Below are 57671 nucleotides of genomic sequence, written 5' to 3' on the forward strand. Positions count from 1 at the left end.
AAAGCGCAAGAACCGGAACTACGACGGCACGCTTCGAGACCGGAAACTGCACAATTCTCTCCGAAAAATGACTATATCAATCTGCGCACCATTATATTTTTCATAAATTGTTGGAAAAACAGAAAATATCGCAACGGATTTTTACCGGATGCGAATCAATCGCGCACCTGATATATGCAACAATCCGGTCGAATTCGGAAGGAATGGGAAATGGATACTCTCCAGAACATGCGTGCATTCGTGCGTGTCGTCGAAGCGGGCAGCTTCACGGGTGCTGCGCAACATCTGAATACGACCACAGCGCATACGTCGCGCTCTGTTTCGGACCTCGAAGCACACCTTCGCACCCGTTTGCTGAATCGCACGACTCGCCGCATCGCGCTGACCGAAGCGGGCGAGCGCTATCTGCAACGCTGCGAGCAGATCCTCGCGTATGTCGACCAGGCCGAAGCGGAAGCCGGCGACGCCCAGGCGCGCCCCGCCGGCAAGCTGAGGGTCCACGCGATGACCGGTTTCGGTCAGCATTACGTCGTTCCGGCGGTGAGCCGTTATCAGACGCGCTACCCGGACGTGAGCGTCGAGCTGACGCTCGCGCAACGCATACCCGATCTGCTCGATGAAGGCTTCGACGTGTCGCTGGCTTTGGCGCCGGGCTTGCCTGATTCCGGCCTGGTTTCTCAGCGGTTGGGTACCGCGTTCAGCGTCGCGTGCGCGTCGCCTGCCTACCTCGCGCGCAACGGCACGCCGACGTCACCTGCGGAGCTTGGCAAGCATCGCTGTGTCCAGATCGTGACGCCCGTATTTCGCGCCGATGAATGGACTTTCGATGGGCCGCACGGCGAAGAGTCAATCGCACTCGGAGCGGCAACTTTTCAGATCAATGTTGCTGAAGCGCTGGCAGTAGCCGTGCGCGAAGGCATGGGTATTGGCTTGCTTCCCGCCTATTGCGCTGCGAGCGGGCTCCGCAGCGGAGAACTGGTGCGGATTCTGCCGGAATACACGGCCCAGCAACTGAATGTCTATGCGCTGTATCCGTCGCGCCAGTACCTCGACGCCAAAATCAGGACCTGGGTGGAATTCCTGCGGGAGCAGTTGCCATTGGTACTCGCGAGAGACCAGGCTGAACTGGGTACGCTTTCGCACGATCGCGAATTAAGCGTGTGCAATTTCGCGTCATAGCACGCAACCCAGCAAACCGGCTTTGATGCAGCACCAATCAAAACAGGCGTAAGGAACAAATTCTTGCGCGACTGTACTCAGCAGAACACTCTCGATTGTGTTGACCTGTCACGCTTACGAGATATAAATCTCCGTTTGCGGCACCACCATTCAGATGCGGGTTCAGCAGCAAGTTCAAACGCGAAACTCAGAGACTCCTCGAAGCAAACGTCTTCCGGAAGACTTTCAGGACCGCAGCCTGGTGCGAATGAAAAATCATAGGTGCGGCACGTACTTCGTAAAACAGCCACCACTCTCATCTGCTGAACAGTCGCGGGCGACGTTGAGCTTGACTTCTCGGCCAGCTGCGGGCATCGCTCCGTAAATTCGTAAGGTGATTCCTTGATCAATCAGGAAACTCAGAGCCGAATCCTCGATCTCTATTCCCTGCTCAAAGAACTCGCTGCGGCCGATCTGAGCAAGCTGTTCGCGCCCGCCACCTACATGAAGGTGCCTGGCGGGGCCCCCGTGTTCGATGAAACTCAGCCATGCATGGGGTTTCCTCTACTGCTTTCCGGCACCGCGCGCTCGATCAAGTCTTCTGCGAGCGAACGCGACCTGCATCTTTATCAGGTGCTGCCCGGCAAGACGTGCATTCTCACCAGCAGTTGCGTGCTCGCGAATGCGCCCTATCAGGCGCGTGCCGTCGCGCAGGACGATATCGAACTGGTGGTGCTGCCGCCCGGCAGTTTCAAGCAGTTGTTCCCCCAGCTTGAGCTATTTCTCAACCAGGTATTTAATCGATTCTCTGGGCGCCTGACCGAGCTGATGAGTCTCGTCACGGCAGTTGCATTCCAGAAACTGGACCAGCGTCCCGCGTCCTTGCTGCTGTCCCGATCGAACCCGATCGAGATGACGCTTCAGAGCATCGCCGATGAACCTGGCAGCTTCAGAGAACTCGCCAGGCGGCTATTGAAGGACTTTGAACTCAAGGACTGAGTGCGCGTCGAACGAGGCCCGGTTCATGTACTGGATGACAGCGCCATGAGGAAATTTGTCAGTCTGTGAAAAGTTGGTGATGTGTATCACCGAAGTCTGGTAGTCCCGTGTCGGACACTTGTGGACAGGCTTGGATCAGATGTCCATTTTGACAAACCACTTTACAGGGAAATCAACATGTCACTCCGCATCAACGACATTGCGCCCAACTTCACCGCTCGCACCACTCAGGGAGAGATCGACTTTCATGAATGGATCGGCGACCAATGGGCCATCCTGTTCTCACACCCGAAGGATTTCACTCCCGTCTGCACCACCGAGCTGGGTTACATGGCGAAGATCGAGCCCGAGTTCACGCGGCGCAATGCCAAGCTGATCGGCCTGTCGGTCGACCCGGTCGAAAGTCATGACAAATGGGTGGCCGACATCGAGGAAACCCAGGGCGCCACGGTCAAATACCCGATGATCGGCGACACCGATCTCGCGGTCGCCAAGCTCTACAACATGCTGCCGGCCGAGGAGAGCGGCACCTCCGAAGGACGCACCCCCGCCACCAACGCGACAGTGCGCTCGGTGTTCGTCATCGGACCGGACAAGCGCATCAAACTGATGCTGACTTACCCAATGACCACCGGCCGCAACTTCGACGAGATCCTGCGCGTACTCGATTCGATGCAGCTAACCGCGAAGCACAAGGTGGCCACGCCGGTGAACTGGAAACAGGGCGAAGACGTCATCATCACGGGTGCGGTCAGCAACGAGGAAGCCGATCAACTCTTCCCCGGCTTCAAGACCATCAAGCCGTACTTGCGCGTCACCAAGCAGCCTGGCTGAACTCTGGCACGGCGGGCTGTCAAAGGCTCGCCGTGCCTCCCTTTTTTCAGAGCCCGCCATGTTGATCTTCCGCCAGCTGTTCGACCCCACCTCGTCCACGTACACCTACCTGCTGGGTGACAGCGGCAGCGGCGACGCGCTGCTGATCGACCCCGTCTACGAGCAGGTGCCGCGTGACCTCGCGCTGCTGCAGGAGTTGGGGCTCCATTTGCGGGCGACCCTCGACACCCACGTGCACGCCGACCACGTCACCGGCGCGTGGCGCCTGAGTCAACGCTGCGGCAGCCGTATCGCTCTCGCCGAGGCCGCTGGCGCGACCGGCGTGAATCGGCCCCTGCGGCACGGCGATCGTATCGACTTCGGCAGCCGCTACCTGACCGTACGGGCGACCCCCGGCCATACCAACGGCTGCCTGACCTATGTTCTGGACGACCGGAGCATGGCCTTCACCGGCGACAGCCTGCTGATTCGCGGCTGCGGCCGCACCGATTTCCAGCAGGGCAGCGCGCAGCAACTGTTCGCGTCGGTGCACGAGCAGATCCTCACGCTGCCTGAAAACTGCCTGCTCTACCCTGCACACGACTATCGCGGCATCACGGTCACGAGCGTCGCCGAAGAACGGCGTTTCAATCCGCGCCTGGGCGGCGATGTGGATGTCGGCGACTTCACCGGTCATATGAACAATCTGAATTTGCCGCATCCCAAACTGATGGCCGTGGCGGTGCCAGCGAACCTGCGCTGCGGCCAGCCGGACGCTGAAGCGTTGCCGCAGGACACACCTGACTGGGCGCCGCTGACGCTGCGTTTCAGCGGCGTTTGGGAGATCGAACCCATGACGCTGCTGGAGCATGCGGCCGGGCTACAGATCGTCGATGTGCGTGAAGCGCCGGAATTCATTGATCGCCTGGGCCACTTGCCGGGCGCGCGACTAGTGCCGCTTTCGCAGTTGATGCAGCGGCTCGATGAACTGGACCGCGAACGGCCGGTGGTGGCGGTGTGCCGCTCGGGCGTGCGCTCGGCCCAGGCTAGCGTGCTGCTGACCAAAGCGGGCTTCGGCAAGGTGGCGAACCTCGCAGGCGGGATGTTGCGCTGGAAGACCGAAGGCCTGCCGGTGGCGTCGGGAAGCGTCTGAGAGACCGCCAGCCGCCAGGCGTTCGCAGTTCGACTCGAATCAACGAGCCGAACGATGAGCGGCGGCAATCGCATCCAGCCCAGCGATCACAAAGCGGACGAAGTCGTCCGCGAGTGCATTTCTGTCTTTCGCGATAGCGGGCAGCAGCGCGTTTTGCACCTGCTTCGGCGCGATCATGAGCGCAATGCAGGGCAGCACGGTAAACATCACCGCTCGCTGTACGGCCGGGTCTCGGGGATCCAGTTGCAGCACCTCGCCCATCAGCCCCAGCATCACCGCTGCCTTGGGCCGCACAGCCTTCTCGACGAGCGCGGGCATCGCGCGGGAAGGCGACAATATCTCACGCAGCATCAGCATGAATCCCCACGGCGCGCCAGCGTTCGTCGACAGGCCGACAAAACGGGACAGCACCGCCCGCAATTTCTCCGTTGGATCGCCCGGTCCCTGTGTCAGCGCCGTGAGTTCGTCGAGCCCCACCATCTGCCGATGCGCCTCCACGAGCGCAGCTTCGTACAGTGCCTCCCGACTGCCAAAGTGATAGTTCACGGATGCCATCGGCGTCCCCGCGCGCGCGCATATCTCCTTGCTGGTGGCATCCGCGAAGCCGCGCTCCGCAAACACCTGTCCCGCCGTGTCGAGCAAGTGCTGGCGAGTAGCCGCACCATCGGGGCGGCTCGCCCGTTTGGGCTGCTTCACGGCGGTCCTGGCTGGTTTGCTGGGCATAGAGAAATCGCGACTCCGCAAACAGTTTGAATTCAAATTCAAATTCACATATTATCAATTCTACTTCGTCTGTGCCGCGCCTTGCAGCCATTTCACCGCCCTTCGGCTCGAAGCCGGAGCGCGGGACAAACAGTATGGATTACTTACTGAACATCGTTGTCGAGCGGAACATATCCAAGTGAGGCAAACCCGATGCCGACTTCAATCACATGTCCCGCGCCGATCATCGCGTCAATCGTCTTCCTGGCGCACGCTGCACTTTTCCGCAGTCGTTTGCCTTTGGGGAAAACGCAATGAACCGGATGCACATCACTGCGTGGTTGCTGCTGATCGCCGGCTTTGTTGCCGGTTGTTCCCGCCATGATGACAACGCGTATCAAGGTTATATCGAAGGCGAGTACGTCTATCTCGCGTCGTCGCAAGCGGGCACGCTGACGCAGTTGCAAGTGATGCGTGGACAAACGGTGAAAGCCGACGCGCCGCTTTTCCTGCTCGACCCGGTCGACGAAACCGCCGCGCTCGCTCAGGCGCAGCAACAGCTTGGCGCCGCCCGCTCGCAACTGGCCGATATCGAAACCGGCAAGCGTGTGCCCGAGATCAACGTCAATCGCGCACAACTTTCCCAAGCCGTCGCCAATGCGCGCAAGGCATCGCTGCAACTGACACGCGACGAGGCGCAGTTCCGCGCAGGCGGCATTTCAAAGGCGCAGCTCGACGATTCGCGCGCCAATGCCGACGCCACCGCTGCGCAAGTACGCGAACTCACCAGTCAGGTCGAAGTCGCGCGCTTGCCTGGCCGCTCGCAACAGATCGCCGCACAGCAGGCACAGGTCGCGGCCGCCGAAGCGGTCGTCGCGCAGGCACAGTGGAAGCTGGACCAGAAGCGCGTGACCGCGCCCGCCGACGGCCTCGTCTACGACACGCTCTATCGCGCCGGCGAATGGGTGGCCGCCGGAAGCCCGGTCGTGCAGATGCTGCCGCCGCAGAACGTCAAGGTGCGCTTTTTCGTGCCGCAGACGCTTGTCGGCGCAATGACGCCGGGCCGCGACGTGACGATACAGTGCGACGGCTGCGCAGCCGATGTGTCAGCGAAGATCACCTACGTGTCGAACCAGGCCGAATACACACCACCGGTCATTTATAGCAACGAAAGCCGCGCGAAGCTGGTGTTCATGATCGAAGCGCATCCGTCCGTCGCGGATGCAGCGAAGCTTCATCCGGGGCAGCCCGTGACGGTGGTGGTGAAATGAACGCCGATACGCCCGGATACGCGATCGACGTCCATAACCTGAACAAGCACTTTGGCGACAAGCACGTGGTCAACGACGTGACGCTGCAAGTCGCGCGCGGCGAGATTTTTGGCTTTCTCGGTCCGAACGGCAGCGGCAAGACCACGTCGATCCGCCTGATGTGCGGACTGCTCACGCCGGACTCCGGCACCGGCACCTGCCTCGGCTACGACATCCAGCGCGAGACCGCGCAGATCAAGCGCAACGTCGGCTATATGACGCAGCGGTTTTCGTATTGGGAAGACCTGACCATCCGCGAGAATCTCGACTTCGTCGCGCGTATGTATCAGATGCGCAACCGGCGCGAAGCCGTCGACCGTTCGCTCGAATCGCTTGGGCTGCAAAGCCGGGCGAATCAGCTAACCGGCTCGCTGTCCGGCGGCTGGAAGCAACGTCTTGCACTCGCGGCATGCATGCTGCACGAGCCGAAACTGTTGCTGCTCGACGAACCCACGGCGGGCGTGGACCCCACCGCGCGGCGCGACTTCTGGGAAGAACTCCACCGGTTGGCGGCGCACGGCATCGCGGTGCTGGTCAGCACGCATTATATGGACGAGGCCGAGCGCTGCCACAAGCTCGCGTACATCGCCTACGGCAAGTTGCTGGCGCAAGGCACAGCGAGCGAAGTCATCTCGTCACAGAATCTCGCGACCTGGTTGATCCACGGCGAACATCTGAGCGACCTGTCCGAACGGCTTCGCACGATGCCCGGCGTCGACCAGACCGTCGTATTCGGTTCCGCGCTGCATGTCAGCGGCAGCGATCACGAAGCGCTTGAAAAGGCGGTCAGGCAAGCCACTGCCGGCACGACGCTGCGCATCGAGCCGATCAGCACAGGACTCGAAGAGGTGTTCATCTATCTGATGAGCCATTCGAAAGATAACTTCGGAGCGCCATCATGAGCAGATCAATCGCATTTTCACTGACGCGCTGGTGGAGCATCGTGCTCAAGGAGTTCCTGCAATTACGACGCGACCGCATTACGTTTGCAATGATCGTGGGTTTGCCGATCATTCAACTAACGCTGTTCGGTTTCGCGATCAATAGCGATCCCAGACATCTGCCGACCGCTATCATCATTCACGACCAGAGCGAGTTTTCGCGCAGCTTCGTCGCGGCCATGACGAACTCGGCCTACTTCGACATCGTCGAAACGCTGCCGAACGAAGAAGCGGGCCGACGCGCACTCGCGCAAGGGCGCGTGCAGTTCGTGTTGAGCGTCCCGGTCGATTTCTCGAGAAAACTGCTGCGGGGCGAACGTCCGTCGTTGCTAGTCGAAGCCGACGCAACCGATCCCACCGCGACGAACACCGCTCTCGCCGCATTGCCGGGCCTGATTCAACCGGTGGCGGACAAGGACATCACCGGTCCGCTCGCGCATCTGAACGGCGGTCCGAGCGCATTCGGCGTGCAGGTCCACAGCCTGTACAACCCGGAAGGCATTACGCAATACAACGTGGTTCCCGGCCTGATGGGCGTCATCCTGACCATGACGCTCGTGATGATGACCGGCCTCGCCATCACGCGTGAACGCGAGCGCGGCACGATGGAAAACCTGCTCGCAACGCCTGTTCGGCCCATCGAGGTGATGACCGGCAAGATCGTGCCTTATGTTGCGATCGGCCTCATTCAGGCGACGATCATACTTGTTGCAACGCGCTTTGTGTTCCATGTGCCATTCGTCGGTAGCGTGGTGGCGATCTATCTGGCCGCGTTGCTTTTCATCGCGGCGAACCTGACGGTTGGCATCACACTGTCTTCGCTCGCGCAGAATCAGTTGCAGGCGATGCAACTGACGATGTTCTACTTTCTGCCCAACATCCTGCTGTCCGGCTTCATGTTTCCGTTCGCAGGCATGCCGCGATGGGCACAGTTCATCGGCAATCTGTTGCCGCTGACCTATTTCAACCGGCTGATTCGCGGCATTTTGCTCAAGGGCAACGGCTGGACGGATCTATGGCCGTCCGTGTGGCCCATGGCGCTTTTTACAGCCATCGTGATGACTATTGCCCTACGCTTCTACCGGCGCACGCTGGACTAGGAGGACATGTCGATGAAACCACTCGTTATCGCGTGCGTGCTCGCGTTATGCGGTTGCGCAGTCGGCCCCGATTTTCACGCGCCGGCGGCACCCGATACGCAGAGCTATACGCGCGACCCGCTGCCCGAAGGTGGCGCGGCGCGATCGGCGCAAACATTTAGCGTCGCCGACAGTACGCTTCCCATGTGGTGGCGCCAATTCCATTCGGATGCGCTCGATCGCCTTGTCGACCAGGCGTTGCGTCAAAGCCCGACACTCGGGCAAGCTCGCGCGAAGCTGCTCGAGGCGCGCGAAAGCTACACGGCGCAGGCTGGCGCGACGCAGTTTCCGAGCGTGGATGCGAATATCTCAGGCTCGCGGCAGAAGGTCGATCCCGCGGCGTTCGGCGTTCCGCTCGCCGAACCGCCGGGGCCGTTTTCGTTGTTCAACGCATCGGTCAGCGTGTCCTACGTGTTCGACGTTTTCGGCGGCAATCGACGCGCGCTCGAAGCAAGCCTCGCGCAGGTCGATTACCAGTCGTTCGAACTCGACGCCGCGCGGCTCTCCATCGCCGGCAATGTCGTGCTGAGCGCCGTGCGGCGTGCGTCGTTGCAACAGCAGATCACGCTGACGCAACGTCTCGCCGATGCACAGGCGCGGCAACTGGCCATCATCGAGGCGCGCTACGCCGCCGGCGGTGTGGCTCGGCTCGACGTGCACAGTCAGCGCACGCTGCTCGAACAGACACGCGCGTCGTTGCCGCCGCTGACCACGCAGCTCGCGCAGGCCGATCATCAACTCGCGATTCTGCTGGGCGTCGCGCCGTCGAAGGCGGACTTCAGCGACATCACGCTGGATGCGCTTCACTTGCCCAACGATATCCCCGTCACACTGCCCTCGACGCTGGCACGCGAACGGCCCGACATTCGTGCCTCGGAAGCGTTGCTGCATCAGGCCAGCGCGAACGTGGGCGTGGCAACGGCGAATCTGTATCCGCAGTTTTCCTTATCGGCGGGGATCGGTTCGGAGCGCACCAGCGTGAGCGACATCGTGAAGGGCCTGAATATCTGGAACGTGGGCCTCAATCTGACCCAGCCGCTTTTCCACGGCGGAGAATTGCGCGCGAAAAAACGTGCCGCGCAAGCGGCTTATGACGCGGCGTTAGCGGCTTATCAGCAGACCGTGTTGCAGGCGTTGCAGCAGGTTGCCGATTCGCTGAGCGCATTGCAGGACGATGCGCGCGAGCTGCAAGCCCGCGACAACGCCGACCAGCAGGCACAGGCGAGCCTCGTGATCGCGCGCCAGCAGTATGACGTTGGCGGCATCAGTCAGACTGCGCTGCTCGACGCGCAACGCCAGGCATTGCAGACAGCGGTCGACCGGACCCGTGCACAGGGCGACCAGTTCAGCGACACGGCGGCGTTGTTTCAGTCGCTCGGCAGCGGGACAATGCAAACGACGTTGGGCAGTAGCCGCTGAATCTGACATTGCCTCTCGCCGGCAAGGGCGGCCGCCCTGCTGAACGTGGCAAAGGCGATCACTACGTAATCAGCTTGTCGAGGGTAATCGGCAAGTCCCTTATCCTTTTGCCGGTGGCATGCCAGATTGCATTGCTCACCGCCGCGGCCACGCCCACCACACCAATCTCGCCCACGCCCTTCACCCCGAGTGGATTGACGATGTCGTCGTGTTCGTCGACAAACAATACGTCGATGTCGCGGATGTCGGCATTCACCGGCACGTGGTATTCGGCGAAGTTGTGATTCATCTGCCGCCCGAGCGCGTGGTCGAACTGACCGTGCTCGTGCAGCGCCATGCTGATGCCCCACACCACGCCGCCGGCGATCTGATTGGCTGCCATCTTCGGATTGACGATCCGGCCCGCGGCAATCGCGCTGACCACGCGCGTCACGCGCACGGTGCCGAGCGCCTCGTCCACGCGCACCTCGAGGAACACGGCCGAATGCGTGCCCATCGAATACGCCTGCTGCTTTTCGTGCGGCTTCACGCTCACCAGCTCTGCCACTTCTTCGAGGCCGGCACGTTCGAGCAGCGTATCGATAGCGACGGCATCTTCCGCGCCTGGCCCGCAAACCAGCCGGTTGCCCGAACGCCGCACGTCGTCGCGCGACACCGTCGCGAACCGGCCGCCGACATGTTCGCGCGCGAGTTCGACGAGCCGGTTGTGCAACCTCTTGCACACGACGTCGACCGCACTGCCCACCGACGACACCGTCCACGACCCGCCTTCGATCGGCGCCTTCGGCAAACGCGTGTCGTCGAGTTCGAAGCTCACGTCGCTCACCGCGACGCCGAGCGCGTCCGCCGCGATCTGGCTCATCGCCGTGTAGGTGCCGGTGCCGATATCGGCGGTCGAACTCGATACGGTCACGTGGCCGTCGCGCGTCATCACCGCACGCGCCGCCGCTTCGTTCTGCATTGCGTCCCATGCGCCGGTCGCCATCCCCCAGCCGATCAACTCGCGGCCCTCGCGCCGCGCGCGCGGCGCGAGCGGCCGCTTGCTCCAGCCGAAGCGCGCCGCCCCTTCGCGATAACACTCGCGCAACGCCTTGCTGGAGAACGGCAGATTCTTGTTGGCGTCACGCTCGGCGTAGTTGATGAGCCGCAATTCGAGCGGGTCCATCTGCAACGCTTCGGCCAGTTCATCCATCGCCATTTCGAGTGCGAACAGGCCCTGTGTCGCGCCGGGCGCGCGCGCATCCGAGGGCGTGGGCACATCGAGCCGGACCAGCTTGTAGCCCATCGTCACGTTATCGCACCGATAGAGCTGGCCGGCCCAGTTCACCGTCACGTCGCAATAGTCTTCGTATTGCGAGGTCTCCGCCACGGCTTCGTGAATCACCGCCTGCAATCTGCCCTGCGCATCCGCACCGAGCGCGACACGCTGGATGGATTGCGGACGATGCGCGAAGGTGAACATCTGCTGGCGCGTCAGTGTGAGCCGCACCGGACGCTTCAGTTCGCGCGCGGCCATCACCGCGAGTGCGAGGTGATAGTACGGCCGCAAGCCGGAACCGAACGCGCCGCCGACGAACGGGGCGATGACCTGTACCTCATCGTCTTTCAGACCGAATACCTGAGTCAGATACGACTTGGCATTGCCGACGCCCTGCGTCTTCTCATACACGGTCAGGCGGCCCTGCTCGTCCGGCACCACGGTGCAGCCGTGCATTTCCATCGGACTGTGATATTCCGCCGGCGTGCTGTAGAACGCATCGACACGGGCGACGGCGCTGGCCAGTGCGGCATGGGGATTGCCGCGTGCGGGCGGCGGCGGATCGAAGCCGCCTTTTTCCGTCGAAGGCGGCACGGCGCTCATCACCGCCTCGCCTATGTCGGTTCGATGGGGCGTACTTTCATAATGCACGTCGACGAGCGATGCCGCATAGCGCGCCAGTTCGAGCGACTCGGCCACCACTAGTGCAACCGGCTGGCCGCTGTACCACACGCGCTCGTCCCATAGCGGCCGGAACGGCGTGCCGCCGGGCGCGATCATGTCCTTGTACAACTTCTCGTCGAGCGGAAGCGGCGGGCGGTTCTGATGGGTCAGCACGAGCAGCACGCCACGCAATGCGAGCGCGGCCGATGCGTCGACCGACACGATGCGGCCGGTCGCGATCGTGCTCGATACGACGAAGCCATAAGTCATTGCGTCGGCGGTGAATTCGGCGGCATAACGCGCGGCGCCGGTCACCTTCAGCGTGCCGTCGACACGCTTGTGCGGCACGCCGGTGGCGCGCAATGCCGGCAAAGTTTCGGCGCGGTTCATGATGCGGCCTCCTCGAACGAACGTTGCGTAGCCAGTTCGAACGCGCGCGCGATCACGCGCCGCGCCAGATCGATCTTGAACGCATTGCCGGGACGGCCCTGCGCGCCGCGCAGCAACGCGGCGGCAAACTCGCGCACCGTGGCCGCGTTCAGCGGTTTGCCGCGCAACTGCGCTTCGGCCTCGGGACAGCGCCACGGCTTATGCGCGACGCCACCGAGCGCGCAATGCGCAGCGACGATATCATCGCCGTCGAGTTCGACACCCAGCGCCGCCGACACCAGCGCGAACGCATACGACGCACGGTCGCGCACTTTCACATACGCGTGATGCGACGCAAAACCTTGCTTCGGCAATTCGATGGCCGTGATCAATTCGTCGTCGCGCAGATTGGTGTCGAGGTTCGGCGTGTCGCCGGGCAAGCGGTGAAAATCCGCGAACGCGAGCGTGCGCGCCCCGTCCTTGCCGTCGAGATGCACGGTCGCATCGAGCGCCGCGAGCGCCACGCACATATCCGACGGATGCACGGCGATGCACTGATCGCTCGCGCCGAGAATCGCGTGAATGCGGTTGATGCCGTTCATCGCCGGACAGCCCGAGCCGGGCTCGCGCTTGTTGCACGGTGTGCCCACGTCGTAGAAGTAATGACAGCGGGTGCGTTGCAGCAAATTGCCGCCGACAGTCGCCACATTGCGGATCTGCGCGGACGCTCCGGCCAGAATCGCATCGGCGAGCAGCGGATAGCGCGCGGCGACGGTCTCGTTGTAAGCGACCGCGCTGTTGGTGACCAGCGCGCCGATTTTCAAACCACCGTCCGGAGTGGCTTCGATCTGCTTGAGCGGCAAACGATTGATGTCGACCAGCACTTTCGGACGCGCCACGTCCTCGCGCAACAGGTCCACGAGATTGGTGCCACCCGCGATGAACGCCGCGGCGGCATTCGCGCGATGCTGCGCGATCGCGTCGGCTACCGCGTTTGCACGCGTATACGAAAAACGGTTCATGAGCAGGCTCCCTGCGCGTCCGGCTGCCCGTCCGCGAGATCCGCTGCGTCGAGAATCGCCGCGACGATGTTGGTGTACGCGCCGCACCGGCACAGGTTGCCGCTCATCTGCTCGCGAATATCGTCGGCGCACTTGACGTGGCCCTCGGCAAGCATTGCAACCGCCGAGCAGATTTGCCCCGGCGTACAGTAGCCGCACTGAAACGCATCATGGTCGATAAAGGCCTGCTGGACCGGATGCAGCCGGTCACCTTCGGCCAGCCCTTCGATCGTCGTGATCGACGCACCGTCGCGCACCACGGCGAGGGCGAGACAGGTGTTGATTCTCTGGCCGTCGACGATCGCGGTGCACGCCCCGCACTGGCCGTGATCGCAGCCTTTTTTCGTTCCTGTCAGATGACAGTGCTCGCGCAGCAGATCGAGCAGGGAGGTCCACGCCTCCACTTCGAAGTGCCGCTTTTCGCCGTTGATTTGAAACGTGACCGGCATACGTTGTGCTTCGTCGGGTGCGACGTCCAGCGTCCGCTCTACGATTGGGGTGTCCATGGGTGTTCTCCTCACTCCGTGCTGTAGCTCGCGCACTCCAGCGCATCCATCGCGAACATGGCGCAAGCGGCGTGCCACGGTGCTGCGGCGGACCATCGCGCTAACGCTCTGGACCCGCGCGGATGCGGCGCAAAGAAGCAGCCGGCCAGCGTGTCCGGCGCATCGGGTGCCTGCCTCGTAGCCGCGCGTGGCCGGTCTGCAACTTCAAATAATCGGTGCGCCACCCGTGACCGCGACAGTCGCGCCGGAGATATAGCTCGCCTCGTCCGATGCCAGCAGTACATAAGCCGCCGCCAACTCGGCCGGCTGGCCGGGGCGTTTCATCGGCACCTGCTCGCCGAATTTCTCGACCTTTTCCGGCGGCATCGTCGACGGAATCAGCGGCGTCCAGATCGGTCCCGGCGCCACGCAGTTCGCGCGAATGCCTTTTTCGGCGAGCAACTGCGCAAGGCCGCCGGTGAAATTCTGAATCGCGCCCTTGGTCGCCGCATAGGCGATCAGCCCGGGATTCGGATGGTCGGCGTTGATCGACGTGGTGTTGACGATCGCCGAGCCCGGCTTCATATGCTTGACCGCCTCCCGCGTGATCCTGAACATCGCGCCGATGTTGGTATCGAAGGTCTTGTCCCATTCCTCGTCGCTGATTGCGTCGAGCGACGGGTAGCTCATCTGGTATGCCGCGTTGTTGACCAGTATGTCGAGCCGGCCGAACGCCTCGACAGCCTTGTCGACGATCGCCGCGCAATGCGCGGACTGCGTGATGTCGCCGGGCATCAGCACCGCCTTGCGGCCCGCCTGTTCGACCCAGCGCGCAGTTTCGCGCGCGTCGTCGTCCTCGTCGAGATAGGAGATCAGAACGTCCACGCCTTCGCGCGCAAACGCGATGGCGACCGCGCGGCCGATGCCACTGTCGCCGCCGGTGACGATCGCCGCTTTGCCGGCAAGGCGGCCCGAGCCTTTATATGATCGCTCGCCATGATCCGGCTGCGGTTGCATGTCCGCCGTCCTGCCCGGCGTCTGATTCTGCTGCTGCGCGGGAAACGGTGGCGTGGGACGTTGCGTGTCGCTCATGTCAAACCTCCAGAGTACGAATCGACCTAAGCGGTGTGCGCGCGGCAGACCGCGTGGCGAGGGGTTTCACGGTGCTCGCCTGGTTGGTGAGCAACCGCCGGGCCCGCGAATGACCCTGTGCGCGAAACAAAGCACGTCGCAATTTTTTCAACGGATTGCGCAATGTCTTGCATTGCCCGTCGCATTGCTCATTCGCCCTGCGATCACACTTTCCGCACGCAAGCGACGATCCGCCGCCAAGCGAATCCCCCAACCTCGCCACATTACGGATTGCAATAGTGCGGAACGACGTTTGCGCCGTTGAATACACATCACACACACGGCAGGCCACCTTGGGGAGACTTCAATGGCTCAAACCGTCGGCGACTTCATCATCGAGCGATTGCATGCCTGGGGCGTGCGCCGCATTTACGGCTATCCCGGCGACGGCATCAACGGCGTGTTCGGCGCGCTCAGCCGCGCACAGGCCGCGGCGGAAAAAGGAACCAACAAATCCAGCGCCGCGATCGAATTCATCGAATTCATTCAGGTCCGGCACGAAGAAATGGCCGCCTTCATGGCCTCGGCGCATGCAAAGTTCACCGGCGAACTGGGCGTGTGCATCGCCACATCCGGCCCCGGCGCATCGCATCTGCTCACCGGTCTGTACGACGCGAGGCTGGACCATATGCCCGTCCTCGCGATAACGGGCCAACAGGCGCGCGCCGCGCTCGGCGGCCACTATCAGCAGGAACTCGACCTCGTGTCGATGTTCAAGGACGTGGCGGGCGCCTTCGTCGAACAGGCGACGGTCCCAGCGCAAGTGCGCCATCTGGTCGACCGCGCGATACGCACCGCGCTATCCGAACACAAGGTCACGGCAATCGTGCTGCCGAACGATCTGCAAGATCTCCCGTACGAAGCGCCCGGCCGCAAACATGGCACGCTGCATTCGGGCGTGGGCTATCGCGCGCCGCGCCTCGTACCTTATGAGGATCAACTCGAGCAAGCCGCCGACGTGCTCAACGCCGGCAAGAAAGTCGCGATCCTCGTCGGCGCGGGCGCGCTGCACGCAACCGACGAAGTGATCGCCCTCGCCGACAAGCTCGGCGCGGGCGCGGCGAAGGCGCTGCTCGGAAAAGCCGCGCTGCCCGACGATCTGCCGTGGGTCACCGGGTCGATCGGACTGCTCGGCACCAAGCCGAGCTATGACCTGATGACGCGCTGCGACACGCTGCTGATGATCGGCTCCGGCTTTCCGTACGCGGAATTTTTGCCGAAGGAAGGCGACGCGCGCGGCGTGCAGATCGACATCAAGGCCGACATGCTGAGCCTGCGTTATCCGATGGAAGTGAATCTGGTCGGCGATAGCGCCGAAACCTTGCGCGCGCTGCTGCCGCTGCTCGAAGAGAAGAAGGACCGCGCGTGGCGCGAGCAGATCGAAGGCTGGACCGAGGACTGGTGGAAAACGCTGGAAAAGCGCGCGCACCAACCCGGCAAGGACGCGGTCAATCCTCAACGCACCGTCTGGGAGTTGTCGAAGCGCATCCCATCCAATGCGATCGTGACGAGCGATTCCGGCTCGGTCGCGAACTGGTATGCACGCGATCTGCAAGTGCAGCGCGGCATGATGTGCTCGCTGTCGGGCGGACTCGCGTCGATGGGCGCGGCCGTGCCCTATGCGATCGCCGCGAAGTTCGCCTATCCCGAGCGGCCCGTCATCGCGCTGGTGGGCGACGGCGCGATGCAGATGAACAATATGGCCGAGTTGATCACCGTGTCGAAGTACTGGCAAGGCTGGTCGGATCCGCGCTGGATCTGCATGGTGCTCAACAACCAGGACCTGAATCAGGTGACGTGGGAGCAGCGCGCGATGGAAGGCGATCCGAAGTTCGAGGCGTCGCAGGATATTCCTTCCGTGCCGTATCACAAGTTCGCCGAGTTGATCGGACTCCAGGGCATCTATGTGGACGACGCTGAACAGATGGCCGCGGCCTGGGATGAAGCACTGGCGGCGAAGCGTCCGGTCGTCATCGAAGTGAAGGCCGATCCGAACATCGCGCCGCTGCCGCCGCATATCACGCTCGCTCAGGCCAAGGCGTTCGCGTCGACGCTGATGAAGGGCGACCCGAACGAAGGCAACGTAATCGTCCAGACGGCGAAGCAGGTGCTCGGCGCGGTTCTTCCCGGCCATCACGGCAAATAAAGCGGGCAGGCGCAGATGAAAGACAGCAAGGCTACGCGCGGCAGCTCGCAAGGGCCGCTCGACGCACTGCGTGCGGGGCGCATACCGCATTCCCGCCGATGCACCCGAGGTCGACGGCACGTTTGCGTGGGAGGCTCACCGCTTGCGCGTTGAAGCACGATGTGTGGGAGGTTCGTGCGGACTGGCTGTCAGGCACATCTTATGCTGAACACCCTTCGCTATTCGACTGAAAAACGGGCTGATCGTTTGTAGCATATTGTGATATAACGCCATTCACCCTCGCCAGTTTCCAACTGACCCGCTCAGGAGTGAGCGCATGCTTTTGCATTGGCACGAGTCGGCTGCTGCCGTGTGGCCCAGGCTCCCGGTCTTGTCCGTCCCTTTCGTTCTCTACGACGCGACGCTCGCCGCACGCGCGAGATACCCATGACGGGCGGCGCCTCGATGCCGGAAAACACCCCCCTCGCCTACTTCCTGCACAGCGCCGGCCCCGCCGCGCGGCCTGTGCTTGTGCTCGGTTGGAGCCTCGCCGCGCTGTGCGTCGGCGTGTGCGTGATCGTGGGCATCCTGCTGATGACCGCCGTATTTCATAGGCGCGGCGCAACCGGGCATCGAATGACGGAGCGAGGCGGCGGCCGCGCCGTATTGGCCGGCACCGTCATCTCAACACTGCTTCTACTCGGAGCGCTGATTTACATGCTGTGGGTTCTCGCCGTGGTCGCCTCGCCATCACGCGACCCCGTACTGACGATCACCGTGACCGCGTATGACTGGTGGTGGAAAGCGGACTACGGCGAAGGCAGTCCGCAGGGCTTTTCCACCGCGAACGAAATTCACATTCCCGTCGGCGAACCAGTGATGGTGAAGCTCAAAAGCGCGGATGTCATTCACGCGTTCTGGGTGCCTGCCTTGGCCGGGAAAACGCAAACCATTCCAGGCCAGGTGAATCGGCAATGGATCGAGGCCGACAAACCGGGCGTCTATCGCGGACAGTGCACGCAGTACTGCGGCGCGCAGCATGCGCACATGGCGCTCGAGGTGGTCGCGCAGGACCCGCAAGACTATGCGAACTGGTACGACGCGCAGGCACGGCCCGCCGCGCCGCCCGCGACCGTCGACGCAACTCGCGGCCAGCATGTGTTCATGGAGCGGTGCGCGGGTTGCCATGCCGTGCGCGGCAGCGACGCGGCCGGCGTGCAGGCGCCCGACCTCACGCATCTGCTGACCCGTCGCCTGATCGCCGCCGGAACGATGACGAATACACCTCAAAACATGATGGAATGGATTGCACACGCTCAGGAGATCAAACCGCAGTCGCTGATGCCGGATATCAAGCTCAGCCCGAACGACAGCCGCGATCTTGCGGCCTATCTCGCGACGCTCAACTGACGGAACCCCATGATGGCTGCCTCGGGAAACGAAGATCTGGCCGCAGTACCGGAAATCACGTTCCGCCGCGAACCGGAAGTCGGCGAAGCGCCGGAAGGCTCCGCCGAAGAGCGCCGGCTGCGGGACCTATGGGAAAGCGAGCCAGGCTGGCGCGGCTGGCTCTCGACCGTCGATCACAAGCAGATCGGCCTGCGCTACATCGTCACGGCATTCTGTTTTCTGCTGCTCGGCGGAGTCGAAGCGTTGATCATGCGGCTGCAACTGGCCCGGCCCAATGAATCGCTGCTGACGCCGGATCAATACAACCAGCTCTTCACGATGCACGGCGTGACGATGATTTTCCTGTATGCGCTGCCCGTGCTCAGCGGCTTTTCGAATTACCTGTGGCCGTTGATGCTCGGCTCGCGCGATATGGCGTTCCCGCGTCTGAACGCGCTTTCGTATTGGGTATTCCTGTTCGCGGGCCTCTTTCTGTACGCCAGTTTTCCGCTCGGTGAAGCGCCCAACGCCGGCTGGTTCAACTACGTTCCGTTCGCGTCACTGGAATACAACCGTGGCCCCAACATCGACGTGTACGCCCTCGGCATGGTGCTGCTCGGCATCTCGACCACGGTGGGCGCGGCGAACTTCGTCGTGACGCTGTTCAGGATGCGTGCCGACGGCATGTCGATCAACCGTCTTCCGATCATCGTGTGGGGTACGCTGACCGCCTCGTTCGCCAACCTCTTCGCGGTGCCCTCGGTCAGCCTCGCGTTCTTCATGTTATGGATGGACCGCAACGTGGGCACGCATTTCTTCGACGTGTCGAGCGACGGACGGCCCATGCTCTGGCAGCACCTGTTCTGGATGTTCGCGCACCCGTGGGTCTACGTGATCGTGCTGCCGGCGATGGGCATCGTGTCGGACGCGCTGCCCACCTTCTGCCGGCGCCCGATTGTCGCGTATGCGGCGGTGGCCGTGTCCACGGTCGCCACCATGCTGGTCGGCTTCGAAGTGTGGATTCATCACATGTTCGCGACCGGACTGCCGCCGCTCGCGCTCGCCATTTTCGGCGCGGCCAGCATGCTGATTTCTGTGCCCAGCGCGGTGGCCGTGTTCGCATGGATCGCCACGATCTGGCTGGGCCGCCCCGTTTTCAAAACGCCGTTTCTGTACTTCGCGGGCTTTGTGCTGATGTTCGTCGTCGGAGGCGTTTCCGGCGTGATGACCGCAGCCGTTCCGCTCGACTGGCAACTTACCGATACCTATTTCGTGGTCGCGCATCTCCATTACGTGCTGCTCGGCATCAACGTGTTCCCGGTGCTGGGCGGCATCACCTACTGGTTTCCCAAATTCACCGGCCGGCTGATGAACGAGCGCTTCGGCAAGCTGACTTTCTGGGTTGTGCTGATCGGCTTCAACGTCGGCTTTTTTCCGATGCACATCTCGGGGCTGCTCGGCATGCCGCGGCGCATCTACACCTATCCAGAAGGGATGGGCTGGGATCTCAGCAACATGGTGACTACCGTCGGTTCATTCGTGTTCGGCGCCGGCGTGCTGATGTTCGTCGCAAACGCGCTGATTTCCGCGAAGCGTGGCGCGTGTGCCGGTGCGAACCCATGGGATGGCGCGAGCCTGGAATGGTCGGTTTCGTCTCCACCGCCGCCCTACAACTTCGCCGTGCTACCCGTAATCGCGTCGCGCCATCCGCTATGGGAAGACCGCCTCGATGAAGGCAGCCAGCGTTCGAGCCTGAAAACCGGTTACCTGCTGCATCGCGGCCGCGAAACACTCGGCGTGTCGCCGCTAAGCGGCAGCGCCGATGTCATTCTGAAGATGCCTGAGGACACTTTCACGCCGTTCTTTCTCGGCCTGTTCAGCGCGCTGTTCTTCATCGGCCTGCTCGTGCGCAGTCCCACGTTCGTCCTTGCGATGACAGCGGCTTGCGCGGCGGCGATCATCATATGGCTGTGGCCGCGCCATTCGCTCGCACAACGCGAACCGCCGCCCGCGAGCGCGCGACCCGGCCTCGCCACGCACGACGCCGACGCAACGCTGCCGGTGGGCAGCGCGGGCGAACACTCGGGCGGCTGGTGGGGCGTGCTGACGCTGGTTGCAACGGAAGCCTGTCTGTTCGGCTATCTGATCTTCTGCTATCTCTATCTGGGCGCGCAAACCGATCTTGCGTGGCCGCCGGAAGGAATGCCGAAGGTCGGTATCGGCGCGCTCAACACAGCGTTTCTGCTGCTCAGCAGCGTGTTCGTCTGGCTCGCGGAGCGGTTCGTCAGGAAGAGCCGCAAGCTCGCGGCGATCGTCGCAATGCTGGTTGCGGTTGCGCTCGGCATCGTCTTTCTTTTGATCCAGATGAAGGAATGGAAAGATCATCCCTATGGATTGACCGCGCATCTTTACGGCTCGCTCTATTTCACGATCACTGGCTTTCACATGGCGCACGTCGTCGTCGGCCTGGTTGTGCTCGTCATGATGACGCTGTGGATCGCGCTCGGCTATCTCGACGAACGACGTGCGGCGCCGATCAAGATCGGCGGTCTGTACTGGCATTTCGTGGATGTGGTCTGGCTGTTCATCTTCACCACGCTGTACCTTTCGCCGTTCATCCTGAGGGGGCGCTAGCCATGCCTGAATCAGGTCTCGCGTCTTCGCAACCGTTCGCAATGCGTCGCAAGCTATTGGCGGGCTGCGCGCTCGCGGGTTTGTTTGGAACGCCGGGCATCTGGCTACTGCAGGTGATCGTCTCCGAAGTACTGTCCGCGACCGCCTGCTATGGCACCAGCGCGCCGCGCTCCGAACCGTTGTGGAGCGGCTTCAATACGTGGATCTTCGCCATTTCGGCAGTCGCGGTGGCCGTGGCCGCCCCATGCGCCGGTTTCGCGTGGTACGGGTTCCTGCTGGCGCGACGCGACGGCCGCGCCGGTGAACCGCACCCGCATCGTCATGAAGCGCTGCGCACGAACGAACAGCTTCGCGCGGACGACACGGTCAGAGTGCGCTTCGTCGCGCTGTGCAGTGCGCTGGTCGGTACGGGATTTCTGGTCGGCGTGATCTTCATCTGGCTCGCGCCGTTGTTCGTCGATCCGTGCAGCGCAGGGTATTGACGCCATGAAAGCGAAGCGCGTCCGGTCACTCGCAGCACGCTTACTCCTCATCAGCTGTGCAATCAGCGTGCTGGGCGGTTGCAAACGCGAGAGCGCCCCGGACGGGTTCGCCAGCATCACGCGAAACTCGCCGCTCGCAATGGACGCAGCGCTGATTGCGCGCGGCGAATATCTCGCCAAGGCAGGCGATTGCGCCGCCTGTCACGACGCGGCGGACAAAACGCCCTACGCGGGCGGCATGCCCGTCAATTCGCCGTTCGGGCCGATCTATGCCAGCAATATCACGCCGGATCCCACCTTCGGCATTGGCCGATACACGTTGCAGCAATTCGCCGACGCACTGCGCGTCGGCAAGACGCCGCAAGAGAAACGGCTCTACCCGGCGATGCCATACCCATCGTTCGCAAAACTGAGCGATGAGGATGTGACGGCGCTATACGCCTACTTCATGCACGGCGTCACAGCATCGACGAACCGTGCGCCCGTCACCAGCTTGCCTTTTCCATTCAACCAACGGTGGGCGATGTACTTCTGGAGCCACCTGTTCGGCAACCGCGAGCGTTACGTCGCCAATTCGCACCATAACGCCGAATGGAACCGCGGCGCCTATCTCGTGCAAGGCCCCGGACATTGCGGCGCGTGCCACACGCCACGCGGTCCCGCCTACAACGAGTTGGGCTACGACGAACGCGGCGAACACTACCTGACCGGCGGCATCAACGATCACTGGTTTGCGCCCAATCTGACGGGCGATCCGGCGAGCGGCCTGGGGCGCTGGTCGCAAGAAGACATTGCATCGTTTCTTCGCGCCGGACACGGAGGACGCGCCACCGCGTTCGGCGCGATGGCGCCGGTTGTCGAGGAAAGCACTCAGTATCTGAACGACGCCGATTTGCGCGCGGTCGCGGCCTACCTGAAGTCGCTGCCGGCGCGAGGCACGAGCGGCACGTTCGACAACAACGAACATGCGCGCACCCTGACCGCACGGGCAATCGACACAGGTGAGGTCGAACGTCCCGGCGCCGGGGTCTATCTATCGTTCTGCGCGCGATGTCATCGCGCCGATGGCACGGGTGAGTCAGGCAAGGCCCCTGCGCTCGCCGGCAACTCGCTCGTGATGGCAGCCGACGCGACTTCGGTCATGCGCATCGTGATTGAAGGCAGCGAGAGCCCGACTACGAGCGATCAGCCGAAACCGCAGAAGATGCCCGCGTTCAACGACCAGCTCACCTCGGCGGAAATCGCGCAGGTGGTGAGCTTCATCAGGAATACATGGGGAAATCATGCGGCTCCGGTATCGGACCGGGAGGTGCATCAGTTAAGGTCGGCAATTCACAAGTGAGGCGTGCCTGCCGCACATGCGGGGGAGTGCATGTGCCTGAAATCACTTGGACCGTTTTTGTTGACGGCTGAGTTTGTGCGCTGTCTGGAGTGATTCGACGATCGTCGCATAGACGCGCCGGCGGGTTTCGGGGTCCGGCGCACGCAGCGCGAACGAAGGGTGATAGGTTGCGACAACCAGGTGTTCGCCGTGTTCGATCGTTTTGCCGAGAGCATCCTGTAGCCGCGAGTGCGCATCTTCCAGCACGGCTTTCAGCGCGGTAGCGCCCAATGCGACTATCACGCGCGCTTCTATTTGCTGAAATTCCCGATTGAGCCAGTATTCACACGCTGCAATTTCTCGTTGCGCCGGCGTTTTGTGCATGCGACGCTTGCCGCGCGGCGTCCACTTGAAATGCTTGACTGCATTCGTGACATAGACGTGGGCGCGCTCCAGCCCCGCTTCTTCGAGCGCTTTATCGAGCAATGCACCGGCGGGTCCGACAAAGGGCCGGCCGTGCAGGTCTTCCGCATCGCCTGGCTGTTCGCCGACCAGCATGATCGACGCATTACGTGGCCCCTCGCCGCCGACTGGTTGTGTGGCGTCGCGCCATAGCGCGCAACGGCGGCAGTCCGCAAGTTTCGCCGGTTGCTGGTCGCGGTCGATGTCTGCACTGGCGGCCTTGCTGCTGTGCGTATGCTGACGTTTATCGGCTTTGTCATCGGCCATGGTTGGCATTCCCGCTGCGTTCGCCGTCGACAGCCAAACACGCTATGAGCGGCGAGTGGAATCCGGCGGAATAGGGTTCTTGTCTTATGTGCCGATTACGCCGGTTGCCTTTTTAACACAGCAAACAGCGTTCCCCGCGGACTACCTGAGCCTGTCCTTGTCATATTCGGTGCGCACACCTGCGGGCAACCAGGGCTCCTTGTGGCAGCACCACAGTTCGTAGGTGGGCTCATAAATACCCACCCGGTCGAACGCACCCAGCGGCAAGTCCAGCTCGTCGCTTCCCACGTATTCCATGAACGCGACTGAGCCACAGGTCGGGCAAAAATGCCTTCGCGCGCCCGGCGAACTTTGCCAGGCTTGCGTGCGCCCGGAAAACTCCACGGCGGTACGTGCGAACATGGCGTAACCGCCGAACACATTGCCGTGTATTCGGCGGCAGGTCATGCAATGGCAAATGGACACGCGCCTCGGCCGCGCATTGACACGAAAGCGCACCGCACCGCATGCACATCCGCCGGTTTCTTCGATGTGGTCGCTAATGACTTCCATCACACTCTCCTGGCCGGGCGCGCTACTTCTCGCTTTTCTTCGGAATCTTCGCGCCCGACTTGCGCGCCTGATTCAAGGCGACCGCCACAGCCTGCTTGTGCGGCTTGCCATGTTTCGTTTCGGTCTTGATGTTGTGAGACACGGTGTCCTTCGACGTTCCTTTCTTCAGCGGCATGATCCTCTCCTTATCAAAGAGGCAACCACGCGACAGTGCGGCTGCCACACGAATGCGCAGCATGCGGCGTGCCAAACACGCAGATCGACGCGACGCGATTCCCTCACGACCCGCGTTACGTGTCCGCCGCGGCAATCACGATCTTGCCGCGCACGTGCCCTTTCTCCAGCCTGGCCAATGCTTCGGGCACGGCGTCGAATGGATAGGTTGCCGAAACTTTCACGTCGACCTGGCCCTGGTCGATCAGCCGCGCAATTTCCGCCAGTTGCCCTCCGTCGGGCCGCGCGGTGTAGCGCGCGGCACGTGCGCCGCGGTTGGTCGCCGCGATCTGCGATGGCTCGGCGAGCGTGGAGATCAGCGCGCCACCGGCCTTCACCACGGCCCACGACCGCTGTTGCGTTTGGCCGCCGACAAGATCGAACACCAGGTCCATATCGGGCGCGGCGTCTTCGAATCTTTGCGTCGAGTAGTCGATCACATGATCGGCGCCGAGTCGTCGCACGAACTCCACGCCATCGCCCGATGCGGTGACGAACACCCGCGCGCCCATTGTCTTCGCGAACTGCACCGCTAAATGTCCAACGCCGCCCGCACCCGCATGAATCAGCACGCGCTGTCCGGCGTCCAGGGCGCCGTGATCGAAGAGTCCTTGCCATGCGGTCAACGCGGCGAGCGGCACGGCACCCGCCACCGCCCAGTCGACTTTCGCCGGACGGCGCGCCAGCGCATTCGCTTCAACGACCACGAACCCGGCATACGCGCCCTGCCCTTGGCCGACGAAACCGTAGACTTCGTCGCCCGGCTTCCACTGCGTGACGTCCTTGCCGACAGCTTCCACCATGCCGGCAAAATCTCGCCCTAATGTATAGGGCAATTGGTCTTCCCCTATCAGCGGATACTTACCCGCGCGCGTCTTCAAATCGACCGGATTGGCGCTAGCGGTTCGCACGCGAACCAGTACCTCGTGACCGGCCGGTTCGGGCACACTGATCTTCTCCCGTTCGAAGACATCCGGACCGCCGAACCTGTGAATACGATAAGCAAACATCTGACTCATTGTTGCCTCCTTGAAAGGACCGGGGACTAGAGTGCGAGACGTGAACGCGGCCACGTTCGTCTGCCGGGCGTGCAAGCAGCATTCCTCGCCGGCGCCGCCAATGATCGAAGCCGGCCGTACCATGGCCGCTGGGAATAAGGGTTGCTAGGAGTGCAGCAAGCGATTGCGGCCAGGACACCAACAACGCAAACGCATTTCGCCGGCGTCGCCGGTCGAGGTCTACCCGGGGAGCACGTCATGAAGCAAATCGCCCTTGAACAGTTGCGACCGACCCAGATGACGCACGGCATGCGCGAGGTCTCGAAGAAGATCGAGCAATACCGAAGCCTGTCGGAACATGACCTGCAGATGGCAATCGCCGAAAAGCCAGTGCCCGTCGTGCTGGGCCCGCAAGGGAAACCTTATATGACCGACCATCACCATATAGTCGCCGCGCTGCACGCGCTACGGATTGCTGCGGTGCCGGTCGTCCTTCAGGAAGATCTTTCGTCGCTCACAGTCCAGCAGTTCTGGCTGACGATGGAAGACCGGCGCTGGACGTATCCCTACGACGCGCAGGGCCGGCGCACGAGCTTTACCGAGATGCCTCGCCATGTCTGGGACCTGACAAACGATGAATACCGAAGCCTCGCGGCTTTTGCCCGCGACGCCGGGGCATTCGAGAAAACCACCGTGCCGCTGGAAGAGTTTCGCTGGGCTGATCTGTTTCGCAGCATGCTGCCCCTGCCGTCCGACGACGAAGCGTTTGCGCACTCGCTGCGCGAGGCGATCAAGCTGGCCCGAAGCGTCGCCGCGATCGGTCTGCCGGGCTTCCTCGGCACCTCGCAACAGGAGTAAACGCGGTTGATGCAAGGACAAGTCGCGTTTGCTCCTGCTGGACATGGCAGCGGCGGCGCTCTTGATGAAACCTCGCGCAAAGCGCTCGCCACATCACGCAGTCCCCGTCTACTGACTCGCCGCGCTTGCCGGCGTACTTACAACGGGCGCCTCGCTGCTCGCCGCGTTTGTGCCGCTAGCAGCCCCGCCAGCAGCACCGTTCGCGCGATTCGCCGCATCGCTGCTACCCGGCGTGCCGTTTGCACCCGCTGAATTGCTCATGACCCCACTGCTCCCCGCACTCATGGCGTCGTTGCCGTTGTTGTCCGCGCGCCTGCAGCCGGAAGCCGCCGCCATCAACGCAATCATTGAAAACGCGACGAATGCATTTTTCAGGATCTGATCCATGATGTATCTCGTCCCCCTGTGACTCAATCTTTCAATTGCGCAATGCCGGCGTGCGCGCCGACTGGCATCTGGTCAATAGCATCAGCCATGCCCAGCCGCCCCAGCCGGCTTACACGGCATTTGCCCGCGCAACAGGGAACGCATGTTGTTTGAGTCGGCTTTGAGAGCCCGTTGCTTGCTGGAGACACCGATGAATGAGTCAGACTGGAACACCGCGTCGAGGAAATAGAATTCGCGCTTGCCGAGATTTTTGAATCGCCGAAAGTGCCGGCCGTCAGCAGTTGTGACGAAGGCACCCGCCTTTTCATTCAGGTATCGTGGGTCGTGGAATCGCACCGCGACAATTCGCTCGGCGCACGCTGTGTCGTCACGCTCGCGTTCACGCACGGACGGTTCGAGCGCTATGCAGCGCTGGATACGGCGCATCGCAAGGCGTTTCAGGCGCCACAACTGCACGACCAGTGGCACCTTCTCCGTGATCGGCGATTTGCGCGCATTCGAATACGCGTCCCGCGTGATCGCCTCAAGCCTGATGCCAGCCCCGCACCCTCAAACTGCCGTCAATCCTTCAACACGTCCCGATGATCGCCACGCGCGTTCGCCGAATCAAAATACGTCCGCAGAGCGGGCGCTGACTGGTCGCTCAACGAGCAGATTCGCGCCAGCCAGTCCGCCTGCGCAGGCCATTCGCCTTCCACCACGCGCGGATAGATCTGCCGCACGAACTGATGCAGCGCTTTTGCGCCAATATTGCCGCTGACGCCCAGCAAAACATGCAACGCCGCATGCGTCGCTTCGAGATCGCGAACCGCCACGCTGGCCGCGAGCCGCGCGACAGTCGAGCGAATCTGGTCGATACCGTTGAGGAACGTCTGGTCCAGCAAATCGAGCGCGACCAGTTCTTCGAGGTGCTTCTCGTCGAGCAGCGGCGCTTCCTTGAGCGGCTCAGACGTGGCGGCTTGCACAGCGGATGTCCGTGCCGCCTCGGCCTGCGCCGGCGAGCGCAACGCACGTTGCCGCGCAAACTGTCTTGCCAGGCCGGCGTAGAACGAGCCGACCTGAACGGGCTTGAGCATGACTTCGTTCATACCCGCGGCAAGACAGGCCTGCACGGCATCCATGTCGGCGTGGCTGGTCAACGCAACGATGGGGAGTTCGGCATACGCGTCCGCGCGCGCGCGAATCAGCTCGGTGGTTTCCACGCCGCCCATTCCCGGCATATTCATGTCCATCACGATCGCATCAATCGCGTGGCCCTCCTCCAGCTTCGCCAGCACCGCCGGTCCGTGATCGGCCTCGATGACACTCGCACCGCATCGCTCCAGATAGCCTTTGGCGACCAGCCGGCTGTAGGTGTCGTCGTCCGCGACGAGGATCGTCTTGCCGGCGAACCCCTCGAAGCGCTCGCTGTGAAGATAGCGATTGCCGTTTTCAAAGAGGGTCTCGAGGGTGGTGATCAATTCCACCACGCTGCAGGATTTGCCGATCATGTCGTCCATGCCGGCTCGCCGGGCGAGCGCGCGGGTCACGTTGCCCGGCTCCGCCGTATAGGCGGCGATCAGCACGTTCCAGTTCGGCGACTGACGGTCCGCGCGAATTCTCTCGGCGGTGCTGTAGCCGTCCAGAACCGGCATGTTGATGTCCATCAGCACGAGGTCGAAGCGCGCTGACTGCTGAAGCACGCTCAACGCCGCCTCGCCGTTCTCCGCTTCGCTCACGTCGGCGCCGACCTTCGACAATGCGCGGCGGGTTCTGCTCCGCTGAGCGGCATCGTCGTCCACGACGAGAATACGTTTGCCGCTGAAAAATGGCGTGGCGCGGTCGATGATCTTCTGCTCATGGTCCGCCACCTCGCGCTCCAGGATGACGGGAAATTGCAGCGTGAACCGCGTGAACTTGCCGACTTCCGAGCGGCAGCCGATCGTGCCGCCGAACGCGAGCATCGCGCGCTGGCAGTAGGCAAGGCCAAGCCCCGTACCCGCCGAATTGCCGGTAGTGCGGAAAGGCTCGAACAGGTGCGGCAGGATGTCGGGCGCAATGCCCGGGCCGGTGTCGTGTACCAGCACCGTTTGCCGGTCGACCGTGAGCGTAAGTGTCGCCGAAGGATGCGCGGCAATATGATGCAGCGCATTCTTGATCAGATTGAACAGCGTGAACAGATAGACGGTTTCGTCGACCTTGAACGTAAAATCCTCGAGCACCACGAGCCGGACCTTCGCGCGCTCCTGCTGGTCGGCGAAGCCGTATTCGTCCAGCGCTTTACGCGTGGCCGCCGCCGCGCTCAGATAGACGAGACGGTCCGACGGGATGGGTTTCGCGCTCACTTCATCCAGCGTCATCGCGATGATGCGCAGACCGCGCTCGATCGATAGCTGGCCGTGTGCGAGATGCCGGTACAGCGACGCTGTTCTGTCGTACAGGGCCGGCGGGGTGCGGGCATCCGCCGCGGCGGGCAGCGCCTCTTCCACGCGATCCAGCACGAGCCTCAGCTGGCTGAGCGGATTGCGCATTTCATGCGCGATCGAGCCGGCGAGCGCGCGCAGCGCGCCGTTTCTGGCCTGCGCGACGATCCCCTTCAGGTTGCTATAGCTGAACGTGAGGCCGGCGAAAATGCCGAACGTGAACACCGGCAAATAGGTGTAGAGAAACAGATGCGCATCCACGTAGACGGACTGCGGAGTAACGATCTTCGCGCACAGGATCGCAAAGCCGATTCCCAACAACAGATTCAGCGACAACGCGGCAAACGACGGGAAAATGGCGATCAGGAAAAAGATCATCCCCAGCTCGGCCATCGACCAGAGCATCGAATAGTGACCGGCCAACAGGTAATAAGTGAAAAAGAACGGTAGCGTATAGGCTACCGTCGCGAAGTAATACCACGGCAGGAAGCGCGCCACCGAAGCGGGCCAGTAACGGCGCAAAAGCAGCAGCGCACAGGCGGCTGTGCCGATCACGCGCATCAACATGTTTTCGTTGGGTTGAGGATCGACGAACGTCCACCACAGCCAGTACACCGGATGCCCGATCGTACCGATCACGCCAACCGCCAACACACTGTAGTCCGATACCTTGGCGGCGTCGAAAACGACCCGGTTGAGATAGCGGATGCCCCCTGAAATGGCTTTCATTTGTACTTTATCTTTGCCTGCTCAGCCTCAGAATTTGAAGCTGCTAACGTTGAATGACATGCCGGCACTGCCGACCCAGCACAACACCCTGTCGCCTCTCTTCAACTGCCCGCTTTCCTTGGCCATGGAAATGGCAGCCGGGATCGACGCCGACACGAGATTACCGGTCTCCGGGTAGATGTGATACATCTTGTCCTCGATTCCCGCCTTTGCTCCAAAGCCATGCCACGCCGCCTTCGACGATGCGTGGGTAAAGACGATGTCAATCTCTTTCTTCGGCACGGGCAGTTTCTCCAGCACCGCGGACAGCTCGTCCGAATTCTTGTGAAGCTCATGACCGAATGATGTGAAACGCATGTCGCCATTCTTTCCGATCCGCTCCGACGGGTGGCAAAACCCTTCGTAGCCCGGAATCGGAATGGTGCACAGGTCGGATATCTCCGGGCGCGCGCGGAACGCGAAACTGAAGTTATCCGGCTCGTTCGCGACGAGCAGCGTGGCGGTGGCCGCCTCGCCGATCGTAAACGACGGCAACGTATATTCGATTTGAGCCGAGTTCTTCAACGCAAAATTTGCCGGAAAGAGTGGCCCGCCGGCCAGCATATTGAACTCGGCATTCACAATCATAGCGTTTCTGTACTGACCGGACTTGAAGAGACTGTCGATAATCGACATCGCTCGCGTCCAGCTCATGCAGGCATCGACCACGTCAAAGCATTCGGCATTCACGAATCCCAGTGCGCTGGCCATCATATGGCTGTTGCCGGGCTCGAGAAATCCCCTGCCGATGCCGACAAAAATGAACAGCTCGATATGTTCCGGCCGCAGATACGATTCCGATAACGCCCTGCGCGTCGCCATCGCGACGTGATCAATGGGCGTCTCGTGGCTTTCGCACCAGCGCCGGTTGACCAGCCCGCTTCGGTCGAGCAGCGTCTTGATGGTCCGCATACCCCGGTCGATGTCGCCTTCGTATTCCGTGGAATGGAAGCGAATCATATCGATAACTTCTTCGTTCGTAACGACTTTGGAAGGCAGACTGACTGCAACATTCTTGATAAGCATAAAAAATCCATGAAAAATTGAATCAATGGGTAGAAGCACGTTTCGCACGCATGGCGCGCGAGTACCGAACGTCAGGTACCCGGCCGCGCGGCGCTGGTACATTAACGCGTCCACCGCTCATCATGAATATTGTTCTTTTAGGGCTTTAGTCCCAGATACAGGGTCGAGGCAAGGAAGTGAAAGTAAAGATGCGCCGAGGGTGTCGGTCCCGCGGGAACCGGCGCAAACGTTCAACTCGCCGCGTTCGGTCGCAATCTCGTCACGTTTTCAACGTCCGGCCACTATAGCGAACGAATCGTCGATGCCCAAAAAATAGCCGTTGAAAAAATGACGTGGAAGTGACGCGGCTCACGCCGCGTCGTGTGACATGCCGTTGCAATTACTTCTGCCAGAAGAGTTTCAGCAACGACGGCAACCGGCTGCTATTCGGAGGCAGGTTCAACGGCCACCGGAACTACTGGCGGCTGGACTTGCCGACGGGAGTGGCGACTCAACTGACCGAAGGGCCCGGCGACCACACTTCGACGGCTTCCTGCCGCTTGACGACGAGGACCTGCATTACGTCAAGGGCGATTGGCGCTTGCTGCGACTGCGGCTTCTAACGCTCACTGAATCGGTGCTGTACGAGGTGCCTGAGGACTTCGTCAGCTACGGCACATGGGTCGCCAATTCGGCGCGCAACAAGGTCGTCGTATCGAGAACGTGGCAAGCGGCTATATGCCGTTGACCGATTGGAAGAAGTTTCACAGGTTCTACTTCCAGCGTCCACGCTGCCGGCTGCTTGGCATCGACCTGCAGGACAGCACGCGCACGGTGATCTACGAAACCAGGCAGTGGCTGCAGTCGATCTATCGACCATTCGACGACCGTACGGTCGCGTTCTGTCACGAGTGGTCGCACGATGTGGTTGATCCCCGCGTGTGGCTCGTGAACGAAGACGGCACCGATGTGTGCAAGCTTCATGTGCACGACGCGGTCCATATCTGTACCTGTTCAAGCCGGCCACCGATCGCGACGGCAAACCCGCACTGTATCTCGTGGATCTGCCGTCCAGCGACCTCAGCGAATATTCACCACAATCGGCCAACACCTCCACGTGGTCGGCCAAAACACCCGTACGGCGCGTGACGCGACGGTACCATGATCGCGATGCGCATTCCAGCGTCCCGTTACTGAAATTCGTTGAGCATCGCACACCATTGATAATTCTTAGCCGGCATATCATCGACTGAAATAAAGAGGGCGATTATGACCAGTAAAACATTCGACGAATACATCAGGAGCCGAAGAAAAGAAGTTGATGGGTGGCTAGCAAGATGTGACGCCGAAATATTCGCGCGACTACTCGAATCACAGCTCGACAATGGCATTACTGGCGCCGTCGCAGAAATTGGAGTTCATCACGGAAAGTCATTCATTCCGATGGCGATCAGCAACAACGGGCGCCTTTGCTACGCAATCGATATCTTCGGGAAACAAGAGTTCAATATTGACATCTCCGGTTGCGGTGATAAAGATGTCTTTGTCCGGAACCTGACGAAGTTTGGCGTTGACGTGAAAGGCGTTTTTATCGACGAACGGCCCTCTACAGATGTAACGCCCAGCGATATCGAAGGAAAAGTAGGAAAGGTTCGTTTTTTTCATATTGACGGGGGACATCATCACGATGTCGCCCTCAACGATTTGAATCTGGCCGAAGCAGTCGTTAGCGATGACGGCGTTATCGCGATCGACGACGTATTCAGGCCCGAGTGGCCAGAGGTAAGCATGGCCTTGTTCTCGTATCTCGCCAGAAAAACGAAAGATTTCGTTCCCTTCGCTATAGGATATAACAAGACTTATTTATGCCAGCGTCCTTTTGCAGAACTGTATCGGGGCATTTTAACCAGTAGCAGCTTTTTGCAATTATATTTCTCGAAAAAATACGAGATATCAAATGAGGCGATTTTGGTCTACCAGGTCTATGCGGTTCCAGAATGGGGGCTGAGGGCGCGGGTTATGCACTATATGAAAACCTATCATCCTGATCTGGTTTTTTCAGCAAAAAGGTTACTCGGTCGATAGTTTATGTTGGCCAGCGCGGTCACGAAGCGGGCCGCGACAAATCAAGAATCGGTTTTCACTCGAAAACTCGAATGCAGACCCGTCGAATATCGTGGCTGCATTAGTTGCGGCCTCTACCTCCGATTATTTCATTGATGTCTTCGGCCTATCTCCCGAGCCGGTGGCGCTGAAGACAGCGGGATTGCAAAGACTGCACGCCTCAAACCCTCCGAACACGCCAGGTCCTTCCGGCAATCACTGCGTGAACAGATCAACCTGAAGCATCCGCTGGTGCGCCTGGCCGACCTGATGAACGGGGAACGGCTGGACGCTTCGATGGGTGAGAGCTTCGTGTCCGGCAAGGGCCGCCCGGCTACATTGCCGCGCCTGCTTGCGGGTCTGCTCTACCTGCGACATGCCTTCGACGTGTCCGACGAAGAGGTCGTCTGGCAATGGGTCGAAAACCCGTACTGGCAGGTGTTCACCGGCGAGACTTACCTGCGAACGAAACCACCAGTTGACCCATCGAGCCTGACACGCTGGCACAAGCGGCTGCATCCGACCGATTCGCGCCTGCTCGAGCGGTGTCGCGAACACCTGGTGAAGGCCACCGCGAGACAGGGCCTGAAGCTGCGGCAGAACTACAGTCGTCAGGCGCCACGCCTGGCAAGCCAGATCAGTCGTTACGCACATGCGAAGCAATACAAACGGATGAGAAAGACACTGCGCACGTTGCGCTCGCGTGTGGGTCGGGTGATGCGCGATGTCGAGCGGCAACTCGACACGGTGGCCGATTGCAGCCGCGCGGCATTGCAGGAGCTGATGGGCCGCACGAAGTGGATTCTGTCGCAGAAGCCGAAGGACAGGAACAAGCTGTATGCGCTGCACGCCCCGGAAGTCGAGTGTCTGGCCAAGGGTAAGGCGCGCACGCCATACGGATTCGGCGTGAAGGTGTCGATCACGACGACTCCCAAGGAAGGACACGTGGTGGGGATGCACTCAATGCCGGGCAATCCATACGACGGCCACACGCTGGCTGGAGCGTTGGAACGGGCGGCGATCCTCAGCGACGTCAGGCCAGAGGTCGCCGCCGTCGACCGTGGTTACAAGGGCGTCGCGATTGATGGCGTGACGGTCTATCACCCCGGCGTGCGGCGCGGCATCACGCGCGCACCAAGGGCAATGATCAGGCGACGCAGCGCAATTGAGCCGGCCATCGGCCACATGAAGGCGGACGGAAAGCTCGATCGGAACTGGCTCAACGGCGCCTTGGGCGATGCGATTCACGCGGTCCTATGCGGCGCTGGCTACGATCTGCGGATGATCATCAGGATGCTGCGGCTTCTTTATGCCTTCGTTCTTGCTGCTTTGTTCAACCTCAGCATTGCCGCCGACGTGACGGTGTGACACCGGTGGCACGCAAGACGCATTGTTCAGGGTCGACTAAATAAGTTCGCGGAGTTCCGGCAATGGCTATTATCCGAGCGTCAGCGAAAACACGCCCCTCGAACGGTGCATCACCAACTGGCCCGCTATCGCACTTGAAGTCACTCCGCAAAACGCGATTTTTTAGGGGGAGGGTCGAATCGAAATAATCGCGAAGATCCAATCCTCTTATCATCACCAGAAAGTAGGGATTTTGGCGACACAACAATTTATTAGGAAAATTATTACTATTTGTCCGGAAAGTACTATTTCGTGGAGGATTCGGAAAGTACTTCGGGTAGGATCTACCCCGTTCACGAAAGGGTACGGAAGAAATTGCGTGCTGCTATGGCGATCGGCATTCATCTGGTGAAACGTTTGCGCATCCGATGGCAAGAGGTCCGAGCAGCAATGGATGTCGTGGTCACGTCGTCTCCCCAACTTTTTTGACGCAGTAGGACGTGCGAATCGCTCGCGGCAGCGATCGACTACGTTCGTCTGCTGGATTGCCGCGCGCAGTCGAGCCTACCGTCGCTCGGTTTAATCAGCATTTAAGCTGCGTCCAGAATTCAGAAGAAGATTTTTTACATAATTAGCATAACGAAGTAAGTCGAGTTATCCATAAAAACTCATTAATTCGAAGTCTTTAAAGATAAATATTTGCATCTTTCCGATAATTTTATCGACAGTGGAAAATAATCAACCATGATAAAACGACGTCAATTTATTGGTGGGCTTGCGGCCCTCGGTGGAAGTTATCTTTTGACGGCCTGCGGTGGCGGCGGCGAAGACGGTAGCAGTGGCACTACTGGCTCTGCTACCAGCAAAGCAACGGCGCATGCGAGTACTGCATCCGGAAACGGCACGGCGATGCCACCGGCAAGTTCGATTACAGACAGCGCAGGGGCCGTATGGACGCTGTCTGGCGGGGTGGTCTATAAGAACGGTGCAGTAGCAGCGAATAACTTCAATGCAGCGCTCGCGCTTTGGTACAACGGCAGCATTTACCACGAAAACACGAGCGGTTACTTCTATCAATGGAACGGCTCAGGGTGGGTGTTCTGCTCCGATCCGCGTTTGGGCAGCACTTCCGCGGACGGCACCACGCTGCCTTCCGCGCCGTACATCATCGATAAGTCGGGCTCGAAATGGACGCTTGTCAACGGCATCCTTTATAGGAATGGCGTCGCCGCCGGTCCCAATTTCAACGTGGCGCTCGTACTTTGGTACGGGGGCAAGGTCTATCATTGCAATACGAGTGGACAGTTTTACGCGAACGCAGAGGTTGCGGTCCAATGGCTGGCGTGTACCGATCCGCGCATTAGCACCACGCCGACTGCAGGTAGCTTCTACGGTATGAATGGGCACTTCGATTACACGTACACGCCCGCACAACTGGTCACGATCTTGAAGGCGATGGGCTGCACGAGCTACCGCGTCGGTTGCACGTCCGACCCCACGCAAATCAATGCAGTGGCCAAGCTCGCGCAAACTTTCCAGTCGGCCGGAATCCAGTTGCTCGTGTTGATCAACCAGGGCCTCTACGACAGCAGCGGCAAACTCTTCTCCGGCGAGTCGACTGCTTATAGCGCCGCCTACTCAACAGGCTCAACGGTCGCACGTGCGCTGATGCCGTACGGCGTGACCATCTATGAATGTGGCAATGAGCTGACACGCGATGGCGCCATTATTCTGGATTCCACCAACGCAGGCACGAAGGCACTCGACTTCAACAATGCGAACTGGCCTGTAATGCGTGGCGTGATGCGCGGCATGATCGATGGGGTGAAGTCGGTCCAATCTTCTGCGAAGTGCGGTATCAACTTCTGCGTGAACGATGTTGGCGCATCCGATGCGTTGTGGGAAGGTACTCAACCCGACGGCAGCAGCGGCTATTCCAAGGTGCGTTGGGACATTACGACCTGGCACAACTACGAAGTCTACGGCGATATTTTCAACATCGGCACCGACGGCGCTGGTCCTGGCTTCGATCTGCCAACGTATTGCAAGGCCCGATATGGCGTGCCTTTCATCATCACCGAGTGGAACACGGGCCCGGAACAAACCGAAGCGTACCGCGCGAATTACATCACCACGAAACTGGGCCAGTACTATCAGGCAAGAAAGACTCACAACATCCAGTCGGTGATGTATTACGTGCTCGATAGCGGAAACAATACGTTCGGTATTATGATGAACGGCTCGCAAATCAATCCGTCTTATAGCGCATTTACGAGCTTTACGGCTAGCAACCCGGACAAGTAAGCCGGCAAGCATTTAACTGCGCGGTACATCCGGCCTCTCCTGATTCGCTAAAGGGAGGCCGGATAGCAAAGAGCCTCGACAATCGTCAATATGCAGCCCGCGAGCGGTGGCCAGAGGCTCCGTCCTCAACCCCATTCCAGCAGCCGATCGATATCGAGTTCATTGAACTGCGCGATGATCGCCTCCGAATCGTTGACGCCAAACCCGACTGCAACGATTCCATCATGAACCGCCAAGCCGCAGCAGAACTCCACGCCATATTCCTTCCAGTAGAACGGGTCAGATAGCATCGCCTCCCAACTCGGATCGAAATAGACAAATCTGTGTTTATAAAGATGCTTTTTCCCGCGACTGCGCTCGTGTACCACACACAGCCAACCGTCCTTCCAGCGGACTAATTGCGATGATCCCAACAGGTCTTTCGGCACTTTCAATGGCTTCCTGAGCGACACTGTTGCGCCGCGCTCGTTGATCTCGACAATCGTCAACGGATTCATTGTGTGAATCGCATGGAGTTTCCCATCGGAAACGAAAGGCATCCAGTTCTTCTCGCGACGCGAACCAAGTGGCGATTCAAGAAGATAACTTTCCGCAACACGGTTTCCGGATATTTTCAGAAGTGCCATCGTGTTAGTGTCGTCCGCATTACGGCGCGCACTACCCAGGCACCATAGATCTTCTTTCCAGAAGAAGGTTCGCAGATCTTCGAATCCGTCTACAGACTTATCCGATACCTGTCTGAAAGCAGCATCTTCCAGAGTGTTCATGCCAAGCACGTTGAGATTGGCGGACAAACTGCCAATATAGTTGATGGTGTCGTAATCTGCACCATTCAACCTCAGGTCACCACTTTCCATCAATTCATAGTTAACAGATCTGACAACGAGAGCATAGCCCCTTCCGTCGAAACACAATGTTGGGTTACAGGGCTGGTATTCACCTGGAATCCTCAACGAAACGTATTTTGGACGAAGTGTATCGAACAGTCTTTCCTCCTGAGGTCGTTCGGCGACGTATCGATACAGAATAGTCTTGAGCCGGCCCGGAACCAGTTTTGAAGTTAGCATTCAGGTCGTTCTCCTTCACACAGTTTTGGCGAGTCAGCAATAGAAACGTTCCGCGCCTTGCGGAAATACGGATTGTTGAAACATGAGCCTCTCGAACTCGCTCGTTGAGAGTCTGTGGCCTCATGTTCTCCGGACAACCGGCTTCTCAATCGAGTTCAGGCAGCCCCCTGCATGGTTGCCGGAACAGTCATGGTGCGTAGCGAGATTAGCGCATCGAAATCTGCAAAACGGGTTTGGCCGGTATTCCAGGGGTTTTGGCGTAATTGTCCGGGGCGCGAAATTTTTACCTTGAAATCGGAGGAAGAAGCTTTCACCAGCCTTCTCCACCAGAAACATTTTCCGCCCACACACTGCAGCCTGGTTACAACAGTCACGGATAGCAACACTGCTTTCTGCGAGCGCCGTATTCGTAATGTGCTCCACTTAATCGGCCAATAGCACCCGAATTTATGCCGTCACCGATATGCGGCATTTTTTGCGGGCTATGCTTCATTGCAGCATGAATTGAGGAATTCGCGCCGGCGACTCGTCGAATTTGAATCTGTTCGCCAAGGTAATTTGGCTTGAATACGCTGTCCACCTAGAAGGGTCCGGACATTCTCGCTTTCGCCGTGGCCGCGCTGAACCAGCAGTTGCTGTGCAACCGCCACGGCATGGGCCGCAAAGCCTTGCGACGCGTGGGAGGACGTACTAATCATTCGTTTCCGCGAACTGCAGCCTATATTCAGTTTGTTGGCAGTGCAGCCAGAACGGCTGCAGCAGCGTCGCTGTAGCCGACAACACCAGAGTCCTCTGCGCGCGGTTTGCGTACCATACCTCGGGTCGAGGCGCGTCGCTCCGTGGGCGCGGCGGTGACAACCAGCCTGCGCATGCGCGCAATAATCTTCTGATGGTTATCGGGCCGATACCTTCCGCTGGAAAGAGCTTTGTCGCGGCGAACCTCGCGACCTTGCAAGTGGAGATCGGCTTGCGGGTTCTCGTGATCGACGCCGATATGCCAGCGATTCCGGCATTCCCGAAGCAACGCATTGATAGTCCTTACCACGAAAGATCTGCCGCCAGATCTTTCGCGACGCCGTCAAACGGAGAAGGCGATGCCCTTTGCAAGTAACGGAAAGTGGTGCGGATTCTGTATGGCCAGGCCGGCAATCAGTTGCGGGGCGCGGCGCCAAGCGTGCCCGCGAGGTCATGTTGCTGCTCAGACGAATGGACCGGTCCATGAGCGTTATTAGCAGACGACGGGCGTTGCGCATACTCGCGGCAGTCGCGGGAACTGTGACACCGCTTGCGCGCGGGCAGACCGCGCTGTCATCCATGCCCGAGTCACGGTCTGCGCGAGTGCGCGGCCGCAGGATCAGCGAGTTGATTGGTTCGAATGGCTGGGCGGGTGCGCCGAGCGACGTTGAGATGTGGCGCGCAATGGGCATCAGTTGGGGACGCGACTCGGTTGGCCCAGGCCAGTCGCACGGCCCGGAAGACGCGATGCACATCGAAAAGACGAGTTCCGCATTCGATAGCGACCTGACGCCGGCGTTGCTTGCGAATAGCCGCAATGGAATCGCCTCGCTCCTTCTGCTCGGTTACACGCCGCATTGGAACGCGACCGTGTCGGGCGATTCAAAGTCGGCTCCCGTGGACGTGGAAGCGTGGAAGCGATACGTCGATGCGGTAGTACGCAAATATTCCGCGCCGCCCTACAACCTGCGCTATTTCCAGATCTGGAACGAGGCAGCGGGCAGGCTGTCGGGTGGACTTGCCCAGGCGACCTTCTGGCACGGGCCGGATGCCGACGGAAACGTGAAGACTTCGAAACCGTACGAGCGTGCCATGCAGGACTACGTTGAACGCATCCATATTCCCGCAGCCCGGATCATCCGCAGTTATCACGCGTACGTTGTCTACGGTGGATGGCCGGACCAGGGCGGTCTGGATAACTTCAAGACATGGCTTGAGTACAGGAGCCCAGAGTTGAAGGAACGGATGCTAGATTGGGTCGATTACATCGACACGCATTATCTCCCCGTCGCCGATCTGGATTCCCTGTATCAACAGTATGTGAAGAAAGGGCCCGCGCGCGGACTCTGGCAAACGGAGATCGGTGACGAATTCATGAAGGATCCGCATTATCTGCCGTGCTATTTCTTCGACTTCGCCGTGTGGGCACTGGACAGAAACTGGGACGATCCGAACAAATATGTGTCGATGGTGTATCACTGGGACGGTTACGAACCTTTCCGTCTGACGCATCGAGGTCCGCCGGTGCGGACTTACAACGTATCCGGGCGGAGCCTCGTCGTGCTGAACAAGACCGCGAACGGCGCGCTGGCAAGCTTTTCGAAACCGTTGCAGTTCGATCGAGGCGTTTCTGGAAGTGCACTGCTTTCCGGCCACGATGTTGTGATGCAGGTACGCGCCGATCCTGGGTGGCAAAACGTCACCGTAGGGGAGCTCAAACCGCCAGCTTCGCGCAATGCGCGCGTGGAGTTCATCGACGCGTTGACCGGTACCGCAAGTGCTCCCGACGATGTCACGCTCGCGTGGAGCGGCGGGACGCTGAAGGTTCGCTTCAAGGTGCCGGATCGCGTGAATGGTGCCGACAAAAAGTCGCCCAAGCACCTCGCCTATATCGTTCTTCGCGGAGTCGCGTAGTGAACTGGACGAGACGCCTTTTCCCGGTTCCGGAAGCAGAAATCCCCCGCTTCGAAGCGCGCTTCTACGCGATCTACGGCATTGCTCCCGTAGGTCGTGTCGCCACGCTCCAGAACGAGTGGCGCGGGATGATGCGGGATTCTCGCCACTTTCTACACACCATAAGCGCGATTTCGTTCTGGAGCCTCTGGAAAAAACTTGGCACACTGGTGCTTTCAAGTTTGAGTTTCCCCCCTTACTCGCCACTGTCTGAATTTACGGCGCGGTATATCGCCAACCCGCTTGCCCGCCGTCGCGTGGCTGGGCGCTGAGGTCTAGAACGCCTGCGCGGAGGATTGGATGGATCGACGAAAAAGCGTTCGGATAATCGGGTTCGTCTATGGCGGCTATTTGATGAGGTACGTGTACCTCATCATCGTGGTGCCGTTTTACGGCCGGATGCTCGGCGTAGCCGGGTACGGCCGAGTACTGGCCTCGATGTCGCTCATGAACGTGATATGGATGCTCGTGAATTACGGTTTTAGCCCTGTCGGCATGCGCGACGTGTCGAAGGCGCAATCGGACGCAGAATGCAGGGAGATTTTCTCGCTGCATGTGAGCGCGCGTATTGCGCATGGCCTGGTGGGTGGGTGTATCGGCATCATTGCCACGATGTGTTCGCCCGTCCTGTCCGAACGTCCTCTAATCGGTCTGCTTGCCACGCTGCTGGGGATCGTGTCCGGCATGAACCTCGGCTGGATGTTTCAGGGACGTCACCAGTTTCGAACCCCCATCATCATCGAGGTGTTCGGCTTTCTGCTGAGCCTCGTGCTGGTCCTGACGCTCGTAAAAGGACCCGACGACGCCGTATGGGTGCTCGCGAGTCTACTGATCGCGGGTGTTGTGTCTTCGATCATTTCCTACGGTCTGACGATCTATCAGTTGGGCTGGCCGCGTCTCCGGCTGGCAGGCATCGCTCCTCTGGTACGAACGTCGACGATGCTTTTCCTCTACTCGTCCGGGTCGGTCATATTCACCGCATCGTCGACCTATCTGTTGACGCTGTTGTCAACGCCCGATCAGGTGGGCTACTTCGGCGCGGCTGAACGCTTCGCGACGATCGCGCTCGCGCTGATGGGACCGGCGGCGCAGGTGTTCATTCCCACCATAACGCGGCAGCTCGCACAGAACGACATGCAAGGCGCGCACGAAACGACCCGGCGCGGCGCGACCCTGCTGATGGGATACGGATTGCTGATTTTCTGTGGCGCGCTCGCACTGTCGCCATTCGCGCTGCCGCTCATCCTGGGTCCGTCCTTTGGACCGAGCGCTCATGTCCTGCAGATTTTCGCCTGGATGTTCCCGTTCGCCGCCTTTAACGAGTTCGTGGCGGGCTACATATTCTTGCCACGCAGAAAGGACCGTCTGCTTGCCGTCGTGGGCATCGGCTCGGGCCTGATCAATCTGGTTGCGGCGCTCATTCTCGCGCCTCTGTACGGCGCCATTGGCATCGCGCTCGCCCGGGTGATGGGCGAGGCGATTCTATCGGTCATGCTCGTCGGCACTGTGATTCGCCTCGAACTGGTCGGTCTCGTACCCGGAGGCGAGCGGGCACTCGGGATGGTTCGGGTTGCGTGTGGTTGGCGGCCGCATGCACGTGCTGGCAAGGACGAGTGAAACTGCTGGGGGAAAGAAAAAGGATCGCGGTTGTCGTCAACCCAGGAGCCAAGGCTTTTTTCTTTCGAACGAATTGCGCGAATCCGCCACTGCAAGATGGATGAAGGATGGTTGGTCCGCCTGGCAGCATGCTCGGAGCTGGTCGTTCAAGCCGGGCGCAGGTCTCTCACATCCCAGTTCGCTGCGCCCGTCTTCTATCAGACAGTCTGAGTTTCCGGTAGCGACTGAACTCAAGCCGCGCAATTGCATTGTGGTGCACTTCATCGGGCCGTCGGCGAGCCGCAACGTACGCTGGGTCGCCCGTGCATACGCCAGCGGGAAATCGTCGTCTGCTTGCGTATGTTCGCTCTCGCGCAGTTCCTTCATGAGTCACGTGGCTTAATTCATGTGCACGCGGAAATAATCCAGTCTAGAAAAAGTGCAACTCACCCCCTTGAGAGTGACGTCATAAGAAAGGATTGCCATGCCTACGCCAAACACCCCCCTCGCCCTGCGAGAAACCTTTAGATGCTCTGGCGATCAGTTCGATGCCATGCTGCAATTTGCCCAGGAACGGGGCTTGGAAGCGCAGCCATTCTGGTCGGTAATCCTTGAATGGGGACGTGTCGTGACGCTAGCCCGCTCGCTCAATTTGATTCGTGAAGATCCCCCGCAATGACATAACGCCGCCTCGCAGCGTCAGCATGGCGAGATGGCTCGACTGTTAGCGCCAAAACGGGCAAGTTCGACTTAAAGCCGATATTCGCGGCGAAGCGCGACATTGCCGGGAAGCAAAAGGCCAGCGTATAGAGCGGGCGCGTTGCTCTCCTTAAACAAGATCGTCACCGGCCGCTCCCAGTCACATCGCAGCAGGTCTGTCGGACTAGCGATAGTTAACAAAGTTGATGATGTCATTGAGGAACCACGGCAAAATCAATTGCGTATCGGAATAGCTGACACCGACGCTGAGCCTCGGTGGCTTTGACATGGAGTCGCCGCGCGTCGCACTGTTGGGCGCATGCAGCATGTAGGTATCCGTATCGGCCGGACCTGGCCGGGCGGTCTGATCATCCGCGGGTGGCGATGTCGAAGCGCAGCCGGCGATGAGAACGACAAGGGCCGCTGCGAAGCAAAAGGGCTTCATGATGATGTGAACTCCAGCTACGTTACTTTGACAATATGGCCGATGACGAATTCGTCCCGGCATGTGGCTGGATTCTGCCGAACGCAGGAGGCCCAGTCCGACTCGTTAGGGTCGGTCGCGTTTCTCCCAAGCAGATCTTCAGCGGGCTACGGTAGAACGATAAACGTTTGCGAACGCGCGGCATCCCGCCGGTGCTCGCTGAATTCGGCTCGCTTCATGGCAGTGGCCTCGGCAAAACTTCGTATATCCACGTTTGAAGACCCCCATCTCTTATCGGTAGAAAGGCTGAAGCCTGAGCGATGTGGCATCGACTGATACAACTCGCGCATCGAATGGCGTTTCAATCACATGCCGCATGCGCATGGCCCATTCGGGTTCGGTAGCCAGATGTGCCGCGCATACCCACTCCCCTGCACCGCCCGCGCAACGCGAAAATGGGCAAGATCGAATCGTGGCAATACCGAATGCCGACTTCCGCTATCCGAACCATCTGAGAAGCCGGCCTACAGAAACGCAGGCGGTCGGGTCCGCTACCGTGAATACCACGTGATGACCGCCGCAGGCAATTCTGTGCATGACGTATTGCGGCTGTTGCGCATTTCGCAACCACGATCCTGTCGTGCCAAGGCGCCGGAAAAAATTGCCGGATAGACAAAAGCGACGAGTGTAATACTGCGACTGCGCGGCCGAAACAGGCATCCGCGAAGGCGATTGCGCGCATAGGCGCCCAAACTGGAACCACGATCGAAATTGGCTCGGGACTTGCTTCTGAAAAATACACAGACGTTCCGGCGACTCGACCGGCGCTCAAACAGGAGGAGACAATGCGCGATGACACGTCGCACGCCAGCACCCCACTGGCGACTCGCGAATCCGGTTGGCTTACGCCATCCATACAAAAAGCTCACGACCGCTCCGAAACGTTTGGCCTATGTGCATCCACACGTCCTGACTACGACGTGCTGCCCAGAGCCGAACTCCTATTGAAGTTGGAACAGAGCCGCGTTCTGTGCGCACACGCGACGCCGGTGATGGAAACGCTGCATGAACAGATCGTCAACACCCAAAGCATGATCGTGCTGACCGATGCCGATGGCCTGATTCTCCACTCGATCGGCGACGATGACTTCCTGCGGCGCGCGGAAAAGGTGGCGCTGCGCCCGGGAGCAAACTGGGCCGAAGACCGCCAGGGAACCAACGCGATTGGCACCGCAATCACCGAGCGTTCCGCGACGGTCGTCCATGGCGAGCAACACTATCTGGCCGCAAATCGCTTTCTGACCTGCTCGAGCGTACCGATCCTCGACCCCTACGGCGATCTGATCGGCGTGCTGGACGTGACGGGCGACCATCGCAGTTATCATCAGCACACCATGGCACTCGCAAAAATGTCGGTGCAGATGATCGAAAATCATTTGTTCACCAGTACCTTTCGCGAAACCTTGCAAATAGCCTTCCACGGCCGGCCCGAGTTTCTCGGTACGCTCATGGAGGGCATCGTTGCGTTCACCTGCGACGGACGTTTTCTTTCGGCGAACCGCAGTGCCCAGTTCCAGTTAGGCATGCCTCTCGCGGCGCTGCGTGCGCATGCGCTATCGTCGCTGTTCGGGCTCACCAGTCCACAGCTGATCGACCGCCTGCGTTCGAGCCACGGGCAGCACATATCGCTTGATCTGCACAACGGCACCGTGGTGTGCGCGAGTGTCGAGTTCAAACGCGCCACGCTTGCCAATGGCGGCTGGCCATCCGGCCTGCGGGACGACGCGCGACCGACACGCGCCTTGGCATTGCGGCCTGCGGCGACGCCCAGCACGCTGTCCCGATTGACCTGCCTCGATACGGGCGACCCGCAAGTAGCAGCAGTGATCGGCAAGGTCCGCAAGGTGATCGGCAAAGGCATCCCGATCCTGATCACCGGTGAGACGGGCACCGGCAAAGAGCTTCTCGCCCAGGCAATCCACAACGATTCGCCTCGGCGCAACAACGCGTTCGTCGCGGTAAATTGCGCTTCGATTCCGGAAACGTTGATCGAATCCGAGTTGTTCGGCTATGAGGAAGGCGCCTTCACTGGCGCGCGGCGTAAAGGAGCGCTCGGCAAATTACTACAGGCCAACGGCGGCACACTTTTTCTCGACGAAATCGGCGACATGCCGTATCCGCTCCAGGTGCGCCTCCTGCGCGTGCTGCAGGAAAGAGAGGTGAATCCTCTCGGCTCGAGCAAGTCAATTCCGGTCGACATCGCGATCGTCTGTGCCACTCACCGGGATCTGCGCGAAATGATCGCGCAAAATCGCTTTCGCGACGATCTGTATTACCGCCTGAACGGCCTCGTTGTAAAGCTGCCGCCATTGCGCGAACGCACCGACCTTGCAACGGTCATCCACAAGATGCTGCAGAGCGAGGTTCCCGATTGCGCAAGCGGCAGGCCCCTGACCGTTGCCGAAGAGGTGATGACGCTCTTCGAGCAATGCGCATGGCCAGGCAATTTCCGGCAACTCGGCAATCTGCTGCGCACCGCTGCGGCGATGGTCGATGACGACGGCGAGATCCGCTCTGAGCATCTGCCCGACGACTTTTTCGAGGACCTGCGGCGCAACCCCGATGCCCCAAGCGCAGCAACCTATTCACCGACTGCCGGTACGGCGCCGGCGGTACGCCTGCAGGATGTCGCGACATCGACTATCGCGGCGGCAGTCGCCCGGCACAGCGGCAACGTGTCCGCCGCAGCACGGGACTTGGGGATTTCCCGCAACACCATTTACCGGAAGATGCCTGCGCTATCTGCTTCGGGTAGCGCCCCGGACGATCTCTGAGCGGTCGGCGGAGATCTCGCGCGCAGCCCAAGCTGCGCAATCGAGCACGCCTCGCTGTTCAGACACTGTTGCGTTTTGCAACACCGGTGTCCCTTAATTGAGCAGTGCCACGCGTGTCATCCACCGCGCCTCGCTTCGGGGTGATGCGGGATGCTCCGCTTGCCTATACCGACGCTCGTTTTTTAAACGTCGCGTATCGTCACGCCTATCCATGAGCCAGTCGAGAAGCTTGGCGGCCATCCGGCATAGAGCTTGCGTTGAGCTATTCCACCGCATTTCTCACGCGGTAATTCACCCACGTAGCGTATCCAAGGAGACAGTCATGCAGTGGACCACCCCCGCTTATACCAATCTGCGTTTCGGCTTTGAAGTCACGATGTATATCGCCAACCGCTAACGGCACGATCAAGGCGCCGCTCACCGCTGCAACGGCATCTAGCGATGAGCGTCGCCCGGAGCACCTCCATGAAGATCAAGATTCTCGGCTCCGGCGCGAGGGGCGGTCTGCCGCAATGGAATGGCAATTGCGCGAACTAGGGCTACAGCATTTTCGTGGCAGTATTCCGCTCGCCCAGCGCGCTCGACATCCTCCAATTCAAGCTCGACATCCTGTGGTCGACGCTTGACGCGATCGAAAAGGCTTATTCGCAATGAGCTCATTGCCCCGAAACGGCGCGAGCCGCTCACGCCCCCATCTGAGACCGATGTTGCGTCTGCAATGGGAAAGCGCGCAAGACGCCTACGTGTTGTTCTCTCCCGAAGGAATGGTGAAGCTCAACCCGAGCGCTGGCGAGATCCTGTCGCGCTGCGACGGTACACGCGACCTCGACGATATCATCGGGGAGTTGGAAGACCTGTTCAGTGCGTCTGCGCTCGCCGCGGACGTCTACCGCTTTATCGAGCACGCGAGGCAGCGTGGCTGGGTGGACTGACATGCACCACGACATCATTCAACCAGCACCGCCGCTCTGGCTTCTGGCAGAACTTACGTATCATTGCCCGCTGCATTGCGCTTCCGAATTGTTCACGGCCACTACTGAGCAAGCGCGTGCCCTCTACGCTGTTGCGCCGTGAACAATCAATGTCACAGCGCCATTGAAATGTGCCTGACGAGCGTATCGAGCGTCGCGATACGCTCGCGCGAGGCCGGCAACCCGGCGTGCTATGGCGCACGCCCATGCCGTCCGTCGCTATGCAGATTACGCTTCGCGCTTTCTTGCGGCCTGCAAATCCGTGCTGCGATTGATGTGAGCCGCGATGTCTCTTGCAATACGTCCATTCGAATAGCGGGGCCGCCAGCCGATTGCTAAAGAATCGTCGATTGACAATACATGCTGAAGCTTAAGCATTAGCAACTGTTCGCGCGCGAGCAGCCGGTACCCGGACATCCATGAAAGGAAGCTCACCGGAAGCAGCGGGATAGAGACATTTTTCACATCCCGCACGCCGAGTTCCGCCGCAATTTCGTCGATCCATTCTCGGATCGATAGCGGATCGGGATCTGCGGCATTGAAGAAGCCGCTGGCCCGCGTTTCGGCGACACGATAGATCAGACTCGCCACGTCAATCACATGCACCATGTGAATCTTGTGGTCACCGCGACCAGGAAAAGCGACGAAGCCAAACTTCTTCATCATCTTTATGAAGCCCCGGAATAATCCTTCCCGTCCTTCTCCGCCGATGATGCAAGGAATAATGGTCGCAGCGCCCGGCACGGTGTCGACGAACGCCTGCGCTGCCATCTTCGACCGGCTGTAGACGCCTTCCCCACCCATCTCGCTGTGAATGTCGTACCTTTCCCGCCCGGTCTGTCGGTACATCATGCTCGTACCGACATGGATGAAATGAGGTCCGTGCTTGTAACGTTCGCAAAGATTTTCCGCGGCCAGCACGTTGTTGCGCGCGAAAAACGATTTGCGGAAGAGGAGCGGCACACCCTTGGTGACGTACTGAACCGCTGCGCAATTGACCACTACATCACAGTCAGGAAGTGAAGCTGTGAACTCCGGATCGGCAAGGTCGCCACGCAAATCGACGGTACCTGTCTTGTCGGTGGTGATCACCTCGTGAGCCCGTGTTTGGAATAGCTTGACGCATTCAGTCCCGAGAAAACCTGCGGCGCCGGTTACAAGTACTCGCATGGTATGGCTCCGTGTTCGTGTCCTATGACTTTGCGACCAGATACACGCCGACCACAATGACGGCAATACCGATCAACTTCTGGGTCGTGAGAAACTCCCCGAAAAAGTACCAAGCGGCTAACGCGTTGACCACGTATCCGATCGAGAGCATCGGATACGCGACGCTGACAGGCACCTTCGACAAGGCCACGATCCAGATTGCGACACTCAATACATAGCACGCGAGTCCGCCCATGATGTGGGGTTCGAATCCCACTCTGAAAATGGTCGAGACTGCTGCATCGCTGCTGAAGCTGAGCTCGCCGAGCGCGTTGGTTCCGGCTTTCAGCCACAGTTGCGCCATCGCGTTCAGCAAGACGCCAGTCAAGATCAAACCAAAGCTCAAGATGGTCACTTATCCTCCGGGAGCGATTTGACAACGGCTAAGTGGTCTGTCCGGCCCCGGAGGGGACCCGAACCAAGATAAAGACGATGCGAGCAAGGCATTCCTTTCGGGTCACGACCGTTCAGACAGGAAAAATCTTGCGACGTGCTTGCGTGTATTTCAGATTGCAATAATGACTGTTAGCACGCAGAGAACGATGATCGATAAGCTCGCGCGGTTCTTGATGGAAAAGACGATCGGGTCGTCATGCATTTGACCGCGGAACGCGATCATCCAGACGCGGCTGATCCAGAACAGAAGCAGGAAAAACAAGATCCAGAGCCTATGCGGATGGCTATACAGCACGTTAACAGCGGCAGAATTCATGTAGAGTGCAAGTATAAGGACCGCGACGTAGCCTGCTGCCGTACCGAACGAGCGCACGATGCTCATGTCTTCAGTAATGTAGCCCCGGCCCGCCGCACAGACCTTGCCTTCGCGCTGCAACTTGTCGAGTTCCGTGTAGCGCTTCACCATGGCCAGACTGAGAAAGATCATCACCGAGAACATGATCAGCCAGTCGGACAGCACGACGTTGACGGCCGCGCCGCCAGCCACGATCCGGGCGGTGTACAGTGCAGCCAGCACGAAAACGTCTACCAGCATGACTCGCTTGAGGCCGAAGGAATAAGCGAGCGTCATGGCGACATAGCCGGCGAGCGCGAGCTGAAACGCCGTCGGCAGCATGATGGCAAGGCTTGCCGATGCCGCCAGCAGCACGAACATCAGGCAAATGCCGGCAGCAAGCGGAAATTCTCCCGAAGCGAACGGGCGCTGGCGCTTGCGGCTATGGCGCCTGTCCGCATCCAGATCGAGCATGTCGTTCAGCAGGTACACGAATGACGCACAAAAGCAGAACGAAAGGAACGCAATCCCGTCAGCGATCAGTGCATCGACGTTCGTGAAGCGATGCGATGCCAGTAGCGGGACGAAGATCAGCAGATTCTTCACCCATTGATAGACGCGCATCTCCTTGATGGCGAGCCGAATAAACGACCGTTTGTTGTCGAAGATCACGGTCGCCTGATTCACTCTTTGCGCCGAGGCCTGGATGCTCTTCCCACCTACAACTATCGCTTTGCGGGCCTGCTTCCATACGGGCACATCGGCGCGCGCATTGCCGCAATAGTCGAAGCCTTGCGCACCAAACTCCGCCGTCAAGGCCCCGGCCTTGTTTATGCTGGACAGATTGCGCGTTTCATTGCTTGCCATCACGCCTTTGAAGAAGCCGAAATGGGAAGCGATCTGCTCAGCGAACCGTTGATCGCTTGCAGTGCATAGATAAAGATCACGGCCGCTAGAGCGCTCCTGTTTCAGAAAATCGACCAGGCGCGCGTTGTACGGAAGGAGCGATACATCGATAGCGACGCGTGCTGCTATCTGAGCCTTCAGATAGCCTTTGCCGCGCAGCAACCATGCGATGCAGTGAAACAGATACAGTGGATTCTTTTTGATGAGCGCGAGGAACGACTCAATAAGAAGGTCGCTATCCGTCAAAGTGCCGTCCAGATCAACACACAGAGGAACAGCCGTCATGGGTCACCTCGATGGATCATCAATGTCTACCAACGCCAGATGGCGCACGCAAAGCCGCTATGCATACGCCGCTAATGTCAGACTATTGTTGGTGTTCTCCCGCGGGGCTACGCGGCATGGAGCGGGGCGCGATCGCCACAAACGATTGCCCGCCAGGTCACGCCTAGCCGCGTATGAGGACGATCAGCCTCGAGGATAATCAGCTCGTGACGCCATCACTTTCGTGACGCCAATCCATTTAGCGCGAGTGTGCGCCGGAGATGGGCAATGACTGTTATCGAATGGTGTGGATGCCTTTCGCACCGCACCAAGTATAGTATTCGCTGAACCCGGCTCGCTTAGCGGCGGCTTGAATTGTGGTGATAATGGCCGATATCGTAGAAGATGCATCGAAGGAGGCGCTCTTTGATGGGGTGCGCCACCGATGATTGTTTCCGCCCTTTATACGCGCCTGTCCGGGGCGCGCCAACGCGTCGCGCGTCGTGGATTTGCAATCCGGTGCCTCGCGATCGAGGGATGTCATCCGCCTTGTGCTTTGCAGCATCAATCCCCATAATCCGGACTGAGTCCATTCTGTCGCTAACGGGTTCACGCCGACGACGAAAGTCAATCTGAAGACCCAATGCCACGGCCGGGTACCCACCGGCATGCTTTCGCCACTTGTGTCGTAGCTGTCAACAAGCGCCGTCGGCGGCGCGCACAACAAGCGTCATACTCAATCGCAAGTATCGAACGGTACGTCGTTCCGTCTTTGTACCGCTGAAGGCCTGCCCGGTAAATCGAGTTGCCTCGGACTCCGCCAGGCTTGCGTTGACCACTGCATGGTTTACATTAATCTCGGAAGAAGGCCATCTATGTCCACGACAATGAAAAGCACCTTCGGGCATGTAAACTGGACTCAGTTTTGCGATCAGACCGTTGTCTTCGTATTCGCGTCGTCACTGTACGCAGCTATCCTGTATAACACCGGTACCAACAGCACACTCGTGGCCGGCATCGCCGGATTCGCCATTGTTGTTGGCGCAATCATATGGGGATATCTGTCGAAGGCCCAATGGCGTACGACGATCTTGACGGTTCTATTCATCGCAGTCGTGTTGTGCGCTTTTGGTTACTTGCGAGAGTTCAGTTACGACGGCTTGAATTACCATGTCGCGACGCCCCTCATGCTGGACCACAGATTGAATGGCGTTACAGGTTCACACGCACCGAGCGGTGCGTTTTGGGCGAACCACTATCCAAAAGCATTCGAGTACTTTGCGTACACGGCCAAGGTTCTGACAACGCACTTCAACAGCGGAAAGTCCTTTACGTTGCTGCTTAGCGTACCCGCGCTCTCGGCTCTCGTGCAGTTGTTCCAGACAGCGGGGATATCCCGCAGAACCGCGTTGGTAGCATCGGCCGCCTGCATTTACAATCCTGTCGCGCTCGGGCAGTGGGCTACGTTTTATGTCGACGCGGCACACTACTACTGCTGGACTATTTTTTCTGTCAATTTTCTCTTTGCGCTCAAGAGCAGAACCTACTCGAAGGTGCAACTCGGAATTGCGCTCGTCCTGCTGATCGGATCAAAGCTGACGGGGCCAGTTTTCGCGGCAATCTCTATCCTGGTGTTTTTCGTGGCCGCATTCATCGGCGGAGAAAAAAGAGACTTCTTCTGGAAATACAAAGGCGTGTTTGGGCAGTTGGCGATCTGGTCTATCGTCGCGGTCGCCGTCGTCGGCTATTCGCCGTATGTAGAGAACGTCGCCGCGGGCAAGCACGTTTTCTACCCCGTCCTTGGCAAGGACAAGGTCGATGTGATGAAAAGACAGGCGTCAGCGCATTTTCTTGCCATGAACCCATTGCACAGGCTTTTCCTGTCGTATTTTTCGATGCCGAGTGACTGCGAAGCGTGCGAAGAATCGGAGCCCACCTTCGTTCCCTCCCCGACTCATGTGCGCGCTGCGATCGGTGCGCTGCATACGGCTGATACGCGGTTCGGCGGGTTCGGTCCTTTCTTTGGATTTATGCTTATCTCGTGTCTGGCATCATTCTTCTGGAGGAGAAAGCACGCGGACGTCGTAAAACTCTACCTGCTCGCAACGTTGGTGATCGTTTTGGCTCATCCACAGTCATGGTGGGCGCGCTATGTTCCGATGTTTTACGTCGTCCCATTTCTCGTTACCGCGGGATTTTCATCCAATCAAAGGCTATTTCACATCGTAATTGCTTTGGGCATCATGAACTCAGTTCTCGCCGGGGCCAGCGTCGGCCGTTACATGATCTTGAGACAGGCATACTATCAACACGCCGTAACGGTAGTACGTACCGTGTGCAACCAGCGTCAAGTCGCGCTGACGCCTTCCGAGATGAATTGGGAAGCCAACCTGCGTGACGACCATCTGGATGTCGCCACGAATAACGATCCTCCCAAGCCCGAGTGCCCCGTAGATTTCGACTTGATGATGATTATGAAGAGGTAAGCCACATTCGGGGGCTTCTTGGGTACCCCGGCGTCAGGCGCCGGTGCCTTAAACGCCGAGTGCCGCACCGAGCGCATCAGGTTGGGCCGCGCAGGTGCACACCTCGCCCTGATTGAGCGCGAACATCGCGAAGCCTTCGAGCGCCTTATCGAAGTAACTATCGTCCTGATCCATCACGTCGGCAAAGAAAATGTCCGGGCTCTTGCCGCCAAGCTCGAGCGTCACGGGAATGATGTTCTGGCTCGCGTACTGCATGATCAGGCGGCCCGTCGATGTCTCACCGGTGGACGCGATCTGCCACCGTATCGCCATCGATCTCGCCAAACGATCCTTCCTGCGACCGGATTCAGCCAGCGAAATAGCGGAAGTGGTCGATCGCGAGCGGAATGTCCGCGGCCATCGTTTCGTGAATCGGCTTACCGTTGTCGATCGATTCGGCAAACGCGAGGCGCGATAGATTCTGTTCCATCCGATCGGCGATCCGATTCAGGATCGTGGCACGCGCGGCGGGTGACGTATCAGCTTACGCTTTGCGAGCGCGATGCGCCGCGTCGAGTGCCAACTCGATATCTTCTTCAGTGGACCGCGGATTCGACGTGAAAGACTCTCCCGTAATTGGAGAGAGGTTTTCGAAGTATTCCCGCTTAGGGGCTGGCCCCATTCGCCGCCAATAAAATTGCCGTATTGGCGTGCAAAGGGAAATTCAACATCCAGAAACTGCCTCTAGGCGTGGTTCATTCGTGGCTCCTCCTCATCGGTGATGGACTCGACTGATGCGGTGACCGGTTCAACTATCGTCGGGCCGGTGCGCTGTCATCGCCGGAGCCAAACAGCGAGAATCGTGCCATTGATCGCCTCCACAGGCCATGACGCGCTTCGTCCTAATTGAACGCGCGCAATCCCCTCGCGAGTTCGCAAACGCGCTCTGCAGGCATCGTCAGACCTGTCACGTCTCGCAACACACGCGGCATTCGCTGTACCGCCGTGGAACACACCCACAGCAATGAATGAAGTCGGCGCGGGCCATGGCCTGCGCGAACCCGCATGCTCACGGGCAGCCCCGCGATTGACGCCAAATGGCATGCGATTTGCCTTAACGGCTGTGCAGTCATTCTGCAACCTTCAGGCAACGGTCCGCCGGGAGGCATCGCATCGACAAATCAACAGGAGACAACAATGAAGACACCTTCGGCTTCGACCTTGCGACTCGCGACGCTGGTCATCGGTGCCGTTGCCGTCGCCACCATCAGTCTGAAGCCCGGACCGGTTGCGGCAGCCGACGACTACCCGGCGGTCACGTACGAACGCCTGACATCGGCGCAAAGCGACCCAGGCTGGCTGACCTATTACCGCTCGTACAACGGACAAGCCCACTCCCCGCTCAAGCAGATCGACATCTCGAACGTCAAGAATCTGAAACAGGCGTGGAGCTACAAGTTTCCAGCTGATCTTCAGCAGGGGTTCGAAGCCACGCCGATCGTCAACGGCCGCTTCCTGTTCGTGACCACGCCGAAGGACAACGTGTATGCGTTCGATGCGACATCGGGAAAGCAGCTCTGGAAATATGAACCGAAGCTCGGTGACGAGTCGTTCAAGACGGCGTGTTGCGACGTGGTCAACCGGGGGGTGGCGCTGTATGGGAAGAATGTCTATGTCGCGATGCTGAGTGGCGAAGTCGCGGCGCTCGATGCACAGACCGGCGCGCTCGTGTGGAAGAAAGAGATGTTCGAACCGGGCGTCGGCTACGCATTTTCGTTGGCACCGCTCGCGCTCGACGGTGCGATCGTGGTGGGCAGTTCCGGCGGCGAATACGGCGCACGCGGGTTCATTGCCGCGCTCGACCCGAATGACGGCAAGGTGCTGTGGAAGCGCTACACGATTCCCGGCGCGAAGGAGAAGAACGGCAACACATGGCCCGACGGCATGCAGGAACATGGCGGAGCGCCCGCCTGGCTGACGGGCACCTTCGACGCGGCTTCGAAAACGCTGTATTGGGGCGTCGGCAACCCCGGACCGTGGCTCGCGGATTTGCGGCCAGGCGACAATCTTTATTCCGACTCGCTACTCGCACTCGATCCGAAGACTGGCGACCTCAAGTGGCACTATCAGTACACGCGTCACGACACCTGGGACTATGACGGCGTCAACACACCGGTTCTCGCCAACATCAAATATGAAGGCAAGGACTACGATGCAATCGTGCATGCCGACCGCAATGGCTACTTCCATGCGATCGACCGCGGCACGGGCAAGCTGATCTACGCGCGACCCTTCGTCAAGGCGACTTCGGTCACAGGCTATTCGGCAGACGGGGTGCCTCAGCAGGATGCAAGCAAGTATCCGAAGGCGGGCACGACGATCGAAACCTGTCCGAGCTTCCTCGGCGGCAAGAACTGGTGGTCGGTCTCGTACGACCCGGACAAACATCTCGCCTTCATCCCCGCGTTGCATGCGTGCATGTCGCTGTCCGGCAAATCGGTCAACTACATGGAAGGGTTGCCGTATCTCGGCGAAGGATTCGAAATCAAGCCCGAACCGGGCAGTCAGGGTTACGGCGAACTGCAGGCCGTCGACGTCAACACCGGCAAGAAGGTCTGGAGTCACTGGACCAAGCTGCCGTGGAACGGCGGCGTCGCCACCACGGCCGGCGGCCTCGCCTTCAGCGGCTCGCTCGACGGCCATCTGTACGCCTTCGATGAGACGAGCGGCAAGGTCTTGTGGCAAAGCCCGAAACTGGCGAGCGGCATCATCGCCCAGCCGTCCGTGTTCGAGATAGACGGTAAGGAGTACGTTGCAGTGCTGGCGGGGTACGGTGGTGCGAATCCGATCTGGGGCGGTCCGATGGCCAAGGCGGCGGAGAAAGTTCCGCGCGGCGGCACCTTGTATGTGTTCGCGCTGAACCACAGCTGATCGCGTCACCCATTGCAATCTCGCAGCTGCATCGCGGCTGCGACTCGCCCTCGTCTTTTCCGGATCCCATCATGAGCGCCCTGCACTTCAAACATTTGACAACCACCGGTCTGCTTGCGGCCAGCGTCACCTTCACGCCCATTGCGGCCACGGCCGGTGTACGCGTATGCACCTTTCCCGGAAGTGCGTCGACCGCGCTCGATCAGGCGGTAGCACAGGAAGTCTTCAAGACCGCCGACATCGCCGCGTCGCTCGTCACGCATGGAATCGGCGCAGGTGACGACGACGGCGTATCGCTGAAGGAACTCGGCCGGACCCTCGGCCACGACTGCGACGTGATCGCGGGCTTTCCGCGCTCCACCGTGGCCGACGGGTCCAGCAGCAAGATGCTGTTTTCCCGCGGCTATCTGCGCTCTGGCTACGTCAGCATCATGGCGCCCAGCTCGAAGCCTGCAGGCGCTGGCAAAAACACCGTAGCGGCCATGTACGCGAGTCCCGCGCAACTGATCGCGCTGCAGCAGACTAACGTCAGTCTCGACCTGGAAAACACCTCCGAACTGACCGTCAAGGCGGTGGTCAGTGGGCGTGCACAGCGCGCGATTGTCTGGTATCCCGCGCTCGTCGCCTACGGTCTCGCGCATCCGCAACAGCACTTCACCGTTGCGCCGACCACATCCCCCTACGCAGACTGGCACCTCGCATTTGCGTTCGGCGCCAATGGCGGGCCGCTGCAGAAACGTGTCGACGCCGCGCTCGCCCGGATGAGCGCCGACGGCAGACTCGCGGCGCTAACGCGGCCCTGGACCTTGCCCGATGCAGAAGCAGCCGCATCACAGCCGGGTGCGGACGCGTCGCACTATGTTTATCTCGACGGTTCTGTGCGGACATCGCGACTGCCCGGCACGGTGGAGCGGGCGGCGATGAACGACGTGCTGCAGGGACGCTTCATCAAAGTGGCGGCCGACACGTCCACCGACGCACCGTCATTCGATCGCTTGCAGGCCGATCACGGCAAGACACTCTACGCGAGTTCGTGCGCGAAATGTCACGGCGGTGCGTTGCAGGGCGTGACTGCTCCGGCACTGCGTGGACCTGCATTCGCGCCGGCGCAGAATGCGCATCTGACGATCGGCGGCATATTCGGCTACATGGCGACCAATATGCCGGCGGATCGCCCTGGCAAGCTGAAAGACCAGGACTATGCCGACATCATGGCGTTCCTGCTGTATTCGAACGGCTACCAGCCGGGCTCCGCAAAGCTGACCGCCGACAGCGCGCGGACATCGGCGACCAAACTCAATGCCGGGCCCGCGCATTGAATTCCCCGCGATACCTGGCCAGCGCGAAGCGCTCCCGACAACCTGACGCCCGACTGCGTCGACCGGATCAAAGTTATGAATACAACTCGCAGAATATTGATCGTCAAGACCATTGGGCTGTGCGCGGCGCTGGCCATTTCCCCCGCGCGGGCCGCAACGCCGTCACAACTGGCGGAAAGCGACCCGGCAGCGCTCGCGCTCGGTTATAAGAGCATCGCTGCTACCGTCGATTCAAAGCGGTTTCCTAAATACCAGTCTGGCCAGAATTGTGCAAATTGCCAGTTCTTTCAGGGAGGGGCGCAGGACGCGACGGGCGGCTGCCCCATGTTCGGCACGCGCAGTGTCGCGAGAAATGGATGGTGCAACGCCTATGCCAAACGTGTCTGACATCGGTCTGCCGCCGCGATACTGTGGCGTACCTTGTACGCGCGTTCCGACGGACGCATCGTTCTTAATTGGATGGGGCAGTCGGGGTCTTGCGGCGAAGACACTCATAGAGTGCGGTTCGGCCTGGACCGACGGTCACGTGTCGCCGTTCGTGAGGCAGCTAAAGGTTGAATCCGCCGTTCCTTTTCTGCCATTCGGACCTGCGCGACTGCGAACGTCGGGTTTCACGGCCGGCGGATGCGTACTCTCGATCCTCTGCGACGTACCTCGGTAAGAGCATGCCTCCGACGTGCCGTGATGAGTTCGACGCCGACGGAGTCGAAACGCGTCATGCCGGAACGGGGTATTCCGGCGACTTCAATCTTTTCGCATGCGTGCAACTAACTCGATCAAGCGAGCACTCATTTCCTCGGCCGGCAAGTGCGCGAGCCAACCGTGACCCGGAAGCAACCATTCGAAGCAATACGCGGCCAGCTTGCTCAGCGATTCGGTGAGCTCGGTCCATGAGTACCAGCACGCGTCCCTGAACGCGACGAGGTCCCGCGCGCGTGGGCTCCAGGCAAGCGAATCACCCGAGAACAGCACGCGATCATCGAGCAGGTACACGACGCTACCCCGAGTGTGCCCGGGCATAGGGACCGCGCGCACGCCGGCCGCAATGCTCGGTGCTGACCCGTCGTCGAGCAGATCCGTAGCATATGGGGCGGCCGACAAGTCCTCTCGGTGAATCCAGACGCGCGCGCCGAATCGACGCGCGTATTTGTCTGCGTCTGCGACGTCGTCACGATGCGACAGAAGGATGTGCGCAATGCCACCGGTGTCGTCAAACCATTTCACGAGCTCCGCCGCATAGCGCGGTGAGTCGATCAGCAGATTGCCGTCCGGACGCGCGGCAAAATAGGAATGTGCGCCAAACGAGGAGCGAGCGTTGAATCCGCAGCGCCACACACCCGATGTGATCTC

At 60.1% G+C, this 57671-nt stretch carries 52 protein-coding genes and 2 pseudogenes (1 of these 54 running past the window's edge); 32 read left to right on the forward strand and 22 right to left on the reverse strand.

Translation table 11 applies throughout. The features are described 5' to 3' along the window. Positions 1 to 210: 210 nt before the first annotated feature. From P0D89_RS08465 to P0D89_RS08480, 4 genes are all read left to right on the forward strand, one after another. The gene (locus tag P0D89_RS08465; protein WP_408362176.1) at positions 211 to 1179 is read left to right on the forward strand and encodes a LysR family transcriptional regulator; all 969 of its coding nucleotides are present in this window, start codon (positions 211 to 213) and stop codon (positions 1177 to 1179) included. Between the two features lie 381 nt (positions 1180 to 1560). Next, the gene (locus P0D89_RS08470; protein WP_408362175.1) at positions 1561 to 2157 is read left to right on the forward strand and encodes a Crp/Fnr family transcriptional regulator; all 597 of its coding nucleotides are present in this window, start codon (positions 1561 to 1563) and stop codon (positions 2155 to 2157) included. Between the two features lie 177 nt (positions 2158 to 2334). After that, positions 2335 to 2991, forward strand: a complete 657-nt coding sequence (locus P0D89_RS08475; RefSeq protein ID WP_408362174.1) for a peroxiredoxin — start codon at positions 2335 to 2337, stop codon at positions 2989 to 2991. Between the two features lie 61 nt (positions 2992 to 3052). Further along, positions 3053 to 4123 (forward strand): rhodanese-like domain-containing protein, encoded by a 1071-nt coding sequence (locus P0D89_RS08480; protein ID WP_408362182.1) that lies wholly within the window; start codon positions 3053 to 3055, stop codon positions 4121 to 4123. A 39-nt stretch (positions 4124 to 4162) separates the two neighbouring features. On the opposite strand, the gene P0D89_RS08485 is transcribed toward P0D89_RS08480, so the two are convergent. Continuing rightward, positions 4163 to 4819, reverse strand: a complete 657-nt coding sequence (locus tag P0D89_RS08485) for a TetR/AcrR family transcriptional regulator (protein WP_408362173.1) — start codon at positions 4817 to 4819, stop codon at positions 4163 to 4165. Positions 4820 to 5139: 320 nt separating this feature from the next. Between P0D89_RS08485 and P0D89_RS08490 the strand changes: the two genes are divergently transcribed. Genes P0D89_RS08490 through P0D89_RS08505 form a run of 4 tightly spaced genes read left to right on the forward strand, consistent with a single transcriptional unit; the run spans position 5140 to position 9634 of the window. After that, on the forward strand, positions 5140 to 6096 hold the full coding sequence (locus P0D89_RS08490; RefSeq protein WP_408362172.1) for an HlyD family secretion protein: 957 nt from the start codon (positions 5140 to 5142) through the stop codon (positions 6094 to 6096). Further along, entirely contained in the window at positions 6093 to 7037 is a 945-nt protein-coding gene (locus P0D89_RS08495; RefSeq protein ID WP_408362171.1) for an ABC transporter ATP-binding protein, read from the forward strand. The genes P0D89_RS08490 and P0D89_RS08495 overlap by 4 nt, the downstream gene beginning before the upstream one ends. After that, the gene (locus P0D89_RS08500; RefSeq protein ID WP_408362170.1) at positions 7034 to 8176 is read left to right on the forward strand and encodes an ABC transporter permease; all 1143 of its coding nucleotides are present in this window, start codon (positions 7034 to 7036) and stop codon (positions 8174 to 8176) included. Before P0D89_RS08495 ends, P0D89_RS08500 begins: the two co-directional genes overlap by 4 nt. 12 nt (positions 8177 to 8188) lie before the next feature. Next, positions 8189 to 9634 (forward strand): efflux transporter outer membrane subunit, encoded by a 1446-nt coding sequence (locus P0D89_RS08505; protein WP_408362169.1) that lies wholly within the window; start codon positions 8189 to 8191, stop codon positions 9632 to 9634. 61 nt (positions 9635 to 9695) lie between these two features. On the opposite strand, the gene P0D89_RS08510 is transcribed toward P0D89_RS08505, so the two are convergent. The 4 genes from P0D89_RS08510 to P0D89_RS08525 all read right to left on the reverse strand — a co-directional run bounded on the left by P0D89_RS08510 (position 9696) and on the right by P0D89_RS08525 (position 14562). Then, positions 9696 to 11945, reverse strand: coding sequence for a xanthine dehydrogenase family protein molybdopterin-binding subunit (locus tag P0D89_RS08510; protein WP_408362168.1), 2250 nt, complete (start codon positions 11943 to 11945; stop codon positions 9696 to 9698). After that, complete coding sequence (locus tag P0D89_RS08515; protein ID WP_408362167.1) at positions 11942 to 12946, reverse strand: FAD binding domain-containing protein; 1005 nt, start codon at positions 12944 to 12946, stop codon at positions 11942 to 11944. The genes P0D89_RS08510 and P0D89_RS08515 overlap by 4 nt, the downstream gene beginning before the upstream one ends. Beyond that, a complete protein-coding gene (locus P0D89_RS08520; RefSeq protein ID WP_408362166.1) occupies positions 12943 to 13491 on the reverse strand; it encodes a (2Fe-2S)-binding protein in 549 nt (182 codons plus the stop codon). Before P0D89_RS08520 ends, P0D89_RS08515 begins: the two co-directional genes overlap by 4 nt. A gap of 204 nt (positions 13492 to 13695) precedes the next feature. Next, entirely contained in the window at positions 13696 to 14562 is an 867-nt protein-coding gene (locus tag P0D89_RS08525) for an SDR family oxidoreductase (RefSeq protein ID WP_408362165.1), read from the reverse strand. A 346-nt stretch (positions 14563 to 14908) separates the two neighbouring features. On the opposite strand from P0D89_RS08525, the gene P0D89_RS08530 reads away from it, so the two are divergent. The 5 genes from P0D89_RS08530 to P0D89_RS08550 all read left to right on the forward strand — a co-directional run bounded on the left by P0D89_RS08530 (position 14909) and on the right by P0D89_RS08550 (position 22573). Then, a complete protein-coding gene (locus tag P0D89_RS08530) occupies positions 14909 to 16747 on the forward strand; it encodes a thiamine pyrophosphate-requiring protein (RefSeq protein ID WP_408362164.1) in 1839 nt (612 codons plus the stop codon). A 426-nt stretch (positions 16748 to 17173) separates the two neighbouring features. Next, complete coding sequence (coxB, locus tag P0D89_RS08535) at positions 17174 to 18136, forward strand: cytochrome c oxidase subunit II (protein ID WP_408362162.1); 963 nt, start codon at positions 17174 to 17176, stop codon at positions 18134 to 18136. Between the two features lie 12 nt (positions 18137 to 18148). Beyond that, on the forward strand, positions 18149 to 20749 hold the full coding sequence (gene ctaD, locus P0D89_RS08540; protein WP_408362161.1) for a cytochrome c oxidase subunit I: 2601 nt from the start codon (positions 18149 to 18151) through the stop codon (positions 20747 to 20749). A gap of 2 nt (positions 20750 to 20751) precedes the next feature. Continuing rightward, a complete protein-coding gene (locus tag P0D89_RS08545; protein WP_408362160.1) occupies positions 20752 to 21231 on the forward strand; it encodes a hypothetical protein in 480 nt (159 codons plus the stop codon). Between the two features lie 4 nt (positions 21232 to 21235). Beyond that, a complete protein-coding gene (locus P0D89_RS08550) occupies positions 21236 to 22573 on the forward strand; it encodes a c-type cytochrome (RefSeq protein WP_408362159.1) in 1338 nt (445 codons plus the stop codon). 42 nt (positions 22574 to 22615) lie between these two features. Here P0D89_RS08550 and P0D89_RS08555 read toward each other — a convergent pair whose 3' ends face one another. The 4 genes from P0D89_RS08555 to P0D89_RS08570 form a co-directional block, all read right to left on the reverse strand. After that, positions 22616 to 23281: a UdgX family uracil-DNA binding protein gene (locus tag P0D89_RS08555; protein ID WP_408362158.1), complete on the reverse strand. Its 666-nt coding sequence runs from the start codon at positions 23279 to 23281 to the stop codon at positions 22616 to 22618. A gap of 141 nt (positions 23282 to 23422) precedes the next feature. Continuing rightward, positions 23423 to 23833, reverse strand: coding sequence for a GFA family protein (locus tag P0D89_RS08560; protein ID WP_408362157.1), 411 nt, complete (start codon positions 23831 to 23833; stop codon positions 23423 to 23425). Positions 23834 to 23855: 22 nt separating this feature from the next. After that, positions 23856 to 24008 carry a hypothetical protein gene (locus P0D89_RS08565; RefSeq protein WP_408362156.1) on the reverse strand — a complete coding sequence of 51 codons (153 nt, stop codon included), beginning with the start codon at positions 24006 to 24008 and terminating at the stop codon, positions 23856 to 23858. Between the two features lie 115 nt (positions 24009 to 24123). Further along, positions 24124 to 25065, reverse strand: coding sequence for an NADP-dependent oxidoreductase (locus P0D89_RS08570; RefSeq protein ID WP_408362155.1), 942 nt, complete (start codon positions 25063 to 25065; stop codon positions 24124 to 24126). 237 nt (positions 25066 to 25302) lie between these two features. Here P0D89_RS08570 and P0D89_RS08575 point away from each other — a divergent pair, with 237 nt between their 5' ends. Continuing rightward, entirely contained in the window at positions 25303 to 25902 is a 600-nt protein-coding gene (locus tag P0D89_RS08575) for a ParB-like protein (protein ID WP_408362154.1), read from the forward strand. Between the two features lie 108 nt (positions 25903 to 26010). Here the strand turns inward: P0D89_RS08575 and P0D89_RS08580 are convergent, their stop codons facing one another. Further along, complete coding sequence (locus tag P0D89_RS08580) at positions 26011 to 26289, reverse strand: hypothetical protein (RefSeq protein WP_408362153.1); 279 nt, start codon at positions 26287 to 26289, stop codon at positions 26011 to 26013. Between the two features lie 264 nt (positions 26290 to 26553). Here P0D89_RS08580 and P0D89_RS54790 point away from each other — a divergent pair, with 264 nt between their 5' ends. Next, complete coding sequence (locus tag P0D89_RS54790) at positions 26554 to 26874, forward strand: DUF3022 domain-containing protein (RefSeq protein ID WP_494478164.1); 321 nt, start codon at positions 26554 to 26556, stop codon at positions 26872 to 26874. On the opposite strand, the gene P0D89_RS08590 is transcribed toward P0D89_RS54790, so the two are convergent. Together P0D89_RS08590 and P0D89_RS08595 are read right to left on the reverse strand one after the other, a co-directional pair. Next, on the reverse strand, positions 26850 to 29420 hold the full coding sequence (locus P0D89_RS08590) for an ATP-binding response regulator (RefSeq protein ID WP_408362151.1): 2571 nt from the start codon (positions 29418 to 29420) through the stop codon (positions 26850 to 26852). The genes P0D89_RS54790 and P0D89_RS08590 overlap by 25 nt on opposite strands. Positions 29421 to 29447: 27 nt before the next feature. Then, positions 29448 to 30587: a 3-oxoacyl-[acyl-carrier-protein] synthase III C-terminal domain-containing protein gene (locus P0D89_RS08595; RefSeq protein WP_408362150.1), complete on the reverse strand. Its 1140-nt coding sequence runs from the start codon at positions 30585 to 30587 to the stop codon at positions 29448 to 29450. Positions 30588 to 30847: 260 nt separating this feature from the next. Here P0D89_RS08595 and P0D89_RS08600 point away from each other — a divergent pair. The 5 genes and pseudogenes from P0D89_RS08600 (at position 30848) to P0D89_RS08620 (ending at position 36218) form a co-directional block, all read left to right on the forward strand. Then, positions 30848 to 31212, forward strand: a pseudogene (locus P0D89_RS08600) (oligogalacturonate lyase family protein). Next, positions 31143 to 31613 carry an oligogalacturonate lyase family protein gene (locus P0D89_RS08605; protein WP_408362149.1) on the forward strand — a complete coding sequence of 157 codons (471 nt, stop codon included), beginning with the start codon at positions 31143 to 31145 and terminating at the stop codon, positions 31611 to 31613. The pseudogene P0D89_RS08600 and the gene P0D89_RS08605 overlap by 70 nt, the downstream one beginning before the upstream one ends. A 120-nt stretch (positions 31614 to 31733) precedes the next feature. After that, entirely contained in the window at positions 31734 to 32549 is an 816-nt protein-coding gene (locus P0D89_RS08610; RefSeq protein ID WP_408362148.1) for a class I SAM-dependent methyltransferase, read from the forward strand. Between the two features lie 180 nt (positions 32550 to 32729). Beyond that, complete coding sequence (locus P0D89_RS08615; protein WP_408362181.1) at positions 32730 to 33935, forward strand: IS5 family transposase; 1206 nt, start codon at positions 32730 to 32732, stop codon at positions 33933 to 33935. 723 nt (positions 33936 to 34658) lie between these two features. Next, on the forward strand, positions 34659 to 36218 hold the full coding sequence (locus P0D89_RS08620) for a hypothetical protein (protein WP_408376421.1): 1560 nt from the start codon (positions 34659 to 34661) through the stop codon (positions 36216 to 36218). Between the two features lie 125 nt (positions 36219 to 36343). On the opposite strand, the gene P0D89_RS08625 is transcribed toward P0D89_RS08620, so the two are convergent. Next, positions 36344 to 37285, reverse strand: coding sequence for a hypothetical protein (locus P0D89_RS08625; protein WP_408362146.1), 942 nt, complete (start codon positions 37283 to 37285; stop codon positions 36344 to 36346). Positions 37286 to 37440: 155 nt separating this feature from the next. Continuing rightward, on the reverse strand, positions 37441 to 37599 hold the full coding sequence (locus tag P0D89_RS08630) for a hypothetical protein (RefSeq protein ID WP_408362145.1): 159 nt from the start codon (positions 37597 to 37599) through the stop codon (positions 37441 to 37443). A gap of 892 nt (positions 37600 to 38491) precedes the next feature. Here P0D89_RS08630 and P0D89_RS08635 point away from each other — a divergent pair. From P0D89_RS08635 to P0D89_RS08645, 3 genes are read left to right on the forward strand one after another with little or no spacing between them, the layout of a single operon-like run. Then, positions 38492 to 39934: a hypothetical protein gene (locus tag P0D89_RS08635; protein ID WP_408362180.1), complete on the forward strand. Its 1443-nt coding sequence runs from the start codon at positions 38492 to 38494 to the stop codon at positions 39932 to 39934. Further along, positions 39934 to 40245 (forward strand): hypothetical protein, encoded by a 312-nt coding sequence (locus P0D89_RS08640; protein WP_408362144.1) that lies wholly within the window; start codon positions 39934 to 39936, stop codon positions 40243 to 40245. Before P0D89_RS08635 ends, P0D89_RS08640 begins: the two co-directional genes overlap by 1 nt. A gap of 28 nt (positions 40246 to 40273) precedes the next feature. Then, entirely contained in the window at positions 40274 to 41590 is a 1317-nt protein-coding gene (locus P0D89_RS08645; protein ID WP_408362143.1) for a lipopolysaccharide biosynthesis protein, read from the forward strand. Positions 41591 to 41626: 36 nt separating this feature from the next. On the opposite strand, the gene P0D89_RS08650 is transcribed toward P0D89_RS08645, so the two are convergent. Then, entirely contained in the window at positions 41627 to 41956 is a 330-nt protein-coding gene (locus tag P0D89_RS08650) for a hypothetical protein (protein ID WP_408362142.1), read from the reverse strand. Positions 41957 to 42053: 97 nt separating this feature from the next. Between P0D89_RS08650 and P0D89_RS08655 the strand changes: the two genes are divergently transcribed. Continuing rightward, positions 42054 to 42248 carry a hypothetical protein gene (locus P0D89_RS08655; RefSeq protein WP_408376422.1) on the forward strand — a complete coding sequence of 65 codons (195 nt, stop codon included), beginning with the start codon at positions 42054 to 42056 and terminating at the stop codon, positions 42246 to 42248. A gap of 204 nt (positions 42249 to 42452) precedes the next feature. Here P0D89_RS08655 and P0D89_RS08660 read toward each other — a convergent pair whose 3' ends face one another. Next, a complete protein-coding gene (locus P0D89_RS08660; RefSeq protein ID WP_408362141.1) occupies positions 42453 to 42713 on the reverse strand; it encodes a hypothetical protein in 261 nt (86 codons plus the stop codon). 824 nt (positions 42714 to 43537) lie between these two features. Between P0D89_RS08660 and P0D89_RS08665 the strand changes: the two genes are divergently transcribed. From P0D89_RS08665 to pqqD, 4 genes and pseudogenes are all read left to right on the forward strand, one after another. Next, the gene (locus P0D89_RS08665) at positions 43538 to 45526 is read left to right on the forward strand and encodes a sigma-54-dependent Fis family transcriptional regulator (RefSeq protein WP_408362140.1); all 1989 of its coding nucleotides are present in this window, start codon (positions 43538 to 43540) and stop codon (positions 45524 to 45526) included. 322 nt (positions 45527 to 45848) lie between these two features. After that, positions 45849 to 45923 (forward strand): pyrroloquinoline quinone precursor peptide PqqA, encoded by a 75-nt coding sequence (pqqA, locus tag P0D89_RS08670; protein WP_408362179.1) that lies wholly within the window; start codon positions 45849 to 45851, stop codon positions 45921 to 45923. Positions 45924 to 46102: 179 nt separating this feature from the next. After that, positions 46103 to 46180 (forward strand): annotated as a pseudogene (locus P0D89_RS08675) (pyrroloquinoline-quinone synthase PqqC); the annotation flags it as partial. Beyond that, positions 46177 to 46458, forward strand: a complete 282-nt coding sequence (pqqD, locus tag P0D89_RS08680) for a pyrroloquinoline quinone biosynthesis peptide chaperone PqqD (RefSeq protein WP_408362139.1) — start codon at positions 46177 to 46179, stop codon at positions 46456 to 46458. The pseudogene P0D89_RS08675 and the gene pqqD, both read left to right, overlap by 4 nt. Before the next feature lie 267 nt (positions 46459 to 46725). Here the strand turns inward: pqqD and P0D89_RS08685 are convergent, their stop codons facing one another. From P0D89_RS08685 to P0D89_RS08695, 3 genes are all read right to left on the reverse strand, one after another. Beyond that, positions 46726 to 47667: an NAD-dependent epimerase/dehydratase family protein gene (locus P0D89_RS08685; protein ID WP_408362138.1), complete on the reverse strand. Its 942-nt coding sequence runs from the start codon at positions 47665 to 47667 to the stop codon at positions 46726 to 46728. Between the two features lie 22 nt (positions 47668 to 47689). Continuing rightward, on the reverse strand, positions 47690 to 48061 hold the full coding sequence (locus tag P0D89_RS08690) for an SMR family transporter (RefSeq protein WP_408362137.1): 372 nt from the start codon (positions 48059 to 48061) through the stop codon (positions 47690 to 47692). A 150-nt stretch (positions 48062 to 48211) separates the two neighbouring features. Continuing rightward, positions 48212 to 49627, reverse strand: a complete 1416-nt coding sequence (locus P0D89_RS08695; protein ID WP_408362136.1) for a UbiA family prenyltransferase — start codon at positions 49625 to 49627, stop codon at positions 48212 to 48214. Between the two features lie 854 nt (positions 49628 to 50481). Here P0D89_RS08695 and P0D89_RS08700 point away from each other — a divergent pair. After that, positions 50482 to 52092 (forward strand): hypothetical protein, encoded by a 1611-nt coding sequence (locus P0D89_RS08700; RefSeq protein ID WP_408362135.1) that lies wholly within the window; start codon positions 50482 to 50484, stop codon positions 52090 to 52092. A gap of 48 nt (positions 52093 to 52140) precedes the next feature. Here the strand turns inward: P0D89_RS08700 and P0D89_RS08705 are convergent, their stop codons facing one another. Both P0D89_RS08705 and P0D89_RS08710 read right to left on the reverse strand, forming a co-directional pair. Next, positions 52141 to 52404, reverse strand: a complete 264-nt coding sequence (locus tag P0D89_RS08705) for an aldehyde dehydrogenase family protein (RefSeq protein ID WP_408362134.1) — start codon at positions 52402 to 52404, stop codon at positions 52141 to 52143. 34 nt (positions 52405 to 52438) lie between these two features. Continuing rightward, positions 52439 to 52561, reverse strand: a complete 123-nt coding sequence (locus P0D89_RS08710) for a hypothetical protein (protein WP_408362133.1) — start codon at positions 52559 to 52561, stop codon at positions 52439 to 52441. A 707-nt stretch (positions 52562 to 53268) separates the two neighbouring features. On the opposite strand from P0D89_RS08710, the gene P0D89_RS08715 reads away from it, so the two are divergent. From P0D89_RS08715 to P0D89_RS08725, 3 genes are all read left to right on the forward strand, one after another. Further along, positions 53269 to 55002: a methanol/ethanol family PQQ-dependent dehydrogenase gene (locus P0D89_RS08715; protein WP_408362132.1), complete on the forward strand. Its 1734-nt coding sequence runs from the start codon at positions 53269 to 53271 to the stop codon at positions 55000 to 55002. A gap of 71 nt (positions 55003 to 55073) precedes the next feature. Then, a complete protein-coding gene (locus P0D89_RS08720; RefSeq protein WP_408362131.1) occupies positions 55074 to 56321 on the forward strand; it encodes a c-type cytochrome in 1248 nt (415 codons plus the stop codon). A gap of 96 nt (positions 56322 to 56417) precedes the next feature. Next, complete coding sequence (locus P0D89_RS08725) at positions 56418 to 56708, forward strand: high-potential iron-sulfur protein (RefSeq protein WP_408362130.1); 291 nt, start codon at positions 56418 to 56420, stop codon at positions 56706 to 56708. 357 nt (positions 56709 to 57065) lie between these two features. Here the strand turns inward: P0D89_RS08725 and P0D89_RS08730 are convergent, their stop codons facing one another. Beyond that, on the reverse strand, positions 57066 to 57671 hold the 3' portion of the coding sequence (locus P0D89_RS08730) for an MBL fold metallo-hydrolase (protein ID WP_408362129.1). Its footprint extends 252 nt past the window's final position; 606 of the gene's 858 nt are visible here — the last part of the coding sequence; its start codon lies beyond the right edge, outside the window; its stop codon occupies positions 57066 to 57068.

Origin of the sequence: Paraburkholderia sp. RL18-085-BIA-A (assembly GCF_046027075.1) — a bacterium.
Classification (GTDB): Bacteria; Pseudomonadota; Gammaproteobacteria; order Burkholderiales; family Burkholderiaceae; genus Paraburkholderia.

Coding starts and splice junctions, on each gene's coding strand:
- P0D89_RS08465 (WP_408362176.1), top strand. CDS start 211: ATGGATACTCTCCAGAACATGCGTGCATTCGTGCGTGTCGTCGAAGCG.
- P0D89_RS08475 (WP_408362174.1), top strand. CDS start 2,335: ATGTCACTCCGCATCAACGACATTGCGCCCAACTTCACCGCTCGCACC.
- P0D89_RS08490 (WP_408362172.1), top strand. CDS start 5,140: ATGAACCGGATGCACATCACTGCGTGGTTGCTGCTGATCGCCGGCTTT.
- P0D89_RS08495 (WP_408362171.1), top strand. CDS start 6,093: ATGAACGCCGATACGCCCGGATACGCGATCGACGTCCATAACCTGAAC.
- P0D89_RS08500 (WP_408362170.1), top strand. CDS start 7,034: ATGAGCAGATCAATCGCATTTTCACTGACGCGCTGGTGGAGCATCGTG.
- P0D89_RS08505 (WP_408362169.1), top strand. CDS start 8,189: ATGAAACCACTCGTTATCGCGTGCGTGCTCGCGTTATGCGGTTGCGCA.
- P0D89_RS08510 (WP_408362168.1), bottom strand. CDS start 11,945: ATGAACCGCGCCGAAACTTTGCCGGCATTGCGCGCCACCGGCGTGCCG.
- P0D89_RS08515 (WP_408362167.1), bottom strand. CDS start 12,946: ATGAACCGTTTTTCGTATACGCGTGCAAACGCGGTAGCCGACGCGATC.
- P0D89_RS08520 (WP_408362166.1), bottom strand. CDS start 13,491: ATGGACACCCCAATCGTAGAGCGGACGCTGGACGTCGCACCCGACGAA.
- P0D89_RS08525 (WP_408362165.1), bottom strand. CDS start 14,562: ATGAGCGACACGCAACGTCCCACGCCACCGTTTCCCGCGCAGCAGCAG.
- P0D89_RS08530 (WP_408362164.1), top strand. CDS start 14,909: ATGGCTCAAACCGTCGGCGACTTCATCATCGAGCGATTGCATGCCTGG.
- coxB (WP_408362162.1), top strand. CDS start 17,174: ATGACGGGCGGCGCCTCGATGCCGGAAAACACCCCCCTCGCCTACTTC.
- ctaD (WP_408362161.1), top strand. CDS start 18,149: ATGGCTGCCTCGGGAAACGAAGATCTGGCCGCAGTACCGGAAATCACG.
- P0D89_RS08545 (WP_408362160.1), top strand. CDS start 20,752: ATGCCTGAATCAGGTCTCGCGTCTTCGCAACCGTTCGCAATGCGTCGC.
- P0D89_RS08550 (WP_408362159.1), top strand. CDS start 21,236: ATGAAAGCGAAGCGCGTCCGGTCACTCGCAGCACGCTTACTCCTCATC.
- P0D89_RS08555 (WP_408362158.1), bottom strand. CDS start 23,281: ATGGCCGATGACAAAGCCGATAAACGTCAGCATACGCACAGCAGCAAG.
- P0D89_RS08560 (WP_408362157.1), bottom strand. CDS start 23,833: ATGGAAGTCATTAGCGACCACATCGAAGAAACCGGCGGATGTGCATGC.
- P0D89_RS08565 (WP_408362156.1), bottom strand. CDS start 24,008: ATGCCGCTGAAGAAAGGAACGTCGAAGGACACCGTGTCTCACAACATC.
- P0D89_RS08570 (WP_408362155.1), bottom strand. CDS start 25,065: ATGAGTCAGATGTTTGCTTATCGTATTCACAGGTTCGGCGGTCCGGAT.
- P0D89_RS08575 (WP_408362154.1), top strand. CDS start 25,303: ATGAAGCAAATCGCCCTTGAACAGTTGCGACCGACCCAGATGACGCAC.
- P0D89_RS08580 (WP_408362153.1), bottom strand. CDS start 26,289: ATGGATCAGATCCTGAAAAATGCATTCGTCGCGTTTTCAATGATTGCG.
- P0D89_RS08590 (WP_408362151.1), bottom strand. CDS start 29,420: ATGAAAGCCATTTCAGGGGGCATCCGCTATCTCAACCGGGTCGTTTTC.
- P0D89_RS08595 (WP_408362150.1), bottom strand. CDS start 30,587: ATGTACCAGCGCCGCGCGGCCGGGTACCTGACGTTCGGTACTCGCGCG.
- P0D89_RS08605 (WP_408362149.1), top strand. CDS start 31,143: ATGGGTCGCCAATTCGGCGCGCAACAAGGTCGTCGTATCGAGAACGTG.
- P0D89_RS08610 (WP_408362148.1), top strand. CDS start 31,734: ATGACCAGTAAAACATTCGACGAATACATCAGGAGCCGAAGAAAAGAA.
- P0D89_RS08620 (WP_408376421.1), top strand. CDS start 34,659: ATGATAAAACGACGTCAATTTATTGGTGGGCTTGCGGCCCTCGGTGGA.
- P0D89_RS08625 (WP_408362146.1), bottom strand. CDS start 37,285: ATGCTAACTTCAAAACTGGTTCCGGGCCGGCTCAAGACTATTCTGTAT.
- P0D89_RS08635 (WP_408362180.1), top strand. CDS start 38,492: ATGGACCGGTCCATGAGCGTTATTAGCAGACGACGGGCGTTGCGCATA.
- P0D89_RS08645 (WP_408362143.1), top strand. CDS start 40,274: ATGGATCGACGAAAAAGCGTTCGGATAATCGGGTTCGTCTATGGCGGC.
- P0D89_RS08650 (WP_408362142.1), bottom strand. CDS start 41,956: ATGAAGGAACTGCGCGAGAGCGAACATACGCAAGCAGACGACGATTTC.
- P0D89_RS08655 (WP_408376422.1), top strand. CDS start 42,054: ATGCCTACGCCAAACACCCCCCTCGCCCTGCGAGAAACCTTTAGATGC.
- P0D89_RS08660 (WP_408362141.1), bottom strand. CDS start 42,713: ATGAAGCCCTTTTGCTTCGCAGCGGCCCTTGTCGTTCTCATCGCCGGC.
- P0D89_RS08665 (WP_408362140.1), top strand. CDS start 43,538: ATGCGCGATGACACGTCGCACGCCAGCACCCCACTGGCGACTCGCGAA.
- pqqD (WP_408362139.1), top strand. CDS start 46,177: ATGAGCTCATTGCCCCGAAACGGCGCGAGCCGCTCACGCCCCCATCTG.
- P0D89_RS08685 (WP_408362138.1), bottom strand. CDS start 47,667: ATGCGAGTACTTGTAACCGGCGCCGCAGGTTTTCTCGGGACTGAATGC.
- P0D89_RS08695 (WP_408362136.1), bottom strand. CDS start 49,627: ATGACGGCTGTTCCTCTGTGTGTTGATCTGGACGGCACTTTGACGGAT.
- P0D89_RS08700 (WP_408362135.1), top strand. CDS start 50,482: ATGTCCACGACAATGAAAAGCACCTTCGGGCATGTAAACTGGACTCAG.
- P0D89_RS08705 (WP_408362134.1), bottom strand. CDS start 52,404: ATGGCGATACGGTGGCAGATCGCGTCCACCGGTGAGACATCGACGGGC.
- P0D89_RS08710 (WP_408362133.1), bottom strand. CDS start 52,561: ATGGAACAGAATCTATCGCGCCTCGCGTTTGCCGAATCGATCGACAAC.
- P0D89_RS08715 (WP_408362132.1), top strand. CDS start 53,269: ATGAAGACACCTTCGGCTTCGACCTTGCGACTCGCGACGCTGGTCATC.
- P0D89_RS08720 (WP_408362131.1), top strand. CDS start 55,074: ATGAGCGCCCTGCACTTCAAACATTTGACAACCACCGGTCTGCTTGCG.